At 63.7% G+C, this 47524-nt stretch carries 39 protein-coding genes; 16 read left to right on the top strand and 23 right to left on the bottom strand.

What is annotated here, in order from left to right; translation table 11 throughout:
- Positions 1-1301, bottom strand: a 1301-nt coding sequence (selA, locus tag AC1DMG_RS06395; RefSeq protein WP_477180320.1) for an L-seryl-tRNA(Sec) selenium transferase, incomplete at its 3' end; no start/stop codon positions are given.
- A 317-nt stretch (positions 1302-1618) separates the two neighbouring features.
- Between selA and AC1DMG_RS06400 the strand changes: the two genes are divergently transcribed.
- Positions 1619-2671: a permease gene (locus tag AC1DMG_RS06400; protein ID WP_477176432.1), complete on the top strand. Its 1053-nt coding sequence runs from the start codon at positions 1619-1621 to the stop codon at positions 2669-2671.
- An 18-nt stretch (positions 2672-2689) separates the two neighbouring features.
- Here AC1DMG_RS06400 and fdhE read toward each other — a convergent pair whose 3' ends face one another.
- The 6 genes from fdhE to AC1DMG_RS06430 form a co-directional block, all read right to left on the bottom strand.
- A complete protein-coding gene (gene fdhE / locus AC1DMG_RS06405; RefSeq protein ID WP_477176431.1) occupies positions 2690-3640 on the bottom strand; it encodes a formate dehydrogenase accessory protein FdhE in 951 nt (316 codons plus the stop codon).
- Positions 3637-4296: a formate dehydrogenase subunit gamma gene (locus tag AC1DMG_RS06410; protein ID WP_477176430.1), complete on the bottom strand. Its 660-nt coding sequence runs from the start codon at positions 4294-4296 to the stop codon at positions 3637-3639. Before AC1DMG_RS06410 ends, fdhE begins: the two co-directional genes overlap by 4 nt.
- Entirely contained in the window at positions 4293-5207 is a 915-nt protein-coding gene (gene fdxH, locus AC1DMG_RS06415) for a formate dehydrogenase subunit beta (protein ID WP_441603631.1), read from the bottom strand. Before fdxH ends, AC1DMG_RS06410 begins: the two co-directional genes overlap by 4 nt.
- Before the next feature lie 10 nt (positions 5208-5217).
- Entirely contained in the window at positions 5218-7686 is a 2469-nt protein-coding gene (fdnG, locus tag AC1DMG_RS06420; protein ID WP_477176429.1) for a formate dehydrogenase-N subunit alpha, read from the bottom strand.
- 12 nt (positions 7687-7698) lie between these two features.
- Positions 7699-8292 carry a sulfate ABC transporter substrate-binding protein gene (locus AC1DMG_RS06425; RefSeq protein WP_046972997.1) on the bottom strand — a complete coding sequence of 198 codons (594 nt, stop codon included), beginning with the start codon at positions 8290-8292 and terminating at the stop codon, positions 7699-7701.
- Between the two features lie 274 nt (positions 8293-8566).
- Complete coding sequence (locus AC1DMG_RS06430; RefSeq protein ID WP_477176428.1) at positions 8567-9964, bottom strand: serine hydrolase domain-containing protein; 1398 nt, start codon at positions 9962-9964, stop codon at positions 8567-8569.
- A gap of 247 nt (positions 9965-10211) precedes the next feature.
- Here AC1DMG_RS06430 and gnd point away from each other — a divergent pair, with 247 nt between their 5' ends.
- Positions 10212-11117 (top strand): phosphogluconate dehydrogenase (NAD(+)-dependent, decarboxylating), encoded by a 906-nt coding sequence (gene gnd / locus AC1DMG_RS06435; protein WP_477176427.1) that lies wholly within the window; start codon positions 10212-10214, stop codon positions 11115-11117.
- Positions 11118-11141: 24 nt separating this feature from the next.
- Here the strand turns inward: gnd and tkt are convergent, their stop codons facing one another.
- From tkt to AC1DMG_RS06465, 6 genes are all read right to left on the bottom strand, one after another.
- Entirely contained in the window at positions 11142-13190 is a 2049-nt protein-coding gene (gene tkt / locus AC1DMG_RS06440) for a transketolase (RefSeq protein ID WP_477176426.1), read from the bottom strand.
- Between the two features lie 49 nt (positions 13191-13239).
- Positions 13240-14322: a transaldolase gene (gene tal, locus AC1DMG_RS06445; RefSeq protein WP_477178123.1), complete on the bottom strand. Its 1083-nt coding sequence runs from the start codon at positions 14320-14322 to the stop codon at positions 13240-13242.
- Positions 14323-14325: 3 nt separating this feature from the next.
- Positions 14326-15054 carry an HAD family hydrolase gene (locus AC1DMG_RS06450; RefSeq protein ID WP_477176424.1) on the bottom strand — a complete coding sequence of 243 codons (729 nt, stop codon included), beginning with the start codon at positions 15052-15054 and terminating at the stop codon, positions 14326-14328.
- Positions 15048-16439 (bottom strand): glucose-6-phosphate dehydrogenase, encoded by a 1392-nt coding sequence (zwf, locus tag AC1DMG_RS06455; protein ID WP_477180321.1) that lies wholly within the window; start codon positions 16437-16439, stop codon positions 15048-15050. Before zwf ends, AC1DMG_RS06450 begins: the two co-directional genes overlap by 7 nt.
- Positions 16440-16579: 140 nt before the next feature.
- Positions 16580-17065, bottom strand: a complete 486-nt coding sequence (locus AC1DMG_RS06460; protein WP_477176422.1) for a RidA family protein — start codon at positions 17063-17065, stop codon at positions 16580-16582.
- Positions 17066-17131: 66 nt separating this feature from the next.
- Positions 17132-17770 (bottom strand): TetR/AcrR family transcriptional regulator, encoded by a 639-nt coding sequence (locus AC1DMG_RS06465; RefSeq protein WP_477176421.1) that lies wholly within the window; start codon positions 17768-17770, stop codon positions 17132-17134.
- 112 nt (positions 17771-17882) lie between these two features.
- Here AC1DMG_RS06465 and AC1DMG_RS06470 point away from each other — a divergent pair, with 112 nt between their 5' ends.
- From AC1DMG_RS06470 to AC1DMG_RS06510, 9 genes are all read left to right on the top strand, one after another.
- Positions 17883-19325 carry an MFS transporter gene (locus AC1DMG_RS06470; protein ID WP_477176420.1) on the top strand — a complete coding sequence of 481 codons (1443 nt, stop codon included), beginning with the start codon at positions 17883-17885 and terminating at the stop codon, positions 19323-19325.
- Positions 19322-19771 (top strand): MarR family winged helix-turn-helix transcriptional regulator, encoded by a 450-nt coding sequence (locus AC1DMG_RS06475; RefSeq protein WP_441603620.1) that lies wholly within the window; start codon positions 19322-19324, stop codon positions 19769-19771. Before AC1DMG_RS06470 ends, AC1DMG_RS06475 begins: the two co-directional genes overlap by 4 nt.
- A gap of 199 nt (positions 19772-19970) precedes the next feature.
- The gene (locus tag AC1DMG_RS06480; RefSeq protein WP_477176419.1) at positions 19971-21026 is read left to right on the top strand and encodes a glucokinase; all 1056 of its coding nucleotides are present in this window, start codon (positions 19971-19973) and stop codon (positions 21024-21026) included.
- Complete coding sequence (locus AC1DMG_RS06485; protein ID WP_477180322.1) at positions 21023-23359, top strand: beta-N-acetylhexosaminidase; 2337 nt, start codon at positions 21023-21025, stop codon at positions 23357-23359. Before AC1DMG_RS06480 ends, AC1DMG_RS06485 begins: the two co-directional genes overlap by 4 nt.
- A 190-nt stretch (positions 23360-23549) precedes the next feature.
- Entirely contained in the window at positions 23550-26753 is a 3204-nt protein-coding gene (locus AC1DMG_RS06490) for a TonB-dependent receptor (protein ID WP_477176417.1), read from the top strand.
- A 140-nt stretch (positions 26754-26893) separates the two neighbouring features.
- Entirely contained in the window at positions 26894-28282 is a 1389-nt protein-coding gene (locus AC1DMG_RS06495) for an APC family permease (RefSeq protein WP_477180323.1), read from the top strand.
- A gap of 4 nt (positions 28283-28286) precedes the next feature.
- Positions 28287-30995, top strand: a complete 2709-nt coding sequence (locus AC1DMG_RS06500) for a glycosyl hydrolase 2 galactose-binding domain-containing protein (RefSeq protein WP_477176415.1) — start codon at positions 28287-28289, stop codon at positions 30993-30995.
- A gap of 16 nt (positions 30996-31011) precedes the next feature.
- Positions 31012-32019, top strand: coding sequence for a LacI family DNA-binding transcriptional regulator (locus tag AC1DMG_RS06505; RefSeq protein WP_441603614.1), 1008 nt, complete (start codon positions 31012-31014; stop codon positions 32017-32019).
- A 50-nt stretch (positions 32020-32069) separates the two neighbouring features.
- Entirely contained in the window at positions 32070-32915 is an 846-nt protein-coding gene (locus AC1DMG_RS06510; RefSeq protein ID WP_477176414.1) for a sulfotransferase family protein, read from the top strand.
- Positions 32916-32986: 71 nt separating this feature from the next.
- Here the strand turns inward: AC1DMG_RS06510 and AC1DMG_RS06515 are convergent, their stop codons facing one another.
- Positions 32987-33580: a TMEM175 family protein gene (locus AC1DMG_RS06515; protein ID WP_477176413.1), complete on the bottom strand. Its 594-nt coding sequence runs from the start codon at positions 33578-33580 to the stop codon at positions 32987-32989.
- Between the two features lie 335 nt (positions 33581-33915).
- Here AC1DMG_RS06515 and AC1DMG_RS06520 point away from each other — a divergent pair, with 335 nt between their 5' ends.
- Both AC1DMG_RS06520 and AC1DMG_RS06525 read left to right on the top strand, forming a co-directional pair.
- Entirely contained in the window at positions 33916-34782 is an 867-nt protein-coding gene (locus tag AC1DMG_RS06520; RefSeq protein WP_477176412.1) for a PP2C family protein-serine/threonine phosphatase, read from the top strand.
- Positions 34779-35732, top strand: coding sequence for a LysM peptidoglycan-binding domain-containing protein (locus AC1DMG_RS06525; RefSeq protein ID WP_477176411.1), 954 nt, complete (start codon positions 34779-34781; stop codon positions 35730-35732). The genes AC1DMG_RS06520 and AC1DMG_RS06525 overlap by 4 nt, the downstream gene beginning before the upstream one ends.
- Positions 35733-35756: 24 nt before the next feature.
- Here the strand turns inward: AC1DMG_RS06525 and AC1DMG_RS06530 are convergent, their stop codons facing one another.
- The 5 genes from AC1DMG_RS06530 to AC1DMG_RS06550 form a co-directional block, all read right to left on the bottom strand.
- On the bottom strand, positions 35757-37460 hold the full coding sequence (locus AC1DMG_RS06530; protein WP_477176410.1) for a protein kinase domain-containing protein: 1704 nt from the start codon (positions 37458-37460) through the stop codon (positions 35757-35759).
- Complete coding sequence (locus AC1DMG_RS06535) at positions 37457-37987, bottom strand: FHA domain-containing protein (RefSeq protein ID WP_477176409.1); 531 nt, start codon at positions 37985-37987, stop codon at positions 37457-37459. Before AC1DMG_RS06535 ends, AC1DMG_RS06530 begins: the two co-directional genes overlap by 4 nt.
- A 509-nt stretch (positions 37988-38496) precedes the next feature.
- Complete coding sequence (locus AC1DMG_RS06540; RefSeq protein ID WP_477176408.1) at positions 38497-38820, bottom strand: hypothetical protein; 324 nt, start codon at positions 38818-38820, stop codon at positions 38497-38499.
- A 67-nt stretch (positions 38821-38887) separates the two neighbouring features.
- Positions 38888-39232: a hypothetical protein gene (locus AC1DMG_RS06545; RefSeq protein ID WP_477180324.1), complete on the bottom strand. Its 345-nt coding sequence runs from the start codon at positions 39230-39232 to the stop codon at positions 38888-38890.
- Positions 39229-39561, bottom strand: a complete 333-nt coding sequence (locus AC1DMG_RS06550) for an autorepressor SdpR family transcription factor (protein ID WP_477176400.1) — start codon at positions 39559-39561, stop codon at positions 39229-39231. Before AC1DMG_RS06550 ends, AC1DMG_RS06545 begins: the two co-directional genes overlap by 4 nt.
- Before the next feature lie 146 nt (positions 39562-39707).
- Between AC1DMG_RS06550 and AC1DMG_RS06555 the strand changes: the two genes are divergently transcribed.
- Positions 39708-40166: a DUF1330 domain-containing protein gene (locus tag AC1DMG_RS06555; RefSeq protein ID WP_477180325.1), complete on the top strand. Its 459-nt coding sequence runs from the start codon at positions 39708-39710 to the stop codon at positions 40164-40166.
- A 70-nt stretch (positions 40167-40236) separates the two neighbouring features.
- Here AC1DMG_RS06555 and AC1DMG_RS06560 read toward each other — a convergent pair whose 3' ends face one another.
- The 3 genes from AC1DMG_RS06560 to AC1DMG_RS06570 form a co-directional block, all read right to left on the bottom strand.
- Positions 40237-41163, bottom strand: coding sequence for a M14 family metallopeptidase (locus AC1DMG_RS06560; RefSeq protein ID WP_477180326.1), 927 nt, complete (start codon positions 41161-41163; stop codon positions 40237-40239).
- Between the two features lie 37 nt (positions 41164-41200).
- Positions 41201-41788, bottom strand: coding sequence for a hypothetical protein (locus AC1DMG_RS06565; protein WP_477180327.1), 588 nt, complete (start codon positions 41786-41788; stop codon positions 41201-41203).
- 102 nt (positions 41789-41890) lie between these two features.
- The gene (locus tag AC1DMG_RS06570) at positions 41891-42271 is read right to left on the bottom strand and encodes a VOC family protein (protein WP_477176397.1); all 381 of its coding nucleotides are present in this window, start codon (positions 42269-42271) and stop codon (positions 41891-41893) included.
- Positions 42272-42641: 370 nt separating this feature from the next.
- Between AC1DMG_RS06570 and AC1DMG_RS06575 the strand changes: the two genes are divergently transcribed.
- The gene (locus AC1DMG_RS06575) at positions 42642-43091 is read left to right on the top strand and encodes a hypothetical protein (RefSeq protein WP_441603596.1); all 450 of its coding nucleotides are present in this window, start codon (positions 42642-42644) and stop codon (positions 43089-43091) included.
- 34 nt (positions 43092-43125) lie between these two features.
- Here the strand turns inward: AC1DMG_RS06575 and AC1DMG_RS06580 are convergent, their stop codons facing one another.
- Positions 43126-43944 (bottom strand): hypothetical protein, encoded by an 819-nt coding sequence (locus tag AC1DMG_RS06580; RefSeq protein WP_477176396.1) that lies wholly within the window; start codon positions 43942-43944, stop codon positions 43126-43128.
- Positions 43945-44368: 424 nt separating this feature from the next.
- On the opposite strand from AC1DMG_RS06580, the gene recC reads away from it, so the two are divergent.
- Positions 44369-47524: exodeoxyribonuclease V subunit gamma (recC, locus tag AC1DMG_RS06585; protein WP_477180328.1), on the top strand; the 3156-nt coding region annotated here is incomplete at its 3' end.

The raw sequence follows: 47524 nt of genomic DNA on the forward strand, positions 1-47524 counted from the left end.
ATGATGGGACGCGGCAGCGCACGCAGCGCCGCGGTCAAGCGCTCCAATGCGCTCTGGCTGCCACGCGCGCGTATCACCAGGGCGGCGCTGGTCAGCGTATCCAGCGGCAAGGCGCCGGAACCGACCTGGCTGAGGCAGTCGTCGACATCCACGGCAAAAGCGTCGCCGAGACGCCCTGCTACGGCGGGGAGCAATCGTTGCGCCTGCGCCTGGATATCGGACTGCTGGCGTGCAAGAAAACGCAACGTCGGCAGCCGTTCGGCCAGGCGATCCGGATCGTGATAGAGCTTGAGCGTGGCCTCGATCGCAGCGAGGCGAAGCTTGTCCACGCGCAGCGCACGCTTGAGCGGATTGCGGTTGATCTGTTCGATCAGCGCACGATCGCCGACGATGAAGCCGGCCTGCGGACCACCCAGCAACTTGTCCCCGGAGAAGGTGACCAGCCGCGCGCCCTCGCCCACCGCCTCGCGCACAGTCGGTTCCTTGGCCAGCCCGTAGTGCGACAGATCCACCAGGCTGCCGGAGCCCAGGTCGTTCAACAACGGCACACCGGCGGCATCCGCGATGGTCGCCAGCTCAGCGGCGCCTACCTCGGCGGTAAAGCCCTGTATGCGGTAATTGGAGGTGTGCACCTTGAGCACGATGCCAGTACGCGGGTTGAGCGCGCTGCGATAGTCGGCGGCATGGGTGCGGTTGGTGGTGCCCACTTCCACCATGTGCGCGCCGGCGCGGGCCATGATGTCCGGCATGCGGAAGGCGCCGCCGATCTCGATCAGCTCGCCTCGCGAAACCACGGCGTCACGACCGAGCGCAAACGTGTTGAGGCAGAGCAGCACGGCGGCGGCGTTGTTGTTCACCACGGTGGCGTCTTCGGCGCCGGTCAGGTTGCACAGCAGGGAGCGCAGATGATCGTCGCGGTCACCGCGCCCGCCTTCGTCCAGGTCAAATTCGAGCGATACGGGATGACGCATCGCCTCCACCGCCGCATCGATCGCCGCCTCGGCCAGCAGCGCGCGACCGAGATTGGTGTGCAGCACGGTGCCGGTAAGGTTGAACAAGGGGCGCAGGCCCGGCGTGCGTGCATCCAGCCACGCGCCGGCACGCTGGGCCAGTTCGTCGGCGCCGGGTGCGGTGCCGGGCGCGGCGCGCAAGGCGGCACGCGCGTCGTCGATCATGCGGCGGATGGCGTCGGTGGTCGCCACGCGCCCGTGCCGTTCCAGCAACAGCATCGCTTCAGCCGTTGCCAGCACCGTGGCAACCGCCGGAAGTTGGCGCAGCGAGACGACATCGGGTTCCGCCATGGCGCTTATCCAGTGACATCGGCGGGCACGCTTGCGTGCCGACCGATGATGGCTAATGTTGGCCCTATGCTGCTGGGCGCGTTCAAGCCGGTCAAGGCGCTTCGTCACCACGCCTGCCTGCACATCGGATTCACGAACGACCGTGGCTATGGCCTTCGCTAGGGTGACATTGGCCAAATGCCGTAGCATGCTCTCTCGCGCGACTGCACCGCAGCCGCGATGGGCTTGCCCCTGCACAGTGCGTCCGGCCTGTGGCAGAGGTGGCAATGGCGTGCCCTGTCAGGGCCGTGATGTCACGACTGTTCGTGGGGATGTCCATGTCTGCTGCACTTCAAACAGCGCGTCATGTCCGCTGGTTCGTATTCCTGTTGCTGGTGGTTGCCGGCTTGTTCTACGTGAAGTGGCATCCGTATTACGGACGCGCCTTTGTCGCCGCGTCCCAGCATTCGATCGGCCACTCGATCCTGATGGGCGACCAGGCCAGCGCACCAGCGCCGTCCTGGAGCGCCGCACTCGGCTATGCCGTCGCTTATGGCAAGGCCATCTGGCAGGCGATGGTGCTCGGCCTGCTGCTGGGCTCGGGCGTCCAGGCCTTGCTGCCGGTACGCTGGGTGGAGCGCGTGCTTGGTCGCTACGGTTTCGGCAGTGTGCTGGCCGGCGGGCTCCTCGCGGTGCCGGGAATGATGTGCACCTGCTGCGCCTCGCCGGTGGTGGTGGGCCTGCGCGCACATCGGGCGACGCCCGGTGCGGCGGTCGCTTTCTGGCTGGGCAACACGATGTTGAATCCGGCGACGCTGATCTTCACCGGCTTCGTCCTCGGCTGGTACTGGACCGGGCTGCGCCTGCTGCTCAGCGTGCCGATGGTGTTCGGGCTGGGCTATCTGGCCAACCGGATGTCGACACCGGGCGCGGACGTGCCGATCCCGGCCCAGCCGCTGGAGTCCGAACCCGTGTCATGGGGCGAAACGCTGAAGCGCTGGGCGCGCATCTTCCTGAGGATGACGGTGCGGCTGATTCCCGAATACGTGGTGATCGTGTTGCTGCTGGGCGCGGCGCGCGCCTGGATGTTCCCGCATATCGGACCGGAGATCGGCAACCAGTGGTTCTGGATCGCGGCGCTGGCCGTGGCCGGCATGCTGTTCGTGATTCCCACCGCGGGTGAAGTGCCGATCGTGCAGGCCATGCTGGCCCTGGGCATCGGCGCCGGGCCTGCGGCGGCCTTGATGATGACCTTGCCGCCGGTCAGCCTGCCCTCGCTGGTGATGGTTGGCCGATCTTTCAATCTGCGCCTGCTGCTGGCGCTGGCAGCGGCCGTGGTCGGCTTCGGCATCCTGGGTGGCGCGCTGGCGTCAGGGCTGGGTCTGCACTGAAGCACGCGATGGCGGTGGCTAGTCGGCCACCGCTTCGCCATCGCCCACCAGCAGCAGCGGGTTGGGCGCGTGGCGGGCAAAACCCGCTTCGGTGACCAGGATGTCCAGGCCGAGCGAGGCCAGATCGTCCGCATACGGATCGACCTTGGTGTCCTTCAGCTGATAGAGGACCTTGGCGTAGGTGTGGCATTCGGCGCAGGTTTCGGCCTTGACGATGCCCGGGTCATCTTCGATGCCTTGCAGGAACAGCTTGCGTGTACCGCCGCAGGTGATGCACACCGCACGCATGTGGTTCCACGCGGTGGAGCACATCGAGCATGACAGATAGCGCGTGCCGGGCGTCACGCCGGTCGCCGTGATCACGCCCGATACCGAAGGCGAGCCGCAGCATGGGCAGAGCGAGCGTTCTTCGAGCAGGCGCAGATCGTCGGCCCGCAGACGCGCTGCCGAACAGGTGAAATACACTTGCAGCGCCGCGGCAACGAACACCACCGCGCCCACTTCGGCAGCCTCCAGTTCGCCACGCAGGAAGTGGTCGGCCAGTTCGTCCAGCGCGGCGGCATCGCTGCGCTGCAGTTGCTCCATCGCATGCACGGCGGCCGGTGGCAGGCCGGCGCGATCGATGCGTTGAAGCAAGAGCGCAAGTCCCGCGCGCCATGACGCGTCACGACGATGGCCGTCTGCGGCCAGCGGCGGCAGGCGCGCTTCCACTGCCTGCGCTACCCACGCCTCACTGAGTTCCGCGGCAGGCGTCAACGTGGTTGCCACTTCGTGCTGCGCTCGCGAGAGCATCGACATGAACTGCAACCAGGCCTCCATCGGATGCCCGTCTGCCAGCTGCTCCAAGCGCTTTGCCGTGGCTGCAAAGCGCTTGCCCGGATCGGCCAGCACGATCGGATCGGGCGAACGGACGCCGGCGTGCTGCGGGCCGGTCCATTTGCCCTCGGGCGGTGCGCCAGCCTGCTTCATGGACGCTTCCTGATGCTGTTCTTGCCGTTCTGGCCGGACGCCAGCTCCCACAGCCATTTGCGGTGATGGCGCCAGGCCCAGCCCGGCGTCACATAACCTTGGGTCATCGCACGCACCGAGTGACGCACCCAGATGCCGGCATACACGTGGACGATCCAGATGATGATGGCAAGGAAGGCTGCGGTGCTGTGGATCAGCACGGCGGCGCGCTGCACCGGAATGGAGGTGGCTTCGCCGAAATACACTTCCCAGATCGTCAAGCCGGTAATGAACAAGGTGGGGATCAGCAGGGTCATCGACCAGAACACCAGTTTCTGGCCGGCATTGTTGTGGCCAACCGCGGGTATGTGTTCCTCATCGTCCTCGATCACCGCAGGCACCGACTTCATCCACGCCGTATCTTCCTGGCGCCAGAGGTTCGCGCGCCAGAACTGCGCGATCATCCCGATATAGCTTGCCATCAGCACGCAGCCTATCCATGGATGGATCGCGCGCGTCCACTGGCCGCCGCCAAACAGATTGGACAGCCAGAACATGATCGGGTGAAACATCGACAGGCCCGACAGCACCATCAAGGTAAAGCAGATGGCATTGATCCAGTGGTTGACCCGCTGGGACGTGGTGTAGCGAACAATGACGGTCCTGGGCCGGTTCATGGCGTCTTCTCCGCGGCATCCTCCAGCACGCGCTCGCCCTGCACTTCGTCCTCTTCAGTCACTTCGTTGGGACCCTTCACGATGTAATGGAAGAAGCCCACCACCGCAGCCAGCGCGATGCCCACCATCGCCAGCGGCTTGGCAATGCCCTTCCATGCTTCCACCGCAGCGCTGATGCGCGGGTTGTCGGGCAGGCCCGAATACAGCGAGGGCTTGTCGGCGTGATGCAGCACGTACATCACGTGGGTGCCGCCCACTTCCGGCGGGTCGTACAAGCCAGCCTTTTCGAAACCGCGCGATTTCAGGTCGACGATGCGCTCGCCCGCCCAGTGCGCCATGTCGGTCTTGGTGCCGAACATGATGGCGCCAGTGGGACATGCCTTGACGCACGCCGGCTCCAGGCCCACGGCGACGCGATCCGAACACAGCGTGCACTTGTACGACTTGTGGTCCTTCTTGCTGATGCGCGGAATATCGAACGGGCAGCCCTTCACGCAGTAGCCGCAGCCAATGCACTTGTCGCTGATGAAATCGACGATGCCGTTGGCGTACTGCACGATCGCGCCGGGCGCCGGACACGCTTTGAGGCAGCCGGGATCTTCGCAGTGCATGCAGCCGTCCTTGCGGATCAGCCATTCCAGATTGCCCTGCTCGTTTTCGTACTCGGCGAACTTCATCAGCGTCCAGACATCGGGACTCAAGTCGTTGGGGTTCTGATAGGACCCCTCGAAGTGGCCGATTTCCTGGCGAAGGTTGTTCCACTCCATGCACGCCGACTGGCAGGCCTTGCAGCCGATGCAGCGGGTCACATCGATGAGCTTGGCTACCTGCTCCTCGGTGCTGCGCGCCATCGGCGGCGTCATCGTGGAGGCGGAGCGCCGGATGTAATCTTGCGATTGCAGATCGGACATGACGGCTTCCTCAGGCGGCGACTGGCGCCGTGGTCTTTTCAATGTTGACCAGGAACGCCTTGAACTCCGGCGTCTGCGTATTGGCGTCGCCCACGGACGGCGTCAGCGTGTTGGCCCCGTAGCCCTTCCTGGCCTGGCCGGTAAAGCCCCAATGCAAGGGCACGCCGATCACATGGGTCGGCTTGCCGTCCACGGTCATCGGCTTGATGCGCTTGGTGACATAGGCCTTGCAAATCACTTCGCCGCGCTTGGACGACACCTTCACCCAACCGCCCTGCTCGATGCCCTTCTCCTTGGCCAGCACCTCGCCGATCTCGATGAATTCCTCCGGCTGGAGGATCGCGTTGATCAGTGCGTGTTTGGTCCAGAAGTGGAAGTGCTCGGTGAGGCGATACGTGGTAGCCACATAGGGAAAGTTCTTTGGACTGCCAAACGCAGCGCGGTCATCGGCGAACACACGGGCGGCCGGGTTGTTCTGCACCTTCGGATGCAGCGGGTTCTCCACCGGCGATTCCAGCGGCTCGTAGTGCTCGGGGAACGGCCCCTCCGCCATCAGCTTGCGGGCGAACAGCCGACCCAGGCCTTCGTCATTCATGATGAAAGGACTGGCGCCGGCCGAGGGAGCCAGGGTGGGCGTGTAATCGGGCACGTCGATGCCCACCCAGCGTATGCCGTTCCACGAAATGACCGGCTTGGCCGGGTTCCATGGTTTGCCTGCGGGATCGGCACTGGCACGGTTGTACAAGATGCGCCGGTTCGCCGGCCACGCCCACGCCCAGTTCGGCGCGATGCCTTGCTCGCGTGGATCGGTGGCGTCGCGCCGCGCCATCTGGTTGCCCTTCTCGGTGAACGAGCCGGAGAAGATCCAGCAGCCGGACGACGTACTGCCGTCATCGCGCAATTGCCCAAAGCCATCGAGCAAGGTGCCGGCCTTGGTCACTGCACCGGTGGTCGCATCGGTGAGATCGGCCAGGGCGCGACCATTCATTTCCTTCGCCAGCTCTTCCGGGTCGGGACTCAGCGGATCGGTGTATTTCCAGGTGAGGTTGAGCAGCGGATCGGGGAAGGCGCCGCCTTCCTTGCGATACAGCTCGCGCAGCCGGTGATAGATGCCGCTCATGATCCAGATATCGGACATCGAATCGCCCGGACCTTCCGCCGCTTTCCAGTGCCACTGCAGCCAGCGCGCCGAATTGACCAGGGAGCCGTTTTCTTCGGCGAAGCAGGTGACCGGCAGCTGGAATACCTCGGTCTGGATCTCGGCCGAATTGGCCGGGTTCTGCGGGCCGAAATCCTGCCAGAAACGCGAGGTTTCCGTATCCAGCGGATCCATCGTCACCAGGAACTTCAGCTTGCTCAGGCCGCGGCGGATCTTGCCGCGATCCGGGAAGGCCTGCAGCGGATTGAAGCCCTGGCAGATGTAACCCGTCATCTGGCCGTTGTTCATCATCTCGAACGCCTTGATGATGTCGTACAGCGGGATGTCGAGCTTGGGCAGCCAATCGAACGCCCAGTTGTTTTCCTGCGTGGCGGCGTCGCCGTAGAACGCCTTCATGAAGCTCACGAACAGCTTGCGGGTGTTCTGGTAGTAGCTGATCTGTCCCGGGCGCAAAGGCTTGAACTGACGGGTCGACATGTAGATGTCGAAGTCGGTTTCCTTGTCGGTGGGCAGGTTCATATAGCCCGGCATCTGATTGGACAGCAGGCCGACGTCGGTCAAGCCCTGGATGTTCGAATGTCCGCGCAAGGCATTCATGCCGCCACCGGCCACGCCGATATTGCCCAGCAGCAGCTGGATCATCGCCATGTTGCGGATGTTCTGCGCACCCACCGAGTGCTGCGTCCAACCCAGTGCAAACAGGCTGGTCATGGCCTTGTCGGGCGCCGAGGTGCTGGCGATCAACTCGCAGATATGCAGGTACTTGTCCTGCGGCGTGCCGGTAATACGCGAGACCATCTCCGGCGTGTAGCGGGAGACGTGATGCTTGAGCAGGTTGATCACGCAACGTGGGTCTTGCCAGGTGTCGTCGGCGCGGGCAAAGCCGTCCTTGTCCAGGTCGTAGTCCCAGGTCGACTTGTCGTAGGTACGCGTTTCCTCGTTGTAGCCGGTGAACAGGCCATCCTGGAAATCGAAACCGTCCTTCACGATCAGGCTGGCATTGGTATACGAGCGCACATACTCATGCTGGATCTTGTCGTGCTCCAGCAGGTAACGAATCACGCCATTGAGGAAGGCGATATCGGTGCCCGGGCGTATCGGCGCGTAGTAATCGGCCACCGAGGCCGTGCGCGTGAAGCGCGGATCGACCACGACGAGCTTGGCGCCGTTCTCGATCTTCGCCTCGATCACCCATTTGAAGCCGCACGGATGCGCCTCGGCAGCGTTGCCACCCATGACGATAACGACATTGGCGTTCTTGATGTCCTGCCAGGTGTTGGTCATTGCACCGCGACCGAATGATGGGGCCAGACTGGCCACCGTCGGTCCGTGTCAGACACGCGCCTGGTTGTCGAACACCACCATGCCGAGCGAGCGAACCACCTTCCAGGTCAGGTAGGAGGTTTCGCTGGACGACGCCGACGCTGCCAGCATGCCTACGCTGGTCCAGCGATTGACGGTGTCGCCCTTGGCGTTCTTCGCGATGAAGTTCTTGTCGCGATCGTCCTTCATCAGACGCGCGATGCGGTCCAGCGCGAAATCCCAGGACACGGTCTTGAACTCGGTGCCGCCGGGTGCACGGTAACGCGGCTCTTTCAGTCGCGTGGGCGCATGCACAATGTCGAGCAGCGCCGAACCCTTCGGGCACAAGGTGCCGCGATTGACCGGATGATCCGGATCACCCTCGATGTGGATGATGTTGGACAGCGCGTTCTTGGCGCGATCACCCATGCTGTAGATGATGATGCCGCAGGCCACTGAACAATACGTGCAGGTGTTGCGTGTTTCAGTGGCGTGGGCAAGCTTGAAAGGTCGAACGGCGGCGGCTTGCGCCACCCCCGATTCGCCAAAGCCCAACACGCCGAGACTGGATGCTGCCAGCCCCAAGCCTGTGAACTTGATGAACTCGCGGCGAGTCATTGGCATCGCGTAGCGCTCCCGGAAATCTGGCTGGACCAACCGCCCAATCCAGGGCGTCGACGTGGCTCGAAAACTCCGTGGCGACGACGGCAATGAACCTGTCGCCTGCTCAAAAAGGTAGCACAGTTCTCAGGTCCGAGGGGTCGGATTTCTTGCGAATTTCCGTTGCCCTGAAAAGCGTTTTTGGCGGATGCAAATCGTCACATTTCTCTTAGACGAAAGTATGAAGCCGGACCCGAATAAACACGTCCGATCACACTTTCGTCACGCTGCCCTTCGGCTACGGATGGGCAGCGTTGACTGCATTGGCTATCCGCGGCATGGCCACGGCAGGCGCATCGCCGCCATCGAAATAATCCAGTCGCGTGACCTTGCCCGCGGCGTCGCGCACGGGCACGAAGTAACTGAGTTCGTCCGGCACGAAATAGAGCTTTCCATCCGCGGCGACCTGCATCGGCACCGCATGACGACCCGTGCGTTGGGCGTAGAGCTGGTGATCCTGGACCGACAGCGTCTGCGTGGTGGTGGCGTCGATGCGATACGCGCCTTCCAAGGCACTCAGCGCGGCATCGGATGGCCTCGCCGCCGCCGGCGTCACATAGGGCCGGCCCAGCGCGATGGCGGCCAGCCGGCGGCTCATGGTGCGGGCATCGAAATTGTCATCATTAGCCAGCACAATCACTGTCACATCTTGCTTCGGCAGGTAAGCGACGGCGGAACAGAAGCCGTCGATCTGCCCGGTATGCCCAACCATCTCGCTTGCGCGCACGCGCCAGAGATACATGCCCATGCCGTAGGGATGCGCAGCACCGGGCATGGCCGCCGTGATCATCATCTGGAAGTCCTGAGCGCTGATCACACGCCCATGCGTCAACGCACGCATCCAGCGCACCAGATCGTCCGCCGTGGCAACCAGGCCGCCTGCCGCTGCGGGGATGCTCATGCTGATAAACGAAGCATTCTTGACCTGGTGTGCCGGGTTGTCCGTCGTGTAGCCGGCAACGCGCCCTGGCATGACCACGGCATTGTCGCCATAGCGGATGTGTTGCAGACCCAAGGGCTCCAGCAAAAGGCGCGTCATGGCCGCGTACCAGGGTTCACCCGTCACCTTCTCGATCACCGCTCCCAGCAGGATGTAACCACCGTTCGAGTACTGCTGCTGCGCTCCCGGCGCAAAGGTCGGCGTGCGCTTGCGGATTTCGTCCACCAGCGTGGCCGTATCCACATCGCGCTTCATGAAGCCGGGCTGCGGATCCTTGGTCTTGTCGGAAACGCCTGCGGTGTGATTCAACAATTCCCGCAGCGTGATGTTGCCGGCGTCCGGGAAGTCGGGAAGATAAGTGGCGAGCTTATCGTCCAGCGACAGCTTGCCCATCTCGGCAAGCTTGATCACCGTGGCGGCGGTGAACATCTTGGTGACCGACGCAATGCGGAACACCTGATCCGGATCGAGCGGCACGCCCAGTTCGATCTGGGCCAGCCCGGTCGCACCGCGAAACACGATGGCGTCGCCCTTGGCAATCACCGCCACTACACCTGGGCCGTTCTTGATCGATGCACTCTCCAGCGCCGCCTGCGCGGCTTTGGCCAGCGGAGTATCCGACGTGGGGGACGTGGTGGCCGTCGCCGTCAGCGAGAACACCAGGGCAAACACAGCCAGGCCGATACGCAAGCGCATTCCCGTCTCCATAGGGGCACTCGGACGCAGCATGCGTCCATCCACCAGCGCGCGAAGGTATGACACCGTGCCGCTGCCTCGCAACTGCTGCCGCAGGATGACGACGCGGCTCAACTTCTTTCGATGGGTCGCGTCAGGCGCTCCTCAGCAGTGAGTTCGCCTTACTCTCACGCAGACTTGCCTGCAACGAGCGCAAAATGCAGGCTTGTCGCAACACTTTGTATCCCTATCGGGCTTAGGAAGACCAATGAAACTCGGCATGATCGGTTTGGGCAGGATGGGAGCCAATATGGCTCAGCGGCTGATGAAGGGCGGACATCAGATCGTCGGCTTCGATCCGCAAGAGGCAGCGCGCAAAGGGCTGGAAAGCAGCGGCGCGCAAACAGCCGAATCGCTTGCAGCGCTGGTTGCCGCCCTGCCCGCTCCGCGCACGCTGTGGCTGATGGTGCCCGCCGGCGACATCACGGATGCCAGCCTCGACGCGCTGCTGCCGCTGCTCGCCGCGGGCGACACCATCATCGACGGCGGCAACTCCTACTACAAAGACACACTGCGTCGCGCACAGCGTTTCGCCGAACATGCCATCGCCTATGTCGACTGCGGCACGAGTGGCGGCGTCTGGGGGCTGGCCGAGGGTTACAGCCTGATGATCGGCGGCGATGAGGCAGCGGTAGAGCGTCTGCGTCCGATTTTCGAAGCGCTGGCACCTGCCAGGGATCAGGGTTGGGCGCGTGTCGGGCCGGTGGGTTCGGGCCACTTCACCAAGATGGTTCACAACGGCATCGAGTACGGCATGATGCAGGCGTATGCCGAAGGCTTCTCCATCCTGCGGCACAAGGCGGAATTCGAACTCGACCTGCAGCAGGTTGCCGAGATCTGGCGCTACGGCAGCGTGGTGCGTTCATGGCTGCTCGATCTGACCGCCGACGCACTGAAAAAGAATCCCGATATGTCCGGCATCGCTCCCTACGTGGCCGATTCCGGCGAAGGCCGCTGGACGGTTGATGAAGCCATTGAGCTGAACGTGCCCGCGCCGGTCATCACCCAATCGCTGATCGAGCGACTGCGCTCGCGCGACAAGGATTCGTACACCGACAAACTGCTGTCGGCCATGCGCAACGAGTTTGGCGGTCATCCGATCAAGAAGGAATAACTCGCTGGCCGCCAGGCCCTGCCGCTATCGAGCGAGCAGGGCCTTGGCGCGTTGGCAGACCGCATCGACGGTGAAGCCGTATTCTTTCAGCAGCACTTCGGCTGGTGCGGATGCGCCGAAAGTCTCGATGCCCATCATGTCGCCGCGCGAACCCACGTAGCGCTCCCAACCTTGGGATATGCCCAGCTCCACGGCCAGTCGCGCCGTCACCGAGGGCGGCAATACCTCGTCACGTTCGGCTTGCGGCAACGCCTCGAACAACTCCCAGCTCGGCATCGACACGCAGCGCACAGCCACGCCCTCTTCTTCCAGGCGCTGGGCGGCCTCCACGATCAGGCCGACTTCCGAACCGCTGGCGATCAGGATCAGCTCGGGCTTTTTACCCGGTGTATCGAATAGCACATAGGCGCCGCAACGCAGCCCATCGGCGGACGCCATGCGCTCGCGATCCAGCGTGGGCACGTTTTGCCGGGTCAGCACCAACAGCACCGGACGGCCCTTGGTTTGCAGGGCCACGCGCCAGGCAACCGCGGTTTCGTTGGCGTCGCCAGGGCGTATCAGCGTGAGGTTGGGAATCGCGCGCAGCGCGGCGAGCTGCTCCACCGGCTGATGGGTCGGCCCGTCTTCGCCAAGCGCAATACTGTCGTGCGTGAACACATGGATGACGTGCAGCTTCATCAGCGCCGCCAAACGCATCGGCGGACGCATGTAATCGGAGAAGATCAGGAAGGTGGCTCCAAACGGAATCGTGCCGCCATGCGCCGCCAGTCCGTTGACGATGGCGCCCATCGCATGTTCGCGCACGCCGAAATGCAGATTGCGGCCTTGGAAACTCCAGCCCGATACATCGGAACCCTGCAGATCCCCGCCCTTTGACGCGGGCGGATTGAAGTCGCCCAGGCCCTTCATGGCGGTCTTGGTGGAGGGATTCAGATCCGCTGAGCCGCCGGTGAAAGCAGGCACTTTGGCGGCAAACGCATTCATCACCTTGCTCGATGCGTCGCGCGTCGCCATGCCCTTGGCATCGGCGGGAAACACCGGGATATCCGCGTCCCAGCCGTCGGCCAGTTCGCCGCGCAGGCTGCGTTGCAGTTCGTCATGGAGATCGGGAAACGCCTTGGCATACGCCTGCATCCGATCATCCCACGCCGATTCAAGTTCCGCCCCGCGCGGCAACGCCTTGCGGAAATGGGCCAGCGCATCGTCCGGCACGTAAAAGTCCGGCTCAAGCGGCCAGCCGAGTTTCTCCTTCGTCTTGCGCACGCTTTCCTCGCCCAGCGGCGAGCCATGCGCCTCGAACGTATCCTGCTTTGGCGAACCATAACCGAGGCTGGTGCGCACCAGGATCAAGGTGGGCCGCGTGGCTTTGGCACGCGCCGTCTCCAGTGCGGCATCGATCGCCACCAGATCGTTGCCGTCGGTCACTGCGATGGTGTGCCATCCATAGGCATCGAAACGCTGTCGCACGTCTTCGGTAAAGGTCATGTCGGTGGCCGCGGAAAGCGTCATCGCATTCTGGTCATACAGGCAGATCAGCTTGCCCAGCCGCAGATGCCCCGCCAGCGATGCCGCTTCGGACGCCACGCCTTCCATCAGATCGCCATCACTCACGATGGCATAGGTGTGGTGATCGATCACCGCATGCTGCGGACGGTTGTAGCGCGCCGCCATCTGCGCCTCCGCCATCGCCATGCCCACCGCATTGGCCAGGCCCTGTCCCAACGGCCCCGTGGTGGTCTCCACGCCGGGCGTGTCGCCCCGCTCGGGATGTCCGGGCGTCTTGCTGTGCCATTGGCGGAACTGCTTGATGTCGTCGAGCGATACGTCGTAACCGGTGGCGTAGAGCAGGCTATAGAGCAAGGCTGAGCCATGACCCGCCGACAGCACAAAACGGTCGCGATCAAACCACTCCGGGTTGGCCGGGTTATGCCGGAGCCAGCGCGTCCACAACACATAAGCCATCGGCGCCGCATCGAGCGGCAGTCCGGGATGCCCGCTATTGGCCTTCTGCACCATGTCAACCGACAGGAAGCGCAGCGTGTTGATGCCTTTCAGATCGAGCTCATCGGTCATGCGGGTCACCTGTGGGAGTGCGTACCAGACTGCTGAAACAGCGCGTGGACTATGCCTTGGCCAACTGTGCGCTCTTGTCGGTGATGCGCTGGAGCAATTGCTTCCACGACGTCACGAAGGCCGCCGCGCCTTCCTGCTGCAGCTGTTTTGCCAGCGCGTCGAGATCGATACCGACATCGGCAAAACGCTTGAGAATGACGTCCGCGTCCCCGCCATCCTCGGGCAACACGCCCGTCACTGCGCCATGCGTGGCGAAGGCCCACAGGGTTTTCTCGGGCATGGTGTCGACCGTATCCGGTGCTGCCAGTGCCTCGATGTAGAGCGTGTCGGACACGCTGGGATCCTTGGTTCCCGTACTCGCCCACAACAGACGCTGCGGACGGGCGCCCGCTTTGGAGAGTGCCTGCCAACGCGGTGAGGCGAGCAACTCGCGATAGGCGCGATAGGTCTGCTTGCCGACCGCAATACCCAGCGTGTTACGCAAATCCTGCGGGACTTTGTCCTTGACTGCGACATCCCAGCGGCTCACGAACAGCGAGGCAACGGAGCCGACATGAGGATCCAGCCCCGCATCGATGCGACGCTCGATGCCGCGCAGATAAGCCTCGGCCGCAGCCAGGTATTGATCGCGCGAGAACAGCAAGGTCACGTTGATCGGTATGCCTGCAAAGATCGCTTCCTCGATCGCCGGGATGCCTTCCGGCGTGCCCGGTATCTTCACGAACAGATTGGGCCGATCGGCCTTCTTGAAGATGTCACGCGCCGCCTGGATGCTGGCCTGCGTGTCGAAGGCCAGCAAGGGCGACACCTCCATCGAGACCCAGCCATCGACATGCTGGCTGGACTGGAACACGGGCTGGAACAGATCCGCGGCGCGACGAAGATCTTCCAGCGCCAACTCGACGAACAGGCCTTCGCCAGCTGCACCGTTGCGTGCCTTCTCGCGTATGCCGTCGTCGTAGGCATCGCCATCGCCGATCGCGGCATTGAAGATCGAGGGATTGGAGGTAAGACCGGTGACTGACAACTCGTCGATGTAGCGGCGCAAGGTACCGTTGTCGAGGATGTCGCGGGTGATGTTGTCCAGCCAGAGGCTCTGACCGAGGGCGTGCAGTTGTGCGGTGGCTTTCATGATTCAGTCCGGTGCTGCGGCGTGCGGCGCCTGTTCAAGACGGGCCTGGCCGGCGGGCTCGCCCACGGGAAAATCGGACGAGGTCAGGCTGACCAGATCGGCAATGTGCATCACGGTCTTGTCGGGCATGGGATCGATCACCAGATGCTCCGCTTCGCGCGCGTAATGCCCCTGGTTCACGAAGATGGTGGTGATATGCGCGCCAAAAATGCGCTTCATCGCCGCCAGCAACTGCGGCTTGTCGTCGACCATCACGTAGTGCGTGGCCGGAAACGCGCGCTGGATGGCTTCAGTCATGCGCTCCTTGTGCACATACACCAGCACCCTGCCCTCCACCGCCGCCCCCAGGCCGGAGTGCGCGATCTTGCGTGGCTGGAAGACGATGTCGCCATCGGACAGGATCACTGTCGAGCCCAGGGTGCCCAGGTGTGCGAGTGCGTCCAGCGCGCCGGGAAACACCTTCTCGGCGAACGGATAGTCGAGCAGGAAGTTGGAGAGCGGCACCAAGCCCGGGTGGTACTCATGGCCCAGCCGGAATTGCTGCAGCGCGCCCAGATAATCGGCAAAGCCGAGCTCGTCGCGCAGCTTGTTGTAGATGGACCAATAGCGCTCGCGCTCCATCGCGCCAAAATCGCGATCGAGCCGTGCGGTGAGATCGGCGGCAAAGCCGTCGTTGTCGAGCAAGGTGTTGTCGACGTCAAGCAAGAACACCAGTGATGTAGCAGTCAGCACGGACGTGTTTCCTCCGGTTTGGGATCGTGCCAACCGCCGTCGTCGGCGGTCAGCGTATTGGCTGCGGTCGGGCCCCAGCTGCCGGGCGCATATTCGTGCACCGGGTCGGTGTGATCTAGCACGGGATCGACGACGGCCCATGCCGCCTCCACGCTGGCATCGCTGGTGAACTGCGAGCCGTCGCCGCGCATTGCGTCACCCAGCAGGCGCTGGTAGGCCGATTGCTCGTGCACTGAGCGATGGCGCGCGACCAGCTCGACCGGTTCGCCGCGCATCGCTTCGCCGGCCCGCTTCACGCGGGCACCGGTGGAGATGACGACGTCGGGGCTGAGCCGAAAGCGGAAGTAGTTGGAGTTCTGCACGGGCGAGCCGTCGAACACGGCCAGCGGCGGCTGCTTCAAGGTGACCATGACTTCGCACGCCGTCACCGGCAGGCACTTGCCGGCGCGGATATAGAACGGCACGCCCGACCAGCGCCAGGTATCGATATGCAGGCGCAGCGCCGCGTAGGTTTCCACCTGAGAGTCGGCTGCCACGCCCTTTTCGTCGCGATAGCCGCGGAACTGGCCGCGCACCACCTGGGCAGGATCGAGCGGCCGCATCGCCTGAAAGAGCCGCTGCTTCTCCGAGCGCATCGCAGCCGCCTCGTGCCCCACCGGCGCTTCCATCGCCAGCAGCGCGGTCACCTGCAGCAGATGGTTCTGCACGACGTCGCGCAAGGCACCGGCTTCGTCATAGAAACTGCCGCGCCCCTGGATGCCGAAGTTCTCCGCCATGGTGATCTGCACGTTGTCGATGTACGTGCGATTCCACACCGGCTCCAGGAAGGCATTGGCAAAGCGGAAGTACAGCAGATTCTGCACCGCCTCCTTGCCCAGGTAGTGATCGATCCGAAAGATGCTGGCTTCGGGAAAGACCTCATGCAGCGTCAGGTTCAATCGTCTGGCCGAAGCCAGGTCGCGGCCGAACGGCTTCTCGATGACGATGCGCGCATTCTCGGCGCAGCCTGAGCTCGCCAGGCCCTGCACTACGGTATCGAACATGGTTGGCGGTATCGCCATGTAATGAATCGGGTGCATGGCCTCGCCCAAGGCCTGCTTCAGGCGGGCGTACGTCGATGGGTCCTGGTAGTCGCCGTCGATGTATTGCAGCCTGGCCGAAAGCTTTTCGAACGCCGCTGCGTCGAAGTGGCCGTGCTGCTGCAAGCTGTCTTTTGCGCGGTCGCGCAATTGCTCCAGCGTGTAGTGTCCATACGCCACGCCGATGATGGGCATCTCCATTTCGCCCGCCTGGACCAGCGCCTGCAGCGCCGGAAAGATCATCTTGTAAGCGAGGTCGCCCGTGGCACCAAAAAATACGAACGCATCCGAACGCGAACCACTCATGTGACTTGCCGACTCCCAAAGCCTCAGGAGCCCACGGCGGTCGGCGCCCTGGGCAGGATCCCCACCCTGACGCACGGCGCGTTAAATTCAGGCATGGACGACATGCGATTGATGTGATGTCGCCCGCGGGTTCTTGCGCCTCAAGGATGCAGCGATAGCTCACCCTCGATTTCCACCGGGATATTGAACGGAAGCTCGGCCATGCCGACGGCGCTGCGCGTATGCGCGCCACGCTCCGCTCCATACAAGGCGAGGATCAGGTCGGAGAAGCCATTGATGACCTGCGGCTGCTGGATGAATCCGGGCGCGGAGTTGACCATGCCAAGCACCCGATGCCACTGCTGGACGCGGTCCAGATCGCCGATGCTGCGTTTGAGACTGGCCAGGATGGAGAGCGCCACCAGTCGCGCCGCCTGATAGCCCTCACTCACCGAAAGCTCGCTGCCCAGCTTGCCGAATGGGCCCGTCATCTGACCATCCGCGCCTTGCGGACCGTGGCCGGAAATCAGCACGCGCGTGCCGTGCACCTGCACGAACTGGAACGGCAGGCTCAGGCCGCTCGGCACTTCAAACGGCGGCGGCAGGCTCAGGCCCAAGCTGGCCAGACGATCTTCGATCTCGCTCATGGCGTTCTCTGTGACGGTGCCGTATCAGCTGAAGCATCCGATCCTATAACGAATGCACGATCCGCCTCAGGACAACCCTCGCTGCAGCAACGACAGCACATGCTGGGTGCGCCGCGCCGTGGAAGCCGCAGGCGCGCCGGAGGTCGCCTGCCACAATGGCGCGCCTGCTGCCGGAACCAGGGTCAGGCCCAGCAGCGTCATCACCATCTCGGTGGGATCGAGCGCGGGATTGAGCTCGCCATCGCGCTGCGCGTCGACAAAACGCGTGGTGACCAGTGGTGCTGCCGCCGACAATCGGGCCACCGCCAACTCGCGCAGCGCACCGCCCTCGCAGAGGACTTCCCGCACCCAGAGCGCGGGATACCAGGGATGGGCCTCGACCAGTTCGCCGATGCCGGTCACGAAGGCGGCCGCGAATTGCTGGATATCGCCCTCTACCCCAAACAGATGCAGGAAAAACTGCGACAACACCGGGGCGATGCGCTCATCGAATACGGCCTCGACCACCTCGGCCTTGCTGCCGAAGTAGTAGCTGAGCAAGGCCGCGTTGACGCCGGCATCGGCGGCGATGGAACGCACGGACGTCGCCGTCACGCCGGCGGCGGCAAAGCTTTTCAACGCGACATCCAGCAGGTGTTCGCGCAATTCCGGGTTGTCCACCCTGGGGCGTCCCGCACCGCGCGCTGAGGCCTTCGGCTTGGCCATAAGGCACCTAATTCATCTATTGATGAATATCTTGATCACCTGATGAAGCAAACGCAAGCACCGGCAAAAACCCTGGATTGACCGTCAACCATTGTTAACTCACAATAGTTGCATGAATACAACCATCAACGACGCACGGCGTGCGCAGACCCACCCCAACCTGATCCTCGCCATCTGTTGCCTCAGCCTGCTGATGGTGGCGATGGACGCCACCATCGTGAACGTCGCCCTGCCCGCGATCCGGCGCGACCTGGGCGCGTCGGTCTCGGGTCTGCAATGGGTGATCGATGCCTACACCATGGTGGTGGCCAGTCTGCTGATGCTGGCGGGCTCGATGGCCGATCGCTTCGGTCGTCGTCGCGTATTCCAGTCGGGCATGGCGCTGTTCGTGCTCGGCTCGCTGCTGTGCAGTGTTGCGCCGGATATCCACGGCCTGGTCGCGTTTCGCATCGTGCAGGCCCTGGGCGCGACGATGCTCAATCCGGTCGCCATGTCGATCATCGCCAATACCTTCCACGAACCCAAGGCGCGCGCACGCGCCATCGGCATCTGGGGTGCGGTTGCCGGCATCTCGATGGCACTGGGTCCGGTGATCGGTGGCGCGCTTACGGAAACCATTGGCTGGCGCTCGATCTTCTGGGTGAACCTGCCGGTGGGCGCCGCGGCGATGGTGCTGGCGTCGCGCTATATCCCGGAATCCAGGGCGCCTCGTCCGCGTCGCGTCGATCCGGTGGGACAGCTGCTGGTGTTCACCATCCTGGCCACGGTGACTTATGCCGTGATCGAAGGCCCGCATGAGGGTTGGGGCTCAACCACCATCGTTGGCCTGTTCGCCGCGGCCGCGTTGTCGCTGATCGCCTTGTTGGTCTACGAACCGCGACGCCACGAACCGCTGATCGACGTGCGCTTCTTTCGCAGTGCGCCTTTCAGCAGCGCCACCTTGATCGCCGTATGCAGTTTTTCCGCGTTCTCCGGCTTCCTGTTTCTCAATGCGCTCTACCTGCAGGAAGTGCGTGGACTATCGGCCTTCCATACCGGCTTGTGCACCCTGCCGCTCGCGCTGGCGACAGTACTGTGCTCTCCGCTGTCCGGCCGGCTGGTGGGCACGTATGGCACGCGTCCCTCACTGCTCGTTTCCGGCGCGGCCACCGTGATCAGTGCGCTGATGATGACGCAGCTCACCGCCACCACGCCGATAGCGGTGTTGTTGTTGACCTATGTGATCTTTGGCATCGGCTTCGGCATGGTCAATGCGCCCATCACCAACACGGCCGTGTCCGGCATGCCCAAGGCGCAGGCCGGTCTCGCTGCGGCGGTGGCCTCCACCAGCCGGCAGGTGGGCGCATCGCTGGGCGTGGCACTCGCCGGTACGATTCTGGGCATGCATGTGCACCAGGGCTTCGCCGAGGCCACGCATCCCTTCTGGTGGCTGATCACGGGTGCGGGTTTCACCGTGCTGCTTCTGGCCTGGCTGTCGAACACGCGCTGGGCGCACGACACGACGCGCCACGCGGCCCACTTGCTGGAAGAAGCCCCTGCCGGAGCCGCTGCATGATCCGACCCACCAACAGCCCTACCGAAGCCGACGCCGTCTGGCAGCTGATGGTTGGCATGGTGTGGGAAACGCGCGGCGTGCGTGGCGAGTGGCGCCGCAAGGTGAGCGAGATCAGCGGACTCCCTTTCAGCCGCATCCGCATCCTGTGGCGGCTGGTGGATGCTCCGATGACCTTGCGCCAGATCGCGGATGACACCGGCATGGATGCGCCGGCCGCAACCGTGGCGGTGAACGATCTGGAAGATCGCGGCCTCGTCGAACGCCACCCTCACCCCGAGAATCGCCGGGCAAAACTGGTGTCGATCACGCGCGCCGGAAAACAGGTTGTGGAACTGGTCAACCGCACCGTGCAGGATGATGCTCCCGCGGGATTCCAGCAACTTTCCAAGACTGACCTGGCCCATTTGCGGCGCATTCTGGAACGGCTCAATCGCAGCGAAAGCTAGCGTTTTTCAGCTAGTCCGGCTGAGCGCATCAACCCTCCGCCGCGTCCCGCCAACTCCCTGCGTGCCGCGCCAGCAACGCCGTTTCCCACCCCTCCAGCATGCCTCCAGGCATTTTTCCCACCATGCTGCGCCACCGCTTGACACCGGTGTCAATTACGTTACAGGCTGATAACAGTTCCACTGCGAGGGGCGGCTGGACGTGGCAAACGAGCATACGGATCGACTGGCGGGGACACCGGCGGTGCCGTTTCTGGCGGCCGATATCGGCGGCACGCATGCGCGTGTTGCGCTGATGCGCGCCGGTCCGGGCGGCATTCGCGGGGTGGAGACGCTCGCTTACCGCGTGTATGCCTGCGCCGACTTCCCCGTGCTGTCAGACCTGCTGCAAGCCTTTGTCGACGCCGAGGTGCATGCCCCGGTCAAGCACTGCGTGCTCGCTTGCGCGGGCCAGATCATGGGCAACGAGGTGGTCAACGACAACCTGCCCTGGCCCATCCACCTGGCCCAGCTGCATCAGGCGCTGGGCCTGGACGAGGTGGCCGTACTCAACGACTTCGAAGCCCTGGCCTATGCGCTCGATGGTTCGCTCGCCGAAGGCGGCCGCCATCTGTGCGGGCCCGACGCGCACGCCAGCGGAACGACCTTGGTGATCGGACCGGGCACCGGCCTTGGCGCGGCGGTGCATGTTCCCGGCCCGGCCGGCGGCCTGGTGCTGGCGACGGAAGCCGGCCAGATGGATTTCGCGCCGAACGCGGTGCGCGAGCGCGAGGTGCTCGCGACGCTGGCGCCAGAAGGCGGCTATGTGCCGTTTGAACACATCGTGTCTGGCCCGGGCCTGCTGTCGCTCTACGTCGCCTTGTGCACCTTGGACGGCGTGGCGCCGACGCTGGCTGCACCCGAGGCCATCACCACCGCGGCGCTTGCGCACAGCGACGCACAAGCGGTGGAGGCGGTGGAGATTTTCTGTGCCTCGCTGGGCAGTTTTGCCGGCAATCTGGCGATGGCCTTCATGGCCAGCGGCGGCGTGTATCTGGCCGGCGGCTTCCTGTCGTCCATCTTCGAGCTGCTCAAGCGCAGCGCGTTCGAGCAACGATTCCTGCACGGCCGCAGTGCGCGTGCGCTGCTGTCGCAAGTACCGGTGTGGGTCACCGAGCACGGCCACCATGGCGTGCATGGCGCGGCCCAGTGGTACCTCAGGCGTGGCATGTCGGACGCCGCAGCTCCACGGCAGGCTGCGACAGGTGGTGGCGCATGAGCCGCGTTGCGACAGCGAACATCCTCTGCTGCCTGGCCATCGCATGGATGGCGGCAACGAGCGCGGCCATCGCCGCGCCTGTGGTTCCCAGCTGGTCATTGTTGCCGCAGCCGGCGAAGGCCAGCCCTGCAGGCTCGGGCGCGGTGGACATCGCCGATGGTGCCGTGGTGCTGGTGCGCGGTGAAGAACGGCAACAAGTGCAGTCCATCGCCGATCGCTTCCTGCAACAGGTGGCCGCAACCAACGGATTGCACCTGCGCATGGCGACGTCGGACGCACCGCATCCCGCCATCGCATTCGATGTGAATCCGCATGCCGATGTTGCCGACGAATCCGGTTACCGCATCACCGTGGACGACGGCGGCATCGTGGTCACGTCACGAACGGCGCGCGGCGCATTTTACGGCAGTGTCACCCTGGGCCAATTGCTGACGCCATCGGGATGGGCGCGTGGCGCCCCGGTCAAAGTGGCCAGCGGCGTGATCGACGATCACCCGCGCTTCGCCTGGCGCGCACTGCTGCTCGACTCGGGGCGGCACTACCAGAGCGTGGCCGAGATCAAGCAGCTGATCGACTGGATGTCGCTGCATAAGTTGAACGTGTTGCTGTGGCACCTCACCGAAGACCAGGGCTGGCGCCTGGAAATCACCAAGTATCCCGAGCTCACCAAGATCGGCGCCTGCCGCAAGGCGGTGGGCCTGGACAGCGAACTGACCGGCTCCCCCGAAAAGCCTTATTGCGGCTACTACACGCAAGAACAGGCGCGCGAGATCGTGCGCTACGCCGCCGAGCGCTTTGTCGATGTGGTGCCTGAAATCGATCTTCCCGGCCATTCGCAGGCAGCCGTCGCGACCTATCCGTGGCTGGGCGTCACCGGCAAGCGACCTGAAGTGTGGACCGACTGGGGCGTCAGCCCGTGGCTGCTCAAGCCCGATGCAAAGACCCTGCAGTTTGTCGATGACGTGCTCGACGAGGTCATGCAGCTGTTCCCTTCGCGCTACATCTCCATCGGTGGCGACGAAGCGGACAAGCAGCAGTGGAACGCATCGCCCGAAGTGCGCGCGCAGATGCACAAGCTGGGCCTGGCGAACATGGACCAGCTGCAGGGCTGGTTTATCCAGCAGGTCGCCGCGCATCTGGTCGAGCACGGGCGCACGCCGGTGGGCTGGGATGACCAGCTGGCCACCGGCGAGAAGCTGCCGGCCTCGGAAGTGGTGATGTCATGGCATGGCGATCACAACGAACGCGTGGCGCTTACGGCCATCCGGCAAGGTCACAACGTGATCATGACGCCGCAGGAATCGCTGTACCTCRACCATGTTCAATCCGATCTGCCTGATGAATGGCCGGGTCCGCCTCCCGCAGCAACGTTGCGGCAGGCCTATGACACGATCGTGATTCCTAAGGGCGCGAGCGCGACTGAGGCGAAGCGCATCATCGGTGTGCAGGTGAGCCTGTGGGCTGAGCAGATGCCCACCTTCGCCCACGACCAACATGCCATCTTCCCGCGCATCGCCGCGTTGGCGGAACTGGGCTGGTCGCCCGCAAGCACGCACGACTGGAACAGCTTTCTGCAGCGCCTGCCGGCAGAACTGGCGCGTTATCGCGCGCTCGGCATTGCGTATGCCGACAGCGCATTTGCACCTGCTTTCCAGGTGACCGCCGCGGCCAACGGCGCATTCCGTGTCGAGCTGTCCAATCAGGTGCAGTTCGGCACCATCCGTTACACGACGGACGGCTCCGACCCGACCGCTCAATCCGCAGCCTATGCGCAACCACTCACGTTGCCGGCAAACACGAACCTGCGCGCCGCGACCTTTGCAGCGGACGGCTTCGAACTTGCCACGCCGCGCACACAGGCGCTCGATGCATCCACCCTGCTGAGCCGCGATGGCAGCGCGCTCGCGACCTGTTCCAGGCAGCCCGCCTCGCGCCTCGACGGCAGCAAGCCGACGCAGGGAACAAGGCCGGTCTATTCCGTCGATATCGGCAACGCGTGCTGGCTATGGCCACAAGCGCCGCTGGCTGGCGCCAAGCAGGTCTCGCTCATCGTCGAGCGCATCAGCTGGCGTTTCGGCGATGAGGCCAAAGACGCGGTGATGCGCCAGAAGATCAGCGCCGCGGGTGAAATCGAGATCCATGCCGACACGTGCACGGGTCCGCTGTTGGCTCGCCTGCCGCTGCAGAGCGCGGCGCAGCCAACGGGGCAAATTCGACTTGAAGCACCACTTGCCACGCCGGCGGGGGCCGGYGTTCGCAACGTATGCGTTTTCGCCACCGGCGATCCACGCGATGGACAGTGGGCGCTGGCGCGTATCGCGTTTTCGAAGTGAGCAGTAAGCGGGGCATGCGCCCCGTGCAGTAGCACTGAGCATTGGCTTTGGCTGGGGAGCCAAAGTCGGGGACAACGAAAGATGGCATCACGACGGCGTGCGTACCCGCAGGCACCGCCGGGCTACGCGCATTTTGAAATACCACGGAGCAACCGAGGTTCGACAGGCAACACCAACGAGGTCAACGCCCATGTCCACCGTACTTCGCAAACATCCATTGTCATTTGCCATCACCGTGTCGCTGTTCGCCGTCGTGTCGACGTCAGCTGCAGCCTCGACCTTCGTCGATCTCCAGCAGGACGGCCAGGCTGCGCAGACCACGACCACGCAGACGCCGCCGCCGTCGCCTGACGCCAAGAAAACCGACGCCAGGAAAGCCGACGGCACTGACGCGCAGAAGAACGCGGTCAACCTGTCGGCCGTGAATGTGTCAGGCGTACGTGCCTCGCAGATGCGCGCGATCGACCTGAAACGCGATGCCGCGAACATTCAGGACAGCATCACCGCGGAGAACATCGGCGCCCTGCCCGACACCACCATCACCGACTCGCTGCAGCGCGTCACCGGCGTGCAGATCAACCGCGATGCGGGCGTGGGTACCTCAGTGGACGTGCGCGGCCTGCCGCAGGTCGGCACCATGTTGAACGGCGAAGTATTCATTACAGCCGACCAGATCGACTCGCAGCAGCCTGACTTCACCATGCTGCCGTCGACCTTGTTCCACGGCGTGGACGTGATCAAATCCCCGACGGCCAGCACCACCGACGGCGGCATCAGCGGCGCCATCGATCTGCATACGTACCGGCCGTGGGATCTCCCCAGCGGCTTTACTTACAGCTATTCGGCCAATGGCGAACGCGGCAGCACCACCCAACACACGGGGCCTGAAGCCAACGGCCTCATTTCGTACAACGACGACGGTCACTGGGGCCTGCTGATCTCCGGCGACTTCTCCAACACGCGCCGCATGAATGCCACCGAAGGCCTGGACCAGTACGGCGTGGTGCTCAACGGCGAGAACGCCGCCAGTGCCGGCGGCTACAACGGCTTCCTGACGCCGTGGAACGGGGCACCGATTCCGTCCAAGATCGTGCAGAACGCCGACGGCAGCGTGGACGTCAACGGCGACGGGAAGTCCAACGGCGTATTCATGGGCAGCCAGGACATCGGCCTCAACGACATCATCACCCAGCGCAAGCGCAAGTCGGGCAACGCGTCGTTCCAGTTTGACTTCGGCAGCGGCTTCACCGGCACCGCCGACTACTTCTATTCGTCGCAGCGCGAGTACGACCGCAACGTCGGCATCCAGTTCAACTCCACCAACTGGCAGGGCGCCACGTACGTTCCGCTGCAGTCGCGCAATACCGGAGCACCCGCGCTGGGCTCGTACGGCACGCCGGAACCGGGCTGGGAAGGTTCGCAGTACTACACCACCCAGCAGTACGAAAAGTGGCCCGGTGACGTGGAGTCTTACTCGCAGATCATCCAGAAGAGTTCCGTTGCAAGAAACCTGAACCTGCAGCTGGATTACGACAACGGCGGCCCGTTTACGGCGAGCGTGCGCGGTATCCGCGACACGGCCTCGCAGTCGTTCCAGGAATCGGACGTCAATATCTCCGACTCCGACGGCGCGCTCTGGCCCAACGTGTTGATGGACGGCGTGGATCCCGACTCGGTGCCTCCGGGCACCATGGTCTATCCCGCGCAGTTGGGCGGCAACCGCGTGTTCAACGCCAACGGGATTCCGCAAAACACCATACCGATCATCGCCAACTTCAATGGCCGCTATATCAAGATCGATGTGCCGCCGTCGCTGGCCGCCAACTTTGCCAACCCTGCCGACTGGACGATGAAGACCCTCGAATCGTCGGGCGACTACAACCGAAAGGTCGCCCTCAACGCCTTGCGCTTCGACGGCAAGTACGATTTCCAGGACGGCTTCAAACTGGAATTCGGCATCCGCAACAGCATCCGCAGCGCCGACAACGAAGGCTGGACGCTGGAGGCGCCGGTCTACGCCGGCATGGGCGCCAGCGATCCCGCGGGATGCCTGGTGCGTTACGTCGGCGCCGACGTGGTGTTGAACAGCGGCTCGTGTACCGCCGGCAATGACCAGGGTTATTTCCGCGCCGGACCGCTGTCGGCCATCTCGATGCCCAACACCGCCGCGCCGCTGGCCAACAACTTCAAGCAGTACAACAACCTGCTCGGCTCGGGCATCAACTTCTGGGCGATCGACCCCAATGCGATGGTCAACCCCATTGCCTACTGGAACTCGCTCTATCCGGGCACCCAGCAGGTGGCTGAGCCCGGCACCACCTGGGCCGTGCGCCTGAAGGAGCTGTCGGGCTACCTGCAGGGCGATTTCAACGGCACGATCTGGGACATGCCATACAGCGGCAACATCGGCGTGCGCCTGATCCACACCAACCTCGATGTGACCCAGCACCTCAGCGGCGACCCGGGCGCCTACGGCGACGAACCGGAAGATGTGGGAACGGCGACGACCAAGCGCAGCTACCAGGACGTGCTGCCCTCGGCCAACTTCGCGCTGGACGTGACCGACAGCTTCAAGGTTCGACTGGCCTACTCCAAGAACATGATGCCGCTGGACCTGAGCACCTGGGGCGGTGGCCTTCAGCTCAACTACTCGCTGGCAGAAACGCCGCAAGGACCAATCTTCCGCGTAGCCAACGGCACGTCCACGGGCAACCCGAACCTCAACCCATGGCGTTCGACCAACTTTGGTGCCTCGGCCGAGTACTACATCAACGAAACCAGCATGCTCAGCCTGGCGCTGTTCCGCATCAACGTGGACAGCTTCATCAAGAACGGCAGCGTGACCAACTGTACGCTGCCCGACGAAGACGGCGTGGTGCGCGATCACTGCATCGTGATCACCCAGCCAGTGCAGGGTACGGGCAACTCCATCCACGGCGCCGAGTTCGACTACCGCCAGGGCTTCACCTTCCTGCCGAGCTTCCTGTCGAAGACGGGTATGGAAATCAATGCCACGTATGCGCCCAGCAACTCGGGCGAAACGGATCTGGCCGGCAAGAAGATCCCGTTCCAGGACAACTCCACCAAGTCTGGCAACTTCATCCTGTGGTATCAGGACGAGCATTTCCAGGCGCGCCTTGCCTACAACTACCGTTCGCGGCGCGCGGTGATGGACAGCGTGGGCGGCATCACCGGCCTGGAAATGTACGAGGCGCCACAGAAGTACCTGGATGCATCGATCTCGTACAAGTTCAGCAAGTACGCCGAAGTGTTCCTGGACGGTACCAACCTCACCAACGAGTATCAGAAGTACTACCTGGTGTGGCCCGACCAGCCCGGCCACTCGACGTTCTCCGAGCGCAGTTTCATGCTGGGCGTGCGAGGCCAGTGGTAAGGGAAGCGGCATGAYGACGATCCCACTCCTGCCCTCGCGGGAGTGGGATCGCTGCAGGGCTTCATGCCATAGCTACAGGTTCGTTCTTCCGGGTGGCTTCACCGACGCCCCGTTCGTCACTCCGTTTCCACAAGGCAAGCATGCAGGATTCCAGCGCGCCCAAGTCCGTTCGCGACAACGCCTTCCATCGCTCCATCGGCGTGTTCTCGGGAACGGCAATCAACATGACCCAGATGTGCGGCATCGGGCCGTTCATCACCATTCCCATCATGGTCGCCACCATGGGCGGCCCGCAGGCCATCATTGGCTGGATCGTCGGCGCCATCCTGGCGATGGCCGATGGGCTGGTGTGGGCCGAACTCGGCGCCGCCATGCCCGGTTCCGGCGGCACCTATGTCTACCTGCGCGAGGCGTTCCAGTACCGCACCGGCAAACTGATGCCGTTCCTGTTTATCTGGACCATGCTGCTGGCCATTCCCTTGTTGATGTCCACCGGCATCATCGGCATGGCGGAATATCTGGGCTTCTTCTTTCCAAACCTGGGCTGGTGGCCGGTGCATCTGATCGGCGTGGCAGCCACCGCGCTGGTCACGTGGATGCTCTATCGCCGCATCGAGTCGGTGCGTGCGATCACCATCGCGCTGTGGGTGATCATGCTGGTGTCGGTGGTCGGCGTGACCGCGGCGGGCTTCTCGCACTTCCATGCGAGTTACGCGTTCGACTTCCCTGCCGATGCGTTCGGCGGCCACTTCTTCGTGGGCCTGGGCGCGGGACTGATCATCGGCATCTACGATTATCTGGGCTACAACACCACCGCCTATATCGGCGATGAGTTGCGCGATCCGGGCCGCACCATGCCCCGCTCCATCATCATCTCGGTGATCGCGATGATGGTGGTCTACCTGCTGCTCAATATCAGCGTGCTTGGCGTGGCGCCGTGGCAGGAGATCGCGCAGTCCAAGTCGGTGGCCTCGCTGGTGGTGGAACGCAGCTGGGGCCATCTGGCCGCCGCCGTGATGACCGTACTGATCATCGTGACTGCGTTTGCCTCGGTATTCACCGGCCTGCTCGGCGGCTCACGCGTGCCGTTCGAGKCGGCGCGGGACAAGGTGTTCCTGTCCGTGTTCGCACGACTGCATGCAAAACACGGCTTCCCGCACGTCGCGCTCCTGACGATGGGCGTGGTCACGGCGATCGGCACGTTCTTCGACCTCACCGAGGTCATCAATATGCTGCTGACTGCGATCATCATTGTGCAGTCCTTCGCGCAGATCGCCGCGCTGATCGTGCTGCGCAAGCGCCAGCCAAATCTCGAACGCCCGTACAAGCAATGGCTCTATCCCGTGCCCTGCATCATCGCGCAGTTCGGGTGGATCTATGTGTACCTCTCTGCCTCCACTCTTTCGCTGATCCTCTCCGGCGTGTGGATCGTCGCCGGCCTGGTGGTGTTTGCGATCTGGGCGCGACTCAATCAATCCTGGCCATTTGCGCCGGTGGAAATACGCGAAACCTATCTTGGGAAACCCTGACGTCATGCAAACTCCAGCCAGGCACACGCTGTGGATGATGGTCGCGATGGCGGCATCGGCCGCCTCGGTGGTACACGCCCAGGCGACCTACGTCCCCACCACGGTCGCCGCCGATGCGGGGTCCGTCACTTCAATCGCTCACTGGCAAATCCAGGACAGCGCGAAGGCGCAGCAAGCGGGCGCCGAGATCTCCTTGGCGGGTTACTCCACCAAGGAGTGGTACCCGGTGAGCGGCCGCGCGACCGTCATGGCCGGCTTGCTCGAGAACCACACGTTCAAGAACGATGTCTTCTACAGCGACAACATGCGCGCGGTGCAGGTGCCCGATTCCAGTGGCAACCTGTTCGTGACGCCGTGGTGGTATCGCACGCAGTTCACGCTGTCCAAGGACCTGGGTCAAAAGCACACGATGCTGCATACCAACGGCATCATCGCGAGCGCCGACCTGTGGGTGAACGGGCATCAGGTGGTCGACCACGCCGAGCTCGCCGGTGCCTATCCCGTGCACGACTTCGACGTGACGCGCTGGGTCCACGCCGGCGCCAACGTGCTCGCCATGCGCGTGCACCCGGCCGATCCGAGAACGAGCCTGTCGATCGGCTGGGTGGACTGGAACCCCACCCCGCCGGACAACAACATGGGGCCCTGGCGCGGCGTGGATATCGCGCAGACCGGACCCGTCGCGTTGAGCTCTCCGCACGTGCAATCGACGCTTTCGCCCGATCTGGCGCACGCCACGCTGGCCGTGAAAGTCAGCGCGAAGAACCTCGATACGGCGGCGCATGACGCGACGATTACCGGCACCGTGGCTGGCATTCCCATCCAGCAGACCGTGCATCTCGCGCCGGGACAAACGCAGGACGTATCACTCTCGTCCAGCACCACGCCGGGACTCGCACTGGATCACCCGAAGATCTGGTGGCCCGTCGGCATGGGCGACCATCCGCTTTACCAACTGGAGATGAGCGCCGCCGTCGATGGCGCAACCTCCGACCGCGCCACGGCAAGTTTCGGCATACGCAGCGTCAGTTCCAACCTGACCAAGCAGGGTTATCGCCAGTTCTTCATCAATGGCAAACCCCTGCTGATCCGCGGCGGCGGCTGGGCCCCGGACATGTTTCTGCGCGACGACCCCGCGCGCATGGAGGCCGAGTTCAACTATGTGCTCAATCTTGGCCTCAACACCATCCGCAGCGAAGGCAAGCTGGAGAACCAGCGTTTCTACGATCTCGCCGACCAGCACGGCATCTTGATACTCGCTGGCTGGGAGTGCTGCGACAAATGGGAATCGGCCGCCAAGACCGGCGGCTCGCCCTGGACGGCCGCTGATATGAAAGTGGCGGAAGACTCCATGGCCAGCGAGGCACGCCTGCTGCGCAACCATCCCTCGGTGATCGGCTTCCTGATCGGCAGCGACAATGCGCCCCCGCCGCCGATCGCCAAGATGTATGTCGACACGCTGCGCGCGGCGGATTGGTCCTTGCCCATCATCTCGGCGGCCGTCCCGCAGGGCACCGCCGATGCTGGTCCGTCCGGCCTGAAGATGGCCGGCCCGTACGACTGGATACCGCCGTCGTATTGGTACGCCGACAAATTGGGCGGCGCGTTCGGCTTCGATTCGGAAGTCAGCGCGGGTGCCGATATCCCGCGACTGGAAGACGTGCAGCGCATGCTGTCGCCGCAGGAGCAGGAGGCGCTGTGGAAATATCCGGAGCAGAGGCAATACCACGCCTCCGCGGACTGGTCGACGTTCGCCGTGCTCACGCCGTTCGACAACGCGCTGGCCAAGCGGTACGGCGCGCCCACGAGTCTTGCCGACTATGTTGCCAAGGCCCAGCTCGACAACTACGACAACGTGCGTGCCCAGTTCGAAGCGTTCAACGCGCACATGGATGCCGCCAATCCATCGACCGGCGTCATCTACTGGATGCTCAACAACGCGTGGCCTTCACTGCACTGGCATCTGTACGACTACTACATGAATCCCGCCGGCGCGTATTTCGGCGCCAAGAAGGCCAACGAGCTGGTGCATATCCAGTATTCGTACGACTCCAAGGCCATCGTGCTGGTGAATCAGACGCTGGATGATGTCCACGGACTGCAGGCGAACATCCGCTTACGCAACCTGGATGGCAGCGTGCGCTTCGAGAAGCACCTGCAAGACATCGACCTGGCGGGGAATCACACGCACCAGCTGGCGACACTGCCCGCGATCGCCAACCTCTCTCCCACCTACTTCATCGAGCTCGAACTTGCCGCTGCCGACGGCAAGCCGGTGAGCCGCAATGTCTACTGGCTGTCCACCCGGGCGGACGTACTCGACTGGGCGAAATCGAACTGGTATCTCACCCCGCTGACGCAGTATGGGGATCTGACCGCACTGCAGTCCTTGCCGGCCGCGACCAGCGAGATCCACGCCACCACCACGCGCGACGGCAAGGACGAGGTCACCACGATCACCCTGTCGGTGCCTGCATCGTCCAAGGCCGTGGCGCTGTTCCAGCACGTGTCGATCCGGCGTGGCGCGCATGGCGATCTTGCGCTGCCGATACGCTGGAATGACAATGACGTCACGCTCTGGCCCGGCGAGTCGATCGTGCTGACCGCGCGCTATGCATCGCAGGAAACTGTCGTACCGGTGGTCGAAGTGAGTGGATGGAACGTTCCCGCTCAAAGCGTTCCGGCTGCCATCACGCAGGGAGCAGTTCATTGAAGACGCAAAGGCTTTCATGTCGCGTGTGACCATCAACGACGTCGCCCGTGCCTCGGACACGTCGAAGAAGACCGTATCGCGCGTGCTGAACAACGAGCCGAATGTGCGCGATTCGGTACGCGACCGCGTGCTCGCCGCCGTCGCCGAACTCAACTACCGGCCGCTCACCTCGGCACGCAGCCTGGCGACGAATCGCTCATTCATGATCGGCCTGCTCTACGACAACTTGTCGCCGAGCTACATCATGGAAGTCCAGGCCGGCGTGCTGGAGGCCTGCGAGGCACGGCAATACAGCATGATGGTGCAGCCGCTGGTGTCGACGGCGCCCGATTTCGTCGAGCGCGTCGAGAGCATTCTTTCGCGGCACCAACCCGATGGGCTGATCCTGACGCCGCCCATCACCGATCATGCAAAGCTGCTCGACCATCTGCGCAAGCACGACCTGCCGTTTGCCTCGATCGCGCCGCGGCAACCCAAGGGCTGCATCGGCGTGATGCTGCGCGAGCGTGAAGCGGCGGCGGCGATGGTGGATCACCTGGTGGCCCTGGGCCATCGTCGCATCGCACACATCATCGGCGATCCCAAGCACGGCGCAGGCATCTGGCGCCTCGCCGGCTTCCGCGATGGCATGAAGCGCGCAGGCCTGGAGGAGAACCCGGCGTATATGGTGCAGGGCCAGTTTTCCTTCGAGTCCGGCGTGGCTGCAGCTCGCCGACTGCTCAAGCTCAAGCATCGGCCCACCGCCATTTTCGCGGCCGACGATGACATGGCCGTTGGTGCGATCTGGGCCGCGGCGGAGGCCGGGGTGTCGGTGCCCGGCGATATCTCCATCTGCGGCTTCGACGACACCACGATCGCGACACAGGTGTGGCCGCTGCTGACCACGGTCCACCAACCCGTACGCGACATGGGCAAGCGCGCCACTGAGGAGCTGCTGCTGCGTGTACTGGGCAAGGGAGAAGCCCGCATGGTCGAAGTCGGCTACGAGATGCGCATGCGCGCGTCGACGGCGCGCGCGCCCTGAATCGGGCACTATCCAGCAGAACCAGGCCAACGATCGAGAGGATCACCCGCATGCCAGCTACGCCAGACGCCAGCAACCCGCCGCGGAAGTTCCAATTCATTTCCGGGTTGCCGCGCGCCGGCACCACCCTGCTGGCCGCCATCCTCAATCAGAACCCGCGTTTTCGCGCCGGCATGACCAGCCCGCTGGCCGACATCATGGGCGTGGTGATCGCCGAGGCGAGCAGCAAGAACGATTTCTCCTTCGATGTCTCCGACGAGCAGCGCGTTGCGGTATTGCGCGGGCTGGTCGAGAACTTCTACTCGGTTGAAGGCGGCGCCGAGGTGGTGTTCGACACCAGCCGGCTGTGGTGCAGCCGCATGCAACTGCTCAACACGCTGTTCCCAGGCGTGAAGGTCGTCGCCTGCGTGCGCCAGCTGGCCTGGGTGCTGGACAGCATGGAGCGGCTGGTGCGCCGCCAACCGGTCAGTGTCAGCAAAGTGTTCCGTTTCGACACCAACACCACCGTGTACTCGCGCGTCGAAGCCTTGACTGATCCGCGCGGCATGGTCGGCTTCGCCTACCAGGCCACCAAGGAGGCTTTCTACGGCGAATACGCGCACGACCACCTGATGCTGCTGACCTACGAAAGCCTGGTGCGCGACCCCGCCGCCGCCGTGCGCGCGGTCTATCAATTCCTCGGCGAACCCTGGTTCGAACACGACTTCGACCACATCCAGTACAACGCCGACGAATTCGACGCCCGCGTCGGCATGCCCGGCCTGCATTCCGTCCGTCCGAAAGTGGAATCGGTGGAACGCCAGCCCATCCTGCCGCGCGAGATCTTCGGACGCTTCGCCAATGAGGCCTTCTGGATGGATCCGAAAAACAACGTCAACCAGGTGACCATTGTGTAACTGGGCGACAGCGACCCCACGAACAAAGGCCGCTTGCGCGGCCTTTGTCGTTGCTGCGAGAGGTCAATCGCTCAGGGCGCGGCGGCGTCGGCGCGCTGGAACGCATCAGGACGGCAGTACAGGATGAGGAAGGACGCCAACAAGCCGAGCCGCAACAGCGGCGGAATAATGGTTACCAGGGCGGCTATCAAAAACACGGCCAACATGATCCACGCCCTGTACCACTGCCATCGTTGCGATCGCGGATCGATGCCGTCCGGCAGGTGAGAAAAACTTTCCCGCATCAACACCATGTACGTGCCCTGCACCAGAAAAAACACCAGGGCGTAGAGCGTCAGCGGGAATGACGCCATCTCGCTTTCGGCCAGCCAGGCGGTGGTAAAGGGAATGAAGGAAATCGCAAACAGATTGGCGAAGTTCGCCAGGGCCAGGGTGCCCGTCAGATACTGCGCGTAACGAAGCGTCGCATGATGATTCAACCAGACGACGGCAATGAAGGCATAGCTCACCGCGTAACTGACCAGATCGGGCCACAGGCTGATCAATGCGGGAAGATCGTGACCGGCGGGCGCCTTGAACGCCAGAACCATCACCGTGATGATGACGGCAAAAATGCCGTCGGAAAGCGCATAAAAGCGCGCCAGCCGTTCTTTGCTCTTGGTCATGATGTCACCCAGCGACGGGTTGGTGTGGCCACTGCCGTTTCAGCTGCCGACCCCGCTTCGGGTTGCAGGCGGGCCCTATAAGGTTGCATGCAGCGCCCACTGCTCAGCAAGCTCGCCTGGCAGGTCTGCCCGAGGTCGACGAAGCGCCCGAAACGCTCCCTGGCATGACCCAATCCCCCTTATGTCCGATTGGCCTGGCAGCCCAAGGCAGCTTAAGGTTTAGCCAAGGTCACGATCGGGCTTATGGCAACGGGACCAAACGCAAATTTTCAGCGGCAAAAGTCCCGTAAGGTTTCAGCTCGCAGGACTGCGCTCAGAGGTCGGGGGGATGGGCGATGAACACGACGGTCGACTTTCACGCGATTCCGCGGGCCGCGGGTGGCCGCGCTCAAGGCGGAAGGGCAACCCAGGAAGATGACCTTATCTGCCTTCACGATTCGGCATCGTCCACCTGGCTGTTGGTGCTGGCCGATGGCATGGGTGGCGATGGCGCGGGCGAACTGGCCTCCCATGGCGTGATCCAGGCGACTCTTCGCCTGTGGGAGCAAGGTGCCTGGCGCTCCCTGCCGGGATCGCTCTTTCTCGAGACGCTTTGCCAGGAAGCGCATACCCAACTGCAGCAGCACGGCGAACATCTCGCAGCCGCGCAACCGCATTCCACCATCGTCGCGGCGCTCATTCGCGCCAGCCGGGTCTCGTGGGCACACGTCGGCGACAGTCGCCTTTATCGCTTTCGGGGAACGCGTCTGATCGGTCGCACCGAAGACCACAGCCTCGGGCAACTGAAATTGCAACGCGGGGAACTGACCGAAGGCGAGCTGGCCAACGATCCCGACCAGCATAAACTCCTGCGTGGACTGGGAGGGCCGCAACCTCCGGTCGTCGAACACGGCTTCGCTGAGCTGGACGGCGATCAGACTTTTGTCCTTTGCAGCGATGGGGTATGGGAGCAACTCACGACCGAGGAGCTGGCATCCCTCTCGCAGCGGCGTGACCAGCATGAGGCCTTGAAGGAAGCCTTGGCCACGGCGGTTGAGCGCGGCGGCCGCGACGGCGACAACGTCGCCCTGATTTTCGCCCACGCAAGCGGTGAAGGCCGCTTGCGGCGGTACCGGAACAAACTTTGGTCTGCGATGCAGCGTACCGTCGCCTTTGGGCAGCGAGCCGCTGAGCAGACCGCAACCAGAGATAGCGAAACATGAGCCTGGCTCGATCGACTGAAACCATGCACCCGATGCTTTGGCGTACGCTGCAGGTAGCGCTTTGCATGGCCCTGCTTGCCATGACCGGTTGCGCCCAGATCGGCAACCTCCGGTCCAAAGCGAGCAGCTCCGCCAACAGCAGCAGCGGCGCCGCGTCGCCGACGGCCAATCACGAGGCTGCAACCGGCGACAACGAGTCGCTTTCGTTGAATGCCATAACCAATACTTACTTTCTGCGCGGTCGCTACGCGGAAGGCGAGCAGAGCTTGCGGCAGTATCTGGCGAAATACCCGACCGACCACACGGCACAAATCCTGTTGCGGCAGCTCACGGTCGATCCGAACACGGCCCTTGGTAAACAGTCGCGCCCGTACGTCGTGCAAGCCGGGGACTCTTACGGCACATTGGCCGCTCGCAGCCTGGGGGATTCCGATCTATTCCTGCTGCTGGCTCGCTATAACGGGTCGACCAATCCCTCGTCGTTGCACGCGGGTGAGACCATCCGCCTGCCCCAATCGCCGTTGCGGGCCTCGTGGTCTTCGGATACGGCGCCGGCCAAAACCAATACGCCCAGTCGCAGCGCGGCGCCCACCGCGCCGGTCGCCACCACCGAAGCTGCACCCGCAGGCGAGTCGCCTGCCTCCAAGGCGCAACGCCTGCAACTGGAAAGTGTGGCCTTGTCGCAGCAGGGAAAGAACGCTCAGGCATTGACGCGACTGGACCAGGCGCTGACCATCGACCCGCATTTGAAGCCCGCAGGAAACCAGGCGCTGAGAGAGCAATTGGTCAGCTCCTATCACGAGCGCGCGGTAGTGCTGTATCGCGACCAGAAGCTCGACCAGGCGATTGCCTTGTGGGACCGCGTCCTCGCGATTGACCCCAACTACGAGCGCGCCGTGATCTACCGGGCGAGAGCCGTTGAACTGCAGCATCGCCTCAAGCAGCTGTAACGCGCGCCTCCCCGCCGCGTGGGTCTATCGATCCTCTTTGGCCGCTGACGGCGACATGACCACCGTTGGCTGCCTCGCCGGACTTGCCGCGACGGCAGGGGATGCCGAAGCATCGTTGCGATGCCGCGCCTCCAGGGCACTGCTCATCTGATTGAAGGCGACGAACAGGCGACCCAGTTCATCGTGGCGAACCAGGCGGATGCGCTGGCTGAAGTCGCCGCGGCCAACCTGCACCAGGGAATCCCCCAGCATGCCAAGCAAGGCCAGCGGCTGTCGGAACAGCCAATAAGCCGCGCCAACCAGCGCCATCAAGGTGATGACGAGCACCCCCACGATGACCCAGAACGTCGTGCGCTCGGCCTCGAGCAGGGGCGCCTTGCTGACGCCCAGGCGCAATTCGCCGACGGCCTTGGCCTGATAACGAATAGGCACGTCGAACAACAGCAAGTCATCGCCATGGGAGTCTGCATCGACGCGGCCAACGTAACGTTCCACCTCGCCGGCCAAGGTCTGCTTTTCGGCATCGAGCTTGGGCAATGTCCTGCCGACATCCCCCGGTTGCGTGCTCGCCACCACCGCGCCCTCTCGATTGGCAATGGCGAGGTATTGGATCTGCTGGTTGTTTGCGATGTCCTGCACCAGGGCCCGGGTGGCGGGGTCATCGCCCAGCAACAGGTTCTCGGCTGCCTCACTTGCGACCATGCGACCCAGCGAACCGCCAAAGTCGGTGGCGAGCCCCGTTACCGCGCCATGCTGCTTGGCATAGATCACCGCCAGGCCCAGCAGCAGCACCAGGCATAGCGTGGCGCCCAGGGCGCCAATCCAACGCAGGCGCAGCGAGATGATGCGCGTGGCCAGCGGCGACTCATGCGATCGCTCGTGCTCCCGGCGCGCCAACCGCAGATCGTTGATGACTTCGGCGCCGCTCTGGTAACGCGCCTCGGGCGCCGGCGCGAGCAGAGTCCGCACGATGCCCGCGAGCATCGACGGTATCGTCGGATCGACGGGYACCATCGCAGGTAATGGCTGACGCTGCCGCTCCCTGATCAGGCGCTTGAGATCGTCGGTTTCCGGCCATGGCAATTTGCCGGTGAGCAGCCAGTACAGCACGACGCCAAGCGAAAAAAGGTCGCTGCGTGCATCGGCACGCTCGCCACGCAAGCGTTCCGGCGCCATATAGGCGGGCGTACCGCCGATCTGCCTGGCCTGGCCTTGCCTGATGCTGTTGACGGGTCTGCGCTCGGCGATGCCAAAGTCACTGAGCTTGGCGCAATGCCAATTCTCCGAGAGCATGATGTTCTCAGGCTTGACGTCGTGATGGATGACGCCCTGCCCGTGCGCATAGTCCAGCGCCGATGCCACTTGTGACGCCAGCTCGATGATCACCGCCAGCGGCGGCAATCCTTCTTGCGCGACGCGGCTTGCCAGCGTCTCGCCCGAAAGCCTTTCCATCGCGATGTATTTGCGGCCGTCGTCCGTTTCGCCGGTATCAAAGATCGTGACGATATTGGGATGCACCAGGTGGCCGGATGCGCGCGCCTCCCGCAAGAACCGAACCATCAATCTCGGGTCAGTCGCCACATTGCGATGCAGGCATTTGATCGCCACCGGCCGGTCGATGCCGGGATCAAAACCGGCGTACACCACCGCCATCGCGCCCTCGCCGAGCACACCGTCGATCCGGTAGCGCCCGATGGAGCGCGGTCGCATGCGCTCGACCGTACTCATGCGCTCAACAACCACCAGGCCGCACCGCCCAGCGCCGCCAGCACCACCACGGCCAGCGCGAACCGTCCGACGGGACCGAGCCTGGACGCGCCAGGCTCCCGCGTCAGAAACACAAACTCCGACTGTCCAAAACGAATGCGATCGCCATGCCGGATGGTGGCTTCGTGCACACGCTTGTTGTTGACGAACGTGCCATTGGTGGAGAGCGTGTTCATCACCACGTAATGGCCTTGCTGGTTCATCACCCACGCATGGGTCGAAGAAACGCTCGGGTCGCAGATGACGATATCGTTCTCGCCGCCCCGCCCGATGGTTTGCCGACCAGCTCGCAACGTAAAGCGACGCCCCTTGAGCGCCGCACTGGTGCCTTCGAGCACGGGCTCGTGGACGCTGACGCCGCCATCGGACGCAAAGCCTGCCTCGACGGCGAGCCGGCTCAGCTCGTCAGCGGAAAAAAGCCGCGTCCCCTGGGGGCCCGATGAGCGTTTCCCGGTGGCCGGCAATGAACTGTAGCTACGGTTTTCCATCAAGCGCCCAGGGGTGAAGTCAATCAGTCCATCATAGCCAAGCCATCGGTCGTTCCTGCGCAAACTTGACTGCTCATTCGCGCCAAAGCGGCCCTTTCGCGAGGCTGACACAGAAAAGGGACCAACCCGCCAACAACCACCGACACTCTCGTACCACCAAGTATTCGGGTAACGAGAAGCTCATCACAACGCATGAAAGGGGCCAATCGGCACCGCCTATTTTGATGAACCGGTGGTCGATTGCCTCGCGATTCCCGCCGCCTTGCCTGCGCCCCCCGTGATCGGGAACGCCCGCAATGGGCGACACGTCGGTTGCGCCGGGATAGTTCTCCGCCCTCGCCCGACCGCCTACTGGCCAGTCGTTCTACGTAGGCCTGAATAGTCCATCCGTGGGGTTTGTTCGAAATCCGGTATGGCGTACGCAGAGTCGCGTGCCCAGGAATCAAGCACTGCGCTTGTCCATCCTCGTCGTTGCGTCAGATCGATTTGAGGATGGAAGCGGACGTCCGCTAGCCGCCCCTGGCTAGATACAAGAACGTAGCGGGCGCATAAACAAGAGTCGCCAGACCAAGTGCACTGGCAGTCAGCACCGCCCACCTCAGTCGCTTTACCGTCGCCTCAATGTCCCCGGGGACGGGACTACGAAATAAGGGCTTCCAGTTGAGCGGACCGATGCCGTACAAGACCACATCCATGCGCGAGGCATAGAGCGCAGCAGCAAATTCCGGATGGGCCTTGGAGATGCCGCCCCGAGCCCTCCCTGCAACCAGCATCAAGTACCACCGGCTGACGATCGCCGCGAAGCCCAACGTCATGGCAGCAGTCAAGTTCATCAGTTCCCCTTTTTACCCGACGTGCCGAACTTCAGCAGGTCGCTGATGCCTGCTTCTGGTTGCGACCTCAACGGGTCGAAACGGACATTTGAGTCGAACATATCAGAGCAGTCGTTCGGACAGCACACGAAACGGGACGCTTGGAACGAGGAAGCAAAGAGGTTTTCCCGTAGCTCCCTTCCGAGGCAGGTTTCTCCCCTGCGTCCAGAAGCCGGACCGCTTCGCGCTTGAACTCTGCGGTGAATCGTTGGCGCTTGATGACGTTGTTGCCACGCACGACTTGCTCTGCGTCGATCCACCCTTGCTTGCGGGCCAGGGTGAGCAACAGCGCACCGCCGATCATCACGGCTGCGAGCTTGAGTCCGAACAGGATTTCTTTTTTCGCGCGCTGAAGTTGGGAGTTCTCGCTCATTCGTCGGCTCCTTCTCGAGTGGGTTTGTGCTCGGCCACGCCAGCAGCACTTGCTGGCGTGGGCTCTGCGGCGCCGATGCCGAACAGCTGGGTGAAGCCCAGCAGCGCGTCCTCCAGTACCGACAACTTCAACTGGTAGGTGATGCTGGTGCCGATCTTGTTGGCCTCGACCAGGTCAGCCTCGCGCAGCACCGCAAAATGCGCCGACATGGTCGGTCGAGACACCGGGAAATGGTCCGATAGCTCCCCGGCGGTCATCGGACGCTGACGGAGCAATTCCAGCACCTTGCGGCGGGTGGGATCGGCGAGGGCCTTGAAGACGCTGTTCATTCGTAGATATTTAGCCAAATATCGAAATAGTGCAAGTGCTGGCATTCGGCCTATGTTTTACCCGGGTACTATTGATCCGGACAAATATACCCGGGTATATTTGCTCGCCGACGCGCACCGTCGCGTTCCCATCAGGAGTCAGCGACATGACGTCGCCCGAACAGCTCACGCGCTATCTGGAACCCACGCAAGATGCCGGCCGCGCCTTCGTCATGCGGCAGCTGGAAGGCCAGGTAGTGATGCTCAATCTTCTGCGTTTCCGCGAAGTCGCGGACTACGCCGCTACACCGGAACTGGYGCCGCCATCGCCGATTACCGGCAAGGCCGCCTTTCAGCGTTATATCGAGCACACCCTGCCCTATTTGCTCCAATCCGGAGGAAACATCGAGTTCCTCGGCAAGGGCGGTGACTTTCTCATTGGACCGCCGGACGAGCGCTGGGACATGGCCATGCTTATTCGGCAACGCAGCGTCGAATCCTTTCTGGCCTTTGCGACGCACGAGGCCTATTTGTCCGGCTTGGGACATCGCACGGCGGCTATCGAAGATTCGCGCTTGCTTCCGCTGTCCGACATGACGCCTCCGCCTTTGCAGGCCGAGGGATGAGCAGCGCCTCGGCGCTCACCACGAAATCATTGCACTGCGATGGGCCACGCCTCGTCAGCGTGGCAGCCGCTCAGTCGACGCGATGGCTCAACGCATAGTCGATCGCCGCGCGCACGGCCGCCACCTGCGCATCGTTGCATTGCTGCGGCGTGGCGCGCGGGCTGTCGGGATAGACCTCGGTAGTGGTCGCATAGCGCGCGTTGGTGATGCCTGCGCACAGGCTCCACTGCTTCACCGGAAACTTGATCACGCCCGGCATCAGCAACGGCGATCCGATGATCTCGCCGCGTGCATCGGCGTCGGCAATGTGCGTCACCTTGGCGACCGCTTCGATGACGAACTGCTGGAACTCGGGCTGAGGACGATCGGTGTCGTCGACCAGATAGAAACCGTCAGGCACTTCACCAGGCTCGAACGGCTTGCCATCGCGCGATGCCAACGCCGGGCGAAATTCCGACTCGTCCGAATCGGTGGTTTCGTGCAAATCGATATGCATCAGCGCGCGATCGCGCAGTGGCTCCAGCAGATCAACCAGCGCCGCCGATTCGCCGGCGGGGCTGTGCTTGCGGAAATTGCGATTGGGATCGAGCGCCTCGGGATTCCAGCGATGAATGCGCTCGTAGGCCCACGGACTCACACAAGGCACCACCAACAAATTCGCCCGAGCGGCATAGTCGCGACCATGCTGCTGCAGGAACTGCAGCGCGCCATGCACGCCGCTCGTCTCGTAGCCATGCACGCCGCCCGTGACCAGCAACACCGGCAGATCCTCACGCCAGTCACGGCTGCGTACAGCCAGCAGCGGATAGTGTTCGGAGCCGTAATCCAGCGCCCCGTACTCCACCACGTCGAACGWCTCGCGCAGGCGCTCGAGAACCCTCACCACATCATCCGCGTAACTGCGCTGCTTGCTCTGGCGTGCCAGCCACGCTGCACGTTCTGCCGCGCCCCAGGCCTGTCCGGGTGTACCGATGGGATAGAAATGCTGGGTGCTCATGCTGATGCCGTCGTGGTGGATGCGCCGCACTTTAGCATCACGGCACCCGCGTGAAATCCATGATCCAGTTGACCTCCCAGGTCTTGCCGTCGTCGGCCGAATAAGCCTGTTCCCAGTGCGCCGTGGTCGGTGTGATCCCGGACCACACGAAGCCCACGCGTATGGGTTTGCCGCGCAGCGTGTCGGTMGCGTAGAACGTGCCGACGCCGTGCTCGAAATGTCCCTTCACCGGCGGATCGAGTTGTCCGAACGGATCGCGTCCGTCCAGCCACCAGATGGCCCACTGCGCGGTCTTGGGATCATAGGAACGCAGGCCGACGCCGCGGTAGGTGCCCTTGGGCGTGTTGAACACGTTGTCGTCGACATTGGCATAGCCGTCCATCAGCGGGCGCATGCTGAGCGTGCCGTCGAACTCGTCCCAGTCATGACTGTTGGCGAGCTTTTCCTTGAGCTTGCGATGATGGCCGCGCCAATTGCCCACCAGAAAATCAAAATCGTGCAGGCCGGCGAGATTGGGTTTGGCCTGGCTGGCATTGGGCGTGTCCTGCTTGGCCTGCACGGGTAGGGCCGCAGCAGCAATGCAGGCCGCAAGCGCAGCGATCAACACAACGCGGAAACCATTCATAAGAGAGTCCTTCTGCCATGGTGGCCCGGTGCCCGTTCGATCTCCGCCTGGGCCGAATGCGGAGGGTTGTCAACGACGCTCAATCGAAGCGATCAGCGCACGTCACTCCCATTGGTTCGCGTTCTTGGGAAATCCTGGACGTTGCACGCGCACCACGCAGAAGCGCTGCCCCGTCGGCGCCTGCATCACCACCCAACGTTCGAGGCGATCCACCACGTGAGCGCCCAGCTTTTCCAGACGTGCCACTTCGGCGGGAATGTCATCGGTTTCGATGTCGAGGTGGACGCGGCTCTGGTGCGCCACGCGCTGGATCTGCACGATGGCTTCGTCAGGCGGCGTCTCCAGCATGCGGTAGTTGCCACGGCTGCCGGGATGACCAAGGTCGATCGGGCGCCCCAAGGCTTGCGCCCAGAACTGTGCCGCCTCGTCGACATCCGGCGTGTGGCAATCGATGAGCAAGGCACAAAGACGGGAGTAGTGCATAAGCGTCCTCCTCCATACGGTTCCAACGGCGTGCGAGGGTTCTGCCGGGTGGACGTGCATCGCTGAGGATAAAGCCCCGGCGGAACGCGATGACATAGCCAAAGGGCTTGGACAACCGGCAAAAATTGGACATGGACAGCGACTAGGCCTTTTGTCGGATGCCAGCGCGTACTCACTCTCCCACTAAACCCGGAGGCCCAGTATTTTCAGTGGCATAGCGTAACCGGAGCATGCGCTGCCGGGCAGTGATGGGGGCAAATCGCCGCGCCGACTGTGTCAGGGGTCACAAATTCCTACCCTGCTCATGTACACAAATGTCACGACACCGTGGACAATGTCCGGATCACCACTCCGGAGGGGAACCGGAACCATGACTCATAGCGATGCTGCGGGCCGTCCCGTGGCCCAACTGCTTGTTGTCACTCGTAGCCTCGTGGAGCTGACCGATCGCGCCGTTTCCGACAGCGAGCTGTCGCATGCGGCAGCCGACGTGCTGGTGTTTGCGGCACGCCAGGCGGCTCGACTGGTGGAAGACGTGGTGAGCCTGCGCTCGCGCGATCCCGATGGCGCGACGGCCTTCGTGCAGTGCTCCAGCAGCAGCGACCTGGACCGTGCCTATAGCGACCTGGAATGCCTGGCCGAAGCGGCCGGCATGATCCGCGCGCACGGCATCGGCTCGCAATACCGCGCACACCTGGCTTACCTGATGCGCTATGCCGCCGAGTCGGCCTGCAGCGCGCTGGAACGTGCGGAGCACTCGATGAATCTGGCCGACATCACCAGCCTCGCCAACACCTGGGCGATGGACGCGCACAACTGAGGCACGCGCCCTCGCCTCCCGCAGCAAGCGCGATTTAGTTCTTGCCGGCGGCTGCCGGCGGCGCGGCCTGCTCCAGCGGACCCACCGTGACATGACCGGACCAGCCATCGAAAACATTGATGGCCGCGGTGTCCACCATCTTCATCACCATCTGCACCGGCGGGCAGGCGCTCGCATCGGCGTTGGGCCTGGACGGATCGTTCATGCCTGCCATGCAGTACTTCGCCCCCTGATTGGTCAAGCGATTAAGCATGGCCATGCCATCGGCATAGCGGCGCTCGGCGCGCGGCCCGGCGGTGGCGTCGCCATACACCGGGCGCAGCTTGGCAAGCTCCTGCTCGGCCGCCTTGCGCTCCACGTCCGTCGCACTCTTCCAGGCCGTGTCGTGCGCCTGCTGGAAGTTGGAGTTTGGTCGCTCCGAGGCCAGCGCCAGCCAGGCCAGTCCCAAGGGCCGATTCACCGGCTGGTGATCGCCATTGAGCGCCATGATGCCCAGCACGTACTGCGCCGGCTTGCTGGCCCAGCTGGCCGCCGTGGTGAAGAAGCGCTGCGAGATCTCGTAATGCCCCAGGCCAAAGTTCTGCGAACCCAGGCAGTAGTAATAGTCGCCGGGCAGGAATTTCTCTTCGCCGGACACGCAGCGTGCGTTGGCCAGATCGGCGTCGGTGGGCGGCGTGTCCGTATCGGCGGTGCTCGCAGCACTGGTCTGCGCGCCGACCGGCGACGCCATGGATGCCATCAGCGCGACCAGCGTCATCGCCCAGATCTTGTTTTGCCATCCCTGCATGGTGCTGCCCTCGGTAGTGATGTGTCGTTCGACGAACGGCACATCGTAACGTTGCAGGGCATCCACGGGATGACGAAAAAGCGAAGTATTTTCTTGCGCTTACGCGGTGCCTCGGCGCATGAAGGCGCGGACGGCGGTGCCTCGTCGCGTGATGTCAGACATATGTTCCTAGGCACACATCCGCGCACCATCACGACGAGGCGCGCGCATTGTGGCGATCGCCGTCCTGCGCTTTCTTGCGTCCAATCGCATTTCAGATGTCATGTCCTCTGGCATCTGCCCCGCGTGACGAAGCACGCACTGGGAGTGCCACCAGCACCACAGCTGGTGCGGCCGCCAAGCTTGATCGTCACCCCGTGCGCCGACGCAAGCAGGCCTGCGCGGGCCCCACCACCTCTCGCCATCTGCGACAGCCCGGCCCGATCATGCGGGACATCCGTCGCCGCCTCAGCGAGAATGCATCCATGAGCGAGTCGCCCCATTGCCTGATGTGAGCCACACCCTCGAGCTGCCCCTGGAGAGCCCGATCCAGCCGGGCCTGATGGTCATCCATGGCAACCGCATGGAGGATCTGCGCGACCTGCTGACCGCGTGGCTGGCGCGCGCGCCGCTGCGCCCACTGGAAGACGAGCTGATGCTGGTGCAGAGCAACGGCATCGCGCAGTGGCTCAAGTGGGCGCTGGCGCGGCCGGCCGATGCTGGCGGGCTGGGCATCAGCGCCGCCATCGACGTGCAACTGCCCGGCCGCTTCCTGTGGGCCGCCTATCGCAGCGTGCTGGGGCGCGACGCGGTCGCCACCACCTCGCCGTTCGACAAATCACGGCTGAGCTGGCGCCTGCTGCGCCTGCTGCCCGCGCACCTGCACGAAGCCGACTTCGCGCCGCTGCGCGATTTTCTCCGCGACGACCCGGACGAACGCAAGCGCTACCAGCTGGCCGAGCGCGTGGCCGACCTGTTCGATCAGTACCAGGTGTATCGCGCGGACTGGCTCACCGACTGGGAGCACGGCCGCTACGAACTGCGCGACGAGCTGCGCGGCAAGCACACGCCGCTGCCCGCCGATCAGCGCTGGCAGGCGCGGCTGTGGCAGCTGCTGCTCGATGACGTCGGCGATGAGCGCCACAACCATCGCGCCGCCGTGCATCAGGCCTTTATCGAACGCATCGCCGGCATGACGACCCGCCCCGCCACGCTGCCGCGACGCATCGTGGTGTTCGGCATCTCCTCGCTGCCGCAGCAGACGCTGGAAGCGCTCACCGCGTTATCGCGCCACTGCCAGGTCATGCTGCTGGTGGCCAATCCCTGCCGGCACTACTGGGCCGACATCATCGAGGATCGCGAGCTGCTCAAGGCCAGCCAGCGTCGCCACGGCCTCAAGCCCGGCCTGCCGGATGAACCGCGCTTCGAAGATCTCCACCTGCACGCCAACCCGTTGCTGGCGGCGTGGGGCCGGCAAGGGCGCGATTACATCCGCCTGCTGGACGCGTTCGATCGCCCCGAGGGCTATCGCAACCAGTTCGCCGCGTGGAACCGCAGCATCGACCTGTTCGCCGATACCGACGGCAGCACGCTGTTGCGCCAGATGCAGCAAGCGATTCTGGATCTCGATCCGCTGCCGGCCGATGCAGCGCAACGCAAGCCATGGCGGCACGACGACATGTCGCTGCGCTTCCACATCGCGCATAACCCGCAGCGCGAAGTGGAGATCCTGCACGACCAGCTGCTGGCGATGTTCGAAGACGCAGCGCGACGCGGCGAGCCACTGTCACCGCGCGACGTGATCGTGATGGTGCCGGATATCCAGACCTATGCGCCGCATGTGCAGGCCGTGTTCGGCCGCCTGCCGGCCGACGATGCGCGCTATCTGCCGTTCTCCGTTGCCGACCAGCCGTCGCGTGGCGCCGTGCCGTTGATGGTGGCGCTGGAACATTTGCTGTCGCTGCCCGAATCGCGTTTTACCGTCAGCGATTTGCTCGACCTGCTCGACGTCCCCGCACTGCGTGCACGCTTCGACATCGACGACAACGGACTCCCCACGTTGCGCCGCTGGATCGAAGGCGCGGGCATACGCTGGGGGCTGGATCGCGAACAAAAGCAGAGTCTCGAACTGCCTGGCGTGGAGCAGAACACCTGGCGCTTCGGCCTGCGCCGCATGCTGCTCGGTTACGCCGTCGGTGAAGGCGATACGTGGCACGGCATTGCGCCGTATGGCGAGGTGGGCGGTCTCGATGCCGCGCTGATCGGCCCGCTCACACTGCTGCTCGATCAGCTCGAGCGCTGCTGGGCGCGCATGCGCGAACCGGCGACGCCGGGCCAGTGGCACCAGTGCCTGCAGCAGTTGCTGATCGATTTCTTCGATGCGGACGATCCCTCCGACAGCGACCGGCTCACGCGCTTGAACGATGCGCTGGACGAATGGCGACAGGCCTGCGAGGACGCACAATTCAGCCTTCCGCTGCCACTGAACATCGTGCGCGAGCATTGGCTGGCATCGATGGACGAAAGCCGCCTCTCGCAACGTTTCATGGGCGGCGCGGTGAGCTTCTGCACGCTGATGCCGATGCGCGCGATCCCGTTCCGCGTGGTGTGCCTGCTCGGCATGAACGATGGCGACTATCCCCGACGCCAGGCGCCCGCCGATTTCGATCTGATGGCCCAACCCGGCCATGCGCGTCCGGGCGATCGTTCGCGACGCGAAGACGATCGCTATCTGTTCCTCGAGGCGCTGGCCTCCGCGCGCGACGCGCTTTACGTCAGCTGGGTGGGGCGCAACGTGCGCGACAACAGCGTGCTGCCGCCATCCGTCCTGGTCGGCCAGCTGCGCGACTACGTGGCCGCCGGTTGGTGTGGYGACGGCGATGACGCCAGCGATGATCACGCTGGCGAGCGCCTGCTCGAAGCCATGACCACGATTCATCCGCTGCAGCCCTTCAGCCGTCGTTATTTCAGCGCCGACGCGGATGCGCGCCTGTTCACCTATGCACGCGAATGGCGCCAGGCTCATCGTGGTCACGACGAGGCGATCCATGCAGCGCTCGCCCCCTGGCAGCCGGATGCCGCCATCAGCATCGGTTTGTTGCAGAGTTTCGTGGCGCGCCCCGTTCGCCACTTCTTCAATCACCGCCTGAAAGTGCACTTCGCCGTGCGCGACGAAGAAACGATGGACGATGAGCCGTTCGGCCTGGATGCGCTGGAACGCCATGTTGCGATGACCAGCGTGCTGCGCAGTGCGATGGCGGCTTCCGACGTGCGCGCCGCCGTCGACGTCGCCACCAGGCAACTGGTGGATCAGGGCGACCTGCCGCCGGGCGGCTTCGGCGAGTTGGCGCGCGACGCGCTCACGCGCGAAAGCGGCGATCTCGCGTCGCGCTGGCTGGCTGCCTGCGAGCAACGGCCGCTGGTGGACGAAAAGATCGAGGTGCTGCACGAGGCGCATGGCGTGCGACTCGAAGACTGGCTGTCGGATCTGCGACAAGACGGGCATGGCGGCTACACGCGACTGGAGCTGGTGACCGGCAAATTGCTGCAGAAAGGCGACATCCGCTACGACAAGACCATTTCCGCCTGGGTGATCCATGTGGTGGCGCACGCGCTCGGCCTGCGCCTGCACACCCGCATCATCGGCGTGGACGCCACGCTGTTGATG

The sequence above is a fragment of the Dyella sp. 01N36 genome (assembly GCF_056399745.1).

Bases quoted from the DNA above. Each gene is read 5' to 3' on its own strand.
- AC1DMG_RS06490 (WP_477176417.1), top strand. From the start codon at position 23,550: ATGTCCACCGTACTTCGCAAACATCCATTGTCATTTGCCATCACCGTG.
- AC1DMG_RS06515 (WP_477176413.1), bottom strand. From the start codon at position 33,580: ATGACCAAGAGCAAAGAACGGCTGGCGCGCTTTTATGCGCTTTCCGAC.
- AC1DMG_RS06540 (WP_477176408.1), bottom strand. From the start codon at position 38,820: ATGAACTTGACTGCTGCCATGACGTTGGGCTTCGCGGCGATCGTCAGC.
- AC1DMG_RS06410 (WP_477176430.1), bottom strand. From the start codon at position 4,296: ATGAACCGGCCCAGGACCGTCATTGTTCGCTACACCACGTCCCAGCGG.
- tkt (WP_477176426.1), bottom strand. From the start codon at position 13,190: ATGACCGATGAGCTCGATCTGAAAGGCATCAACACGCTGCGCTTCCTG.
- AC1DMG_RS06505 (WP_441603614.1), top strand. From the start codon at position 31,012: ATGTCGCGTGTGACCATCAACGACGTCGCCCGTGCCTCGGACACGTCG.
- AC1DMG_RS06475 (WP_441603620.1), top strand. From the start codon at position 19,322: ATGATCCGACCCACCAACAGCCCTACCGAAGCCGACGCCGTCTGGCAG.
- tal (WP_477178123.1), bottom strand. From the start codon at position 14,322: ATGAAAGCCACCGCACAACTGCACGCCCTCGGTCAGAGCCTCTGGCTG.
- AC1DMG_RS06510 (WP_477176414.1), top strand. From the start codon at position 32,070: ATGCCAGCTACGCCAGACGCCAGCAACCCGCCGCGGAAGTTCCAATTC.
- AC1DMG_RS06545 (WP_477180324.1), bottom strand. From the start codon at position 39,232: ATGAGCGAGAACTCCCAACTTCAGCGCGCGAAAAAAGAAATCCTGTTC.
- AC1DMG_RS06400 (WP_477176432.1), top strand. From the start codon at position 1,619: ATGTCTGCTGCACTTCAAACAGCGCGTCATGTCCGCTGGTTCGTATTC.
- AC1DMG_RS06575 (WP_441603596.1), top strand. From the start codon at position 42,642: ATGACTCATAGCGATGCTGCGGGCCGTCCCGTGGCCCAACTGCTTGTT.
- AC1DMG_RS06550 (WP_477176400.1), bottom strand. From the start codon at position 39,561: ATGAACAGCGTCTTCAAGGCCCTCGCCGATCCCACCCGCCGCAAGGTG.
- AC1DMG_RS06470 (WP_477176420.1), top strand. From the start codon at position 17,883: ATGAATACAACCATCAACGACGCACGGCGTGCGCAGACCCACCCCAAC.
- AC1DMG_RS06525 (WP_477176411.1), top strand. From the start codon at position 34,779: ATGAGCCTGGCTCGATCGACTGAAACCATGCACCCGATGCTTTGGCGT.
- AC1DMG_RS06500 (WP_477176415.1), top strand. From the start codon at position 28,287: ATGCAAACTCCAGCCAGGCACACGCTGTGGATGATGGTCGCGATGGCG.
- AC1DMG_RS06460 (WP_477176422.1), bottom strand. From the start codon at position 17,065: ATGAGCGAGATCGAAGATCGTCTGGCCAGCTTGGGCCTGAGCCTGCCG.
- AC1DMG_RS06425 (WP_046972997.1), bottom strand. From the start codon at position 8,292: ATGCCAATGACTCGCCGCGAGTTCATCAAGTTCACAGGCTTGGGGCTG.
- AC1DMG_RS06430 (WP_477176428.1), bottom strand. From the start codon at position 9,964: ATGCGCTTGCGTATCGGCCTGGCTGTGTTTGCCCTGGTGTTCTCGCTG.
- fdhE (WP_477176431.1), bottom strand. From the start codon at position 3,640: ATGAAGCAGGCTGGCGCACCGCCCGAGGGCAAATGGACCGGCCCGCAG.
- AC1DMG_RS06570 (WP_477176397.1), bottom strand. From the start codon at position 42,271: ATGCACTACTCCCGTCTTTGTGCCTTGCTCATCGATTGCCACACGCCG.
- fdxH (WP_441603631.1), bottom strand. From the start codon at position 5,207: ATGTCCGATCTGCAATCGCAAGATTACATCCGGCGCTCCGCCTCCACG.
- AC1DMG_RS06465 (WP_477176421.1), bottom strand. From the start codon at position 17,770: ATGGCCAAGCCGAAGGCCTCAGCGCGCGGTGCGGGACGCCCCAGGGTG.
- AC1DMG_RS06535 (WP_477176409.1), bottom strand. From the start codon at position 37,987: ATGGAAAACCGTAGCTACAGTTCATTGCCGGCCACCGGGAAACGCTCA.
- AC1DMG_RS06520 (WP_477176412.1), top strand. From the start codon at position 33,916: ATGAACACGACGGTCGACTTTCACGCGATTCCGCGGGCCGCGGGTGGC.
- gnd (WP_477176427.1), top strand. From the start codon at position 10,212: ATGAAACTCGGCATGATCGGTTTGGGCAGGATGGGAGCCAATATGGCT.
- zwf (WP_477180321.1), bottom strand. From the start codon at position 16,439: ATGAGTGGTTCGCGTTCGGATGCGTTCGTATTTTTTGGTGCCACGGGC.